The organism is Vibrio sp. 1288 (assembly GCF_033344475.1).
Window position 1 is genome coordinate 115,343 of sequence record NZ_JAWPOX010000002.1, and the last position, 57,671, is coordinate 173,013.

A 57,671-nucleotide genomic window follows, 5' to 3' on the forward strand; every position below is an offset into this window, starting at 1 on the left:
TGGCCGCAGGCTAATAAGTTAGTGGTAGAGATCGTCATTCCAAGAGATAGTTACGGCTCGGCTAGTCTCTGTCCATTGACTGCTATCACGATTTTTCTTCCAGGTATTTTCTGGTGTGGTATACCAGCTACACCAGTCGCGACCAAAGTAGTAATTGGTTTTTCGCCAACCAGCAACCAGCTTGACCTCTGATGTATCTAGGCCATCTTGAATGTCATTTTTTCTATATACGACGCCGACTTGTGGTTTAAAATCTGAACGCATAACGACAGGTAACTCATTGTAATCTATCAAATTACCCATGTCACAACTGGTCCAACGATACAATAACCAGTCTTTAGCTGGCGTATTATGGCGGATAGTCTTGTTTTCAATTAACCAATTAATGCTTTCGTTAGCTTGGTTAAAATCGGCGACCGTTTGAAACTCGGGCTGGTCGTACGTTACACGGTTGCTCCAGGAGATTCCCCCACTAATATTTGGAGAAGTAGAAGCACTGAATCCAAGGTTAAAATCTAGAGACTCACTGACAGATGCCGTTGCAATGGTGTTTTCTGGAGCATGGCTCATGTGGCGTAAAGGGGCGCCATTTAAATAGCTCAGTGCCAGCTTAAAAGCCGTTGGAACGGTGTAACGGTAATCTCCCCCAGTAGCAAAACCATAGATTTGTTCTTTGTTTGGAACATTAGTCATGTCGAAGCCAGAACCGCCATTTAGGATCAACTTGGCTTCTTTAGCGCCATTTGGTAGCAAAGATTGGTTCCAGACATTTTCTAAAGAATAAATTAAGCGGATTTTTTTCGAGCGTGCATCACCATCATCAAGCTGAAGCAATGTCGAAGTGTAAGATTTCAATGTATCTTCAGCATGTGCTGGTGCTAAAGAACCAAGTAAAGCGAGTTCGATAATACTCGCGGAAAGATGCTGTTTTTCCATTATTTTTTCCTATTAGTCAGCCCATAAAGACTTTTGTTTTAAACCATCTTGATGGGCACTTTATAATTATGGACAGGTTATAAATTCAAGCTCAATAAATGAGCGGTGAAATAGTGCATCTTGTTTTTTATTAAAAAAAGAAAAAGGATAGATTCGTGGGATTAATGTCTCATAGTTTTTAAATTCACCACTCAACTATAATAAATAAGAATTTGGTTATTAAGTCTTGTCTTTTTAAGTTATTGCTTAATTTTAATTTTCTAATGTTGTGTTGAGATTTTCTATTGATAAAAGTGAATTTTATAAATGTTAGCCATGTTATTTTTAGGGTTTTTGTTATACCAAATTAAGTAAAGTATCGTTATGTGGTTATCTCGGGTTTATGGGCTTAATTCAAATTAAAACAGTGGTTTATGTTTTTTTGTTATTATTTTTTTAGAGCTTAATGTAATAGTTTAGTGATAAAGTCCGTCAATGAAGTTGCCATGTTCGTGTATGAAGTTATATGTGCTTTTACAGCAGGAAATTAAACTTTACGTTTAAGATGGTAAAGATAGAAAAAGAAATAAATAAGATTATTAAATAATCATGTTTCGAGAATATAAAATGTAACGTACTTCTAATTAAACGAATGCTTGAATAAACGATGGAGTGTGAAAAGTGCTATTTAAGTTACGCTGCCCTATATTCCAGTAGGTGCCTTGTTCATACAATGCGTTTTCTCGGCTTAAACTGGTTTACGTACTGCTAATCTCTTAACCGTTTCTTAATTACACATATTGGCAATATGCTCGCCAAGTTACGTGTATTGGTGTCAATGAAAAACAGTATCTACGATAGCTCTCTCAGGGTTGGAACTGCCACTATGAATTTCCTTCATGTTCAATGTGAAACAATACCAATATTACTCAACTCGTGAAGCAAGTATAAAAAAAGGACTGCTCTGGTGTTAGGCACTGCGACGGTCGTTTTTTGTACGAACCGTTCGTCGTAAGTGCTGTGCAACCTAACGATTGGGAAAACCAAAAAACAAAAAATGTCCCCATGCACAGAGTTAGGAAAAGTCTGCTTTATCTAAGGAAATAGGATACCAACTCACGATGAATAACGATTTCACATTTGCTATCAAAAGCATTCGCTTTGATGAGAATTACCAACCATCAGACAACACGCGAATCACTACCAACTTTGCTAATCTGGCTCGCGGAAACTACCGCCGAGAGAATCTGCGCAATGCGCTCCGAATGATCGATAATCGTTTTAATGCGTTGGCATATTGGGATAACGCGCAAGGTGACCGCTACTCAGTTGAACTTGAAATCATCTCTGTTGATATGGATATCCAAGGTAGTGGAGAAGCATTCCCATCGATTGAAGTGCTCAAAACTAACATTGTTGACCACAACACTAACGAGCGTATCGAAGGCATTGTGGGCAACAACTTCTCTTCATACGTGCGTGATTACGACTTTAGCGTTTTGCTGTTGGACCACAACAAAAACCAGCCACAGTTCAGTATCCCAGCGAACTTCGGTGATTTGCATGGCAAACTGTTCAAAGCTTTCGTTAATTCTGAGTCTTACAAACAGCATTTCAAAAAGCTGCCAGTGATTTGTCTGAGCGTATCGGACAACAAAGTATACCGACGCACCGAAAATCAACATCCTGTTTTGGGCTTTGAATATCAGCCGAACGAATCTTCGTTGACGGAGCAGTACTTCAAAAAGATGGGCTTACAGGTGCGCTACTTTATGCCACCAAACAGTGTCGCACCATTGGCATTCTATTTCTTCGGTGACTTGCTGAACGACTACTCAAACCTAGAGCTTATCAGCACGATAAGCACGATGGAGACATTCCAGAAGATTTACCGACCTGAGATTTACAATGCCAACGCGGTTGCCGGTAATTGCTACCAGCCAAACCTAAAAAACCTAGACCACTCGCTAACTCAAATCGTTTACGACCGAGAAGAGCGCAGCCAACTGGCGATTGAACAAGGGAAATTTGCCGAGGAGCATTTCATCAAACCTTATCAATCTGTGCTTGAACAATGGTCTGCAAACTACGCGTAATCGACAACGAGAATCTAGAAAGGAATGACGATGAAAACACTATTACCGACTTCAACGGCTGGCAGCTTACCGAAACCTTCTTGGCTGGCCGAACCAGAAAAACTTTGGTCACCGTGGAAACTGCAAGGTGAAGAACTGATTGATGGCAAACGCGATGCGCTACGTGTCGCTTTGCAAGAACAAGAACTGGCAGGCGTTGATATCGTCAGTGATGGCGAGCAAACTCGCCAACATTTTGTGACGACCTTTATTGAGCATTTAAGCGGCGTAGATTTTGAAAACCGCAAAACGGTGACCATTCGCAACCGTTATGAAGCAAATGTTCCGACTGTGGTTGGCCCAGTAAGCCGCACAAAGCCCGTGTTTGTTGAAGATGCCAAGTTCTTGCGTCAGCAAACTAAGCAACCTATCAAGTGGGCGCTGCCAGGCCCTATGACGATGATCGACACACTTTATGATGATCATTACGGTAGCCGTGAAAAGCTGGCTTGGGAATTTGCGAAGATCCTCAACCAAGAAGCGAAAGAGCTTGAAGCGGAGGGTGTCGACATTATTCAATTCGATGAACCTGCGTTCAATGTGTTCTTCGATGATGTGAACGAATGGGGCATTGCGTGTTTAGAGCGTGCGATTGAAGGGCTGAAATGTGAAACTGCAGTGCACATCTGCTATGGCTACGGCATCAAAGCGAACACGGATTGGAAGCAAACGCTAGGCACTGAATGGCGACAATATGAAGAAGTATTCCCTAAATTGCAGCAGTCAAATATCGATATTATCTCGCTTGAGTGTCATAACTCACGAGTGCCTATTGAGTTACTTGAGTTGATTCGCGGTAAGAAGGTGATGGTTGGTGCGATTGACGTCGCTACCAACGAAATTGAAACGCCAGAAGAAGTGGCGAACACACTGCGAGAGGCGTTGAAGTACGTTGATGCCGACAAGCTTTACCCATGTACCAACTGCGGTATGGCGCCTTTGTCTCGTGAAGTATCGACCGCTAAGCTCAATGCGTTAAGTGCGGGTGCGGAGATCATTCGTAAAGAGTTGGTGGGTTGATATTAATACTTAGGCTCCGCACCATGAACTAAAATTAGGGTCATTCTAGCGAGTTTAGATGAGACTAGGAATCGGTTTACTGCTCGCTAGGAAATGACGATAACTTTCGCACTTCAAAGCAGTCGGTGAGTAGATCCTGAATCACGCTCGTCCCTCACTGTTCAGGATGATGGATGTTGGAAGATACATTGCTCGCCATCCCTCAGGTATTAGAGCAGCTCTAAGGTAGGGTCATTCCAGCGAGTCTAGACGAGACTAGGAATCTGATTACAGCACGCTAGGAAATAGCGATAACTTTCGCACTTCAAAGCACTCGGTGGGTAGATCCTGAACCACGCTCGTTCCTCGATGTTCAGGGTGACCGTTTTAAATAAAAATGCCGCTCACAGTAAAGTGAGCGGCATACATTTCCCGTTTCCAGCCTCGGCCAGATTTAATTCAACTCTACGTTCTTAATCTCAGGATGCTTTAGCAACATCACACGAATCCAGTGATGCACCACCCACATCACCATCGCGGTGAGCAGAACCGCAACGAAAATCGAGCTGAAACGGTACAAGATCGAAAAGAACGCGTCTTTTTGTTCTGGCACCAACGAGGTCGTCAGCGGAACCGATAGGGCAGACATGGCAGAAAACGCGATAGCCGCTTTAATTTGCCCCTTGGTGAGCCACAAGCAGAATGGCCCCATTGCAATGGTAAAGGCGAGCCAAAAGAGTAGCCCATGCCCATACCAACTGCCCAATATCAGCTGAACAGCCATCCCTGCGATGCAGCCTAGTGCGGTGCCGATGATGCGAATTTTTGCCATGGCGAGCGAGCCCGCTAAAGTCATTGGGGTTAGGATGATCAAAATGGAAGCTTGTGCGGATAGCGAGTCATATAAGTCCGCTACTTGGAATACGATAAACGCAGCCATCGCCACTACCCAACCCATAGCAACTTGGCTGATGTAGTCAATATCGCTTTTTACTGGGGTCGACATCTCAAGGTGCTCGGCGGGGGATTTTGGCTCCGGGAACAACCAATACGCGAATGCGCAAACAAAAATATTGCTGAACGCCATCACCCACATGTTGACGTTGAACTCTTCAATATCCATGAAGTTATAGCTGGCAAAATTCAACACAATTGAACCCACCAACAGCCCCATGTAACCAAACAAATAGGTTTTCTGGTTCATCATTGCAATGCACTTGAACAGCATCATAATTCCGACGGCAACGGTCATTAATGTTGGATGAAACTGCAAGTATTCCAGCAAAAATGTGGCTTGTATGGTTGTCCACACCGCAGAGAAAAACACGATCAATAAAGCCGAAATATTAAAGTTGTCCATTTTGCCCAATATAAACAGCGGCATCATGATGGCAAAAAATCCGTAAGACCAACCGAAGATCATGCTTAGCGCGAGCCCTAAAGAGCAGCCGAACCAAATTCGTAAGGTTTTCATTGTCGCCGCCTAGTAAATGAAGTGGAACCAGCTTGCGAGGTGAATCTGTGCTTGCGCCATCAACTGCCAGAAAATGCTGTTGTCTGGGTACAAAACAATGGTAGCGCGAGAGCCGACAAACAGTGCTGGTGGTAACTCTTCGCTGCTGGTTAGGTTCACTCGTGTACGCTGCGCATCACGTACCCAGCGGTTGTTCACTTCCACTTTGGTCAGTGCGCCATTAGGCGTTTGTTGTGCGGCTGCTACACCGTAATCGCGGCTAGCTAAATCAAAGTCGTACACCGAACCTGGGTTGGAATCAAATGTGACCAAGGCGTGGAAAGTCTTGTCTACGTTCGCGACGGACTTTTCACGAAAATCAGCGGCTACCCAGAGTGATCCTGTTGGTACAAACGTCAGCAATGGCATGTTGGTGTTTGCCATCGTGCCAACTTCTAGTTGCAGGTTGGTCACGACACCATCACTGGGAGCGAGTACCGCGGTATTTGCCAAATCAAGTTGCGCCTTTTCGATGCCGTTTTTGGCAATTCGAACGGCGGTGCTTTGACCTTTTTGATCGCCTAATTGCGCCTCAATGACTTTTAAGTTTTGTCGTTCCGCTTTAAGCGCTGCACGTGATACCTGATTTTGGGCAAAGGCATTATCGAGTGTCGATTGAGAGATGACTTTCTGCTTCGATAGTGTCAGTAAGCGGTTGTACTCGCGGTGTGCATTATCAAATGTCGCTCGTGCGCGGGCAATATTGGCAAGAGCGGCTTCGCGTTGAGAATACAGTGTTGCTTCTTTTTCATAGGCGGATTGCAGAGACAGCTCCGCCTGTTCAAGCGCTATCTTGTATTTACGATCATCAATCGTAAACAACACATCGCCTTTTTGAACGGACTGGTTATTCTCGATGAGAACGTCGGTCACTTTACCAGATACCTCGGGTGCGACTTGGACAACGTATCCTTGCACTCGTCCTTCGGTCGTTAAGGGGGCGTGGCGGTCAGCAATGATAATGTACAAAAATAGTACGATGAACAGGACAATCAAAGTTCGCATCCAGTGTTTGAATTTTTGGTCAGCCGTCATTACAAGTTCCGTTAAACATATTGGATAGCGGATTATAGAGAAGTCACTCACAATTCAGTAGAATGATAATACGAACATAAATGACCTAAAAATAGGACAATGAACGTTAATTTTGATGATATTTACCTATTCACTCAGACGGTGGTTCACGGCGGTATAAGTGCAGCGGCAGAGGCGAATCAACTACAACGCTCAAAAGTGAGTCGTCGTCTGCAAGAATTAGAGAAATCGCTCGGGGTACAGCTTTTGATTCGCACAACACGCAGCATTGAGTTGACGGAGCACGGGAAACGCTTGTTTGAGTTGGTGGGGCAGCCTATTGACCATATTCAGCAAGGTTTAAATGCCATGCACGAATATCAACAAGAGCTGACGGGCAAGGTGCGTTTAGCCATTCCTTCCGCATTGATGAGCTCTGCTGCGTTTAACGCGATCATCACTGAGTACACAACGCGGTATCCGGAGATTTCGGTCGAGATCGAAAACCATCAAGAGAGTGTCGATCTCAAGCGTCAATCGTTTGATTTACAGCTTCTTCCGAGCGTGGTCAAAGTCACCGATGACAGCTATGTGCAGTTCAGTCTTTTGCCTTATCGTAGTCACTTTGTTGCGTCAAAAGCCTATCTAGAATCGCATCCGCCAGTAAAAACGGTGGAAGATCTTAAGCAGCATCGCCTTTTAACTAATCGTTACAATGCCGATTTGCTCGATTCAGATCTGCATGTGGCGTTGCGTTCGGATGACCTCAACTTGCTGCGCTCGATGGCGATAGCAGGAAACGGCATCGCGTTTATTCCTCAAATTCATTCCAAGCCTGCACTGAGAGACGGTTTGTTGGTCGAGGTGCTGCCTCAATTCGCGCATCCGAAGCAGCATCTTACTCTGATTTATCCCTCGGCCTTATTTCTGCCCAATAAAGTCAAAGCCTTGATTGAACTAATTCGAGAGAAATTTAAATAGCCAGTTCAAACCACTCTTACCTAAGGGCAAATGTGTGAGCGAAGGTGATCTTTCTAGGTTTTATTGCTCTAACATGAAAGGGTTCTGATACATTAACTTTTGCTCAACTTGTTGAGTATGGTTTGTGGTCGCACAAGATAGGAGATGGAAATGTTATCGAAAGGAAACACGGGCCTGATTGTGGTGGATGTTCAGGGCAAACTCGCTACATTAATGCATGAAAGCGACGCACTGATTGAAAATATCACGAAACTGGTAAAGGGCGCCAAAGCACTAGATTTGCCTATTCTGTGGCTAGAACAGAATCCAGAAAGGTTGGGCCCAACCGCGGAGCCGATTCGTGAAGTGCTTGAAAGCACGCATTTACCTATTACCAAGTACACGTTTGATGGTTGCAAAGAGGCGACGTTTAAGGTCGCGGTGGAGAACGCGAAAGTTGATACCTGGTTGGTTTGCGGTATTGAATCCCACATTTGCGTCTATCAAACCGCGGTTTCTCTGCGCCAGTCCGGTTATCGCGTTGAATTAGTCACGGATTGTGTCTCTTCCCGAACCGCTGCCAATAAAGCGCTCGCTCTTGCGAAGTTAACCGCTAACGGTGTGGTGCTCACTGGGTTAGAAATGTGTTTGTATGAAATGGTCGAAGATTGCCGAGCACCTGAATTCAAAGAAATTCTGGCGCTCATCAAATAGAGGAATCACTGTAATCAGCAACAACTTTATTTGAACACGCTATTCAAATTCTCGTTGATATCTTGGCAACATCGACTCGTTGCCAAGTAACCCGCCTTGGTGAATATAAATCACCGTTTTATCTGTGTTCTCTTCCAACCAAGGGGTGAGGCATTGCCACATATACGGGTCGTATAACAGGTCAAATTCGAGGTCGGTTTGCTCAAAGAGTGCTTTCCATGTGATGTAATCTTCTTCGTACAAGCGACCAAAATGGTGTTTGTTGCGCACGGTTAAAATGGTTGGGTGGCTGTTTTCACCGAGCTGGTTGAACTGCTCAGTTAAGTAATCTGCATCGCCTACGCAAGGGCAAGTTAGCACTTCTATGCCGTGTGGGCTTAAATGTTTATGAAGATATAAAGCCGTCGTGCCAGTACCTGATGGCAGGGCGACCGTAAACTGCTCTTTACCTCTCAATCGCGTCCAATCAAGAATTTCTCGTGCTAACTGTTTGATGCCAGCTTCAGCGAGGTGGGAACGTCCACCCTCTGGAATCAGCAATGTCGACTCATCTACTCTTCGTACCTGGTGGATGTATTCACTAGGGTGAAGTTCGCTACCGATGTCTTGCATGGCGGTGATTTTCATACCCAAATCAAGCGCACCACGATAGTTGCCGATAGGGGAGTCTTTAAGCCAAGAAGGAATGTGTTGAACGTAGAATTCGAAGTTCCAGCCTTTGATTTGCGCCAGAGCGGCAAGCGAATACATCGCGTTGGATTGAGCAGAGCCATAACTGATGAGGGTTTTGATGTCGCTGTTCTGCGTTTTCATCAACGCCATAAACTTACGTGCTTTGTTCCCAGAAAAGTGAGAATGCAGCATGTCATCACGCTTAAGAAAAAACGTATGACCGTTGAAGTTGTGTTGAGTTATCGGGCTTTCAGAGAGTTTCATGCTGCTGACGTGTCCAACCACGCGACCTTGCCGTTAAAAAGGGCGCGTAGTGTAACGCCATTAAACCCAGATAAAAAGTCTGGGTTTCAGTACATCCATTTCGTTATTCCTGATGTTTTGCCGCTTTGTTTTCAGGGGATTCAATTCCACGGCTCGCCTTTCTGCTTTAAGCCACGTACACTACGCCGCTTATTTCAACTCAATCAGAAGGCTTGGTTTTGCAAACTCTAGAACAATTAAAAACAGGACAATTAGTAGGAACGAAACAACTGAAGTTGGCGGAAGGGCTAACTGAGTTTCCTATGGAAATATTAGAGCTTGCAGAAACGCTTGAAGTGTTAGATTTATCTGGCAACGCACTGTCAGATTTACCACCAGAACTGGAACAGCTGACCAAGCTAAAAATCATCTTTGCTTCCAACAACCTGTTCACCCATCTGCCAGAGGTGTTGGGCAAGCTGCCAAACCTTGAGATGGTTGGGTTTAAAACCAACAAGATCAAAGTAGTCAGTGAAGCCTCACTACCAACTCAGTTACGTTGGTTGATTCTGACCGACAACGAGATTGAAGTTCTGCCAAACAGCCTGGGTGAAAGACCGCGCCTAAGAAAGCTTGCTTTGGCGGGCAATCGCATCAAACAACTGCCAAACAGCATGGAAAACTTGGTCAATTTAGAATTGATTCGTTTATCTGCAAACCAGTTAGAGCATTTCCCGGATGTGTTGATGAAGCTGCCTAAATTGGCATGGTTTGCATTCGCAGGTAACCCATTCTGCAAACATCCATCTTCGCTAGACAGCGTGCCTAAAGTGACCACAAACAGTTACTCACTTAACCATGTTCTTGGCCAAGGTGCGAGTGGCGTGATTTCTCATGCTAACTGGACTGACGCTCAATACGACTTCCCGAACGAAGTTGCGGTGAAAGTGTTCAAGGGTGAAGTGACCAGTGACGGCTACCCACATGATGAACTTGAAGCATGTTTGCAAGCCGGGCATCACAACAACTTGGTGAAATCCATCGCGCAAGTGGATGACGGTAATGAGCTTGCTTTGGTTATGGAGCTGATCCCAAACTGTTACTACAACTTGGGTTTGCCACCAACGTTGGAAACTTGCACCCGAGATACATTCCCACAAGGTTTTACGTTGACGGTCGAGCAAGTCAATTCCATTGTTGAGCAGATGGTGGACGTGTTTAATCACCTGCACGACAACAAGGTGTGCCATGGCGATTTGTATGCGCACAATACTTTGGTGAATGAGCAAGGTGAGATGATCTTCGGCGATTTTGGTGCGGCGAGCATTTACGGTTACTTATCGGACGAACAGCAAGCGGCAATCCGAACCATTGAATCTAGAGCGTTGAAGTACTTTATCGAAGATATGTTTTCTGTGTGTGACGCGTCGGAATCGGCATCGCAAGCATTCAATCGACTAGCAGCACTTGCAGCATAAGATTTCATTCAATCGAAATTAGAAAGAGGTATCGAATTGCTCGTTTGATACTGAGCAAAGTAGATACCTCTCAATTGAATTAGGCGCTGGGGAAGTTACTCTGAGCAAGCCTCTTGATGCTCTGACGTAAGGTCAATTACTGCTTCACAACCACCCTCTGGATGTGTACCAATCTTAAATTGCCAGCCATAGCGTTGGCACAAATCATCCACAATCATCAAACCTAATCCGTGCCCATCAGAGTGCGGAATGGTCGAAAAGCCTTCACCTTCATCACGCACCGAGATGGTGTTCTCATCCATGTTGATATGAATTGATCCCGATGGTGTCGCGGCGATGCCGTTGCGAATCAGGTTGCCAAGAATAATGGTTAGCACGGCATTGGTCGCGCGCGTTCTTGGGTTACCGTCTATCTGTACATCAAAGTTGAGTGCTTTCTCATCCGCCTGAGCTTGGCTTTGGAAGATGATTTGGTTGAGTTCTTCTTCGGTGATGCTTCGTACTGGTGAATCATCTGCATTACGCTCGTAACGCACTAAGCCGAGTAGGGCATCTACCATGGTCGACATCTGCTGCGTTGCATCCTGGATTCGGTTCACTTGTCGGGTCTGGAAATCCGTGTTCGCACTTCTCGCCAGTAAGCTGCTTGAGCCTTTCATTACGGTTAACGGTGTACGCAGTTCATGGCTTGCGTATCGTGCAAAGGCTTGCTCACGCTTGATGACTTGGTTGATTTTGTGGCGATACTCATTCAACTCATCCGCGAGGGTTTGGAACTCTTTGGCCGAGCCCTCAGGCACACTAAAAGTTTGCGTGGCATCTCCTTGGTGATGGTCGAGTTGAGTTTTGAGCGCATTGACGGGTTCAATCAAGCGTTGTGATAAGCGCAGTAGCAGGCTACCAAACAGGAACACCAGCACGGCGACAATGGACAGCACCATAGCGACGACGAGAATGAATTCCTCTGAGGTGATCTCGATTTCATCAATCAAGGAAACCAGGATCACAGGATGTTCAACGCCTTTGTAGGTGTAAGTACTCATGTAAACCATGCGCGAGTATTCACCGTCTTCTACTTCATCAAGAAAGTGCTTTTGACCAATCAGGTATTTTTGGTAGCGCTCGGCAACCAATGAGATGTCGTTGTATGCAGTGGTGAGCAGGTCAAGCTGAATACTGCCTTGCTCTGGGTGGGACTGGAAATGTTCAATCGCTTCTTTTTTGTCGACCATAATACGACGCTCGCCCACGCGGTCTTCAGACCAAAGCAGGGAGCCGGTAATCAACAAAAAGCAGAAGATGCCAATCACGACCGACACAAAAGAGAAAAACAGAGCGAGTCGCCCTGTCATACTTTGTGTGCTTTGCGTGCTAGCAAGTAAGCGATTGATCATGCACCTGTCTCCAAGCGGAAGCCAACTTTCGGCACGGTGATAAGCACATGTTGTTCAAATGGCTTATCAAGTTGGTTGCGAAGTTGGTAAATGTGGCTGCGCAGAACGTCGTTGTTTGGCTCGTTCTCTTGCCAAAGTTGGAAGGCGATTTCTTCACGTGTCACTACATCTGGCGCGCTTTTTACAAGCATTTCCAGAATGGTGTAAGTGGTGGGGTTTAGCGCCAGCAGTTTATCTTGGCGGTAAGCTTTACGCGTTTTTTGGTCGATAGACACTTCACCGTATTCCAACTTGCTCGATGCGACAGTGCCACGGTAACGGCGGATCAGTGCCATCATGCGCGCTTCAAGAATATCCAGATCGAAAGGTTTGGTCAGATAGTCATCCGCACCGTGTTGGAAGCCTTTGAGCATATCGTCACGGCTATCGAGCGCCGTCAGCATAAGTACCGGTGTGTTGTTGCCCGCGTCGCGAAGTTTATTACACATGGTCAGGCCATCCATGCGTGGCAGCATGAGATCGAGCAAGATGATGTCGAAGGTGTTTTCCATCGCTAGTTTCAGGCCGAGTTCGCCGTTGTCTGCATAATCGAGTTCCATACCTGCACACTCAAAATAATCGAACAGCATGCCTGCAATTTCTCGATTATCTTCGACTAAAAGTACGCGTTTCATGTATTTCTCTCCAAGTGGGCAGGTGTTCGAAAATAAGACTTCGTCTTAACCGAACATTATTCACTAAGGACGTGAAAAAGATGTCAATAACATCTCTTTCACGTTGATGTTTGTAGACTGGATTCATTCATCGGATTTAGTGGAAGAGTAGCATGTCAACCTTCAACATTCACGCTGCAACCTTTTCAAAGGTGAGCCAACACACTGAGCCTAAAACAGTTTTGTCTGTTGTGGTGCCATTCTTTAACGAGCAAGAAGTCTTACCTGAATTTCATCGTCGTTTAGCCGCCGTTTTGGATGAAATGCCAGAACGCTGTGAAATCGTTTATGTGGACGACGGCAGCAAAGACGAGAGCCTAATGATCGCGCAAAACTTTTCTCAATCTTCTAGCGACGTTCGTTGTATTGCACTAAGCCGTAACTTCGGCAAAGAGTCCGCCATGAGTGCGGGTCTGGAACACTGTCAAGGTGAAGCGGTGATCGTGATTGATGCCGACTTGCAAGACCCGCCTGAGTTGATCCCGCAAATGGTATCAAAATGGCGTGAAGGGTATGACGTGGTGAACATGCAGCGCAGCGAGCGCCACGGTGAAACTTGGTTCAAACGCTTCTCGGCCGCTTGCTTTTACAAAGTGCTTAACAGCATGGCGAAATTGGATGTGCCTGAGAACGTGGGCGATTTCCGTCTACTGAGCGCAAAAGTGGTTAAACACATCAATGCGTTGCCAGAGCGTAACCGATACATGAAAGGCATCTTTTCTTGGCCGGGTTTCAAGCAAGTGACGGTTCAGTTTGAGCGTGACGCTCGTTTCTGTGGTGAAACCAAATGGAACTACCTCAAGCTGATTGGCCTTGCAATGGACGGCATCACCTCGTTTTCCATTCGTCCTTTGCGTTTAGCGACACTTGCCGGTGCATTGGTGGCGTTCAGTGCCTTTATCTATGGCGCATTCATAGTGATGAAAACTGTTGTGTTTGGTGAGCCTGTCACTGGCTACCCATCCATGATGGTCGTCCAACTTGCCTTGGGCGGTGTGCAACTGCTGTCGATTGGCCTTTTGGGCGAATACATTGGCCGCATTTTTGTCGAGACCAAGCAACGCCCTCTTTATCTTGTTCAGTCTGTTTACGAGCAGCCTGCAAAACATCAATCCATCCAAACCATGAAGTTTAAACTGGGAGAAACCGCGTAATCATGAGTATTAATAAAACCCATCTGTGGTTGTTGTTGGCGTTTGCTCTTTTACTCCGTCTTATTTCACTTGCCGCTTACCCTTTGATGGACACCACGGAAGCCCGCTACGGCGAAATGGCGCGCTTAATGGTGGAAACCGGCAATTGGCTTACCCCACAGTTTGATTACGGCGTGCCTTTCTGGGGGAAGCCACCCCTGTTCACTTGGATGAGTGCTTACGGCATTGAGCTGTTTGGATTGAATGAATTTGCAGTGCGCGCGCCTCATTGGTTGGCGGGTGTTGCGACGATTGTTTTTGTTGCTTTCATGGCGTATCGCGCTGGCTTTAATGCTGGCATCGCAGCGTTGGTACTGGCGACGTGTGGCATCTTTTCAATTGCGGCGGGTGCGGTGATGACCGACATGGCACTGACGTTGGCCATGACGATGGCGATGGTTGGTTTTTACTATTGCTGGCTTGGCAAAGACAAACACAGCCGATTATGGTGTTACCTCGGTTTCTTTGGCTTGGCTTGCGGGCTGTTAGCAAAAGGTCCAGTGGCGATCGTGATTATGGGTATCGCAGTGTTTCCTTGGCTCGTGATTCAGCATGGTTTCTTCGGTGCCTTCAAAGCCTTGTGGCAGCGTTTTCCAATTGTGTCGGGGTTGGCGCTCATGCTGGCGATTGCTCTACCGTGGTACATCATGGCTGAAATGGCGACGCCTGGATTTATTGATTACTTCATTGTTGGCGAGCACTTTAAGCGTTTTGTTGTCAGCGGTTGGGAAGGGGACCTGTATGGCTCTGCTCATGATCAACCACGTGGGATGATCTGGGTATTCTGGCTACAATCGGCTGCGCCTTGGTCAATCGTATTGCCTATCTTGGCGTGGAAACGTCGTACGGTGCTCAAAGCCATTGAAACCGATCATCAAGGTTTGTTTAGCTTCCTGATGTGTTGGCTGATTTCACCAATGATCTTGTTCACCATGGCTGGGAATATTTTGCCTGCTTACGTACTACCGGGTGTGCCTGCATTGGGGATCTTGATTGCAATGCTGGTGGATAAACACGATTTCAAATGGCTGACCGGAACGGCAGCGGTGTTGCCAGCCCTGCTTATGATTGCGATGTTGGTTTTGAATATGGGCAAAGCAGACAGTCGCAGCGACCGCATCATCTTCGCGCAAATTAATGACAACGCTCCGGTCTTTTATATTGGTAAGCGCCCGTTCTCAGGCCAGTTCTATAGTCATGGTCATGCGAAAAAGCTTGAAGATAAGAATGACTTAAACAATCTGAAGAAATTCCACCTGATTGGTAAATCGCAGCAAGTGGATAGCATGATTCATGAAAATGCGTTGAGTTGTACCAACGAGTTCACAGCAAAATCGAAACGCTCACTCTACACCTGTGTGGTTGGATAACGGAATGCGCAAATTACCAAAATTTACTTCGCTGGAAAGGTTTGCTTCGTTAACAAGGTTTGCTCTAGTAGGTGGTGTCGGCTTTATGGTCGACACCCTTATCTTTTCTGTGTTGTTCCATTGGTTTGGTCTCGAGCTGATGCTGGCTCGTGGGATTGCATTTTTGTTTGCGGCAACCACGACTTGGCTTGGCAATCGCTGTCTGACTTTCTCTCAAGCAGAAAAAACCAACCCTTTCGCTCAATGGCAAAAATTTATGGCGAGTGCCTTTATCAGTGCTTTGCCTAACTTTATTGTGTTCAAAGGCGTAACGCTCGCGCTAGGAACGCAAGGGGTGATGGTCTATTTGGCTTTGATCTTAGGCATATTGGCAGGCATGGTGAGTAACTATTTACTCAGTGCAAAATGGGTGTTTAGTTGAGGATAGAAAGGTTCGGGCTTACTATCCTATCCTCGAGTTAAAAATTCGTTATCTGAACCAATTTTTCTTTTTGTACATCAGAGTAAACCTAAAGCTTTTCATGGGGGGATGTAAAAAGGTAAACAAGCCAAGGTTTATACCTTGGCTGCCGTTAGTTCAGATTTTGATTGTTCGATTTCAGACTCGGTTTGCCACTTGCCGTTATATAGGTACTCTCGCTCTGGGAGCGGGGCATTTGAAGCCCTTAAATCAAATACCTCATCGGTTTGATATTCTTTATAACAAACTGGCGTACCAAACAGTCTAGCCTCTGGCTTAGCTTCAAATAGCTTTTTGTGGTCGGCGACTTCTGTACAGTCAAGCTTATATTCCGTGGCTAGCTGATTGACCATCGATTCTAAGTCCGTTTCAGTTTTGAAAAATACGTAGCAATCAGATCTACTATGTGAACGGACAATAGTGTTGTGTTCCATATCGATATATTCACACTTATCGTGCTTAAAGTAGAACTGGATCACTTTGCGCTTTTTGTTGTAGTCGGCAAACAACCAATCTTCACGCTCTCCAATTCTCACTTCTGTTGGTTCATCGGGCTTGCGTTTTAACATACCAAATGAGAATAAAATAAGAGCGCCCGCTCCAGCTAACGCCATCGGGCCAACTACCGCTACCATCAAAACGCAAACTACCGCACCGATCCAGCCAACGGCTTGTGTGGCGGTATTCGCCCACTTAGGCATGTTGCGACGCTTCTTCATCACAAAGCCTTTGTCAGAAAAGATATAGTCATAGCGATAGTCGAGGCCAATCGTAAGATAAAAGATCCCGGCCATCATTACTGACAAGATAAGGCCAAAAAAGGTCACGACAAGCGTATCACTTGAGTGTGTCAAAAATACAATTACAAATAAGAAGCTCATAAATGGCAAAGCCGTTAACTTGTAATGGTAGCGAAATGGCTCTTCTACATCATACTTATGCCATGTTGTTAAATTGTCCCCTTTGAGAATCTCTTGCTCTTGTGCTTCTTGATAAACCGCCAATTCTTCTGGGGTGATATAAAACGGTGAATATGCCAAGGGTTACTCCTGAAAACCTAGTGTGCCAACAGCGGGGGTGAGTGTTTTTTTAATTATGTCTTGTTTGATATTGTCTGAAATAATGCCATAAGTTGCACTCTGTTTTATGCCGTTTTGGAACCAATACTCACGCTTAGCAGGGGCATCATCTTCCACATCGTAAGCTACTTGCATTGCAAGGTAATGATCTGCTTCTTCAATTGGCAAGGTTACTTTGTACACCAGTGATTCTTTGCTCGCTTGATCTTGAGTTTGTAGCGTGACTAAATCTGCGTTTTGATGCCACGAGCCTGACATCAAATCATCTTCTGTTGCCTTGCTGTTAGTTCTCAACGTAATACCATTCGTTGCAGCACGCCTTGGCAGTTGAATATGCACTTCCAAACCGATTAACTCACGATGTGTGTAACCTGGGTAAGCTTGTACTTTTTCAATAGGTTGATGGTATACCGTAGGCTGTTGAATAATAGATTGTAAGTCAAACAGCGCTTGCTGAACCAATGCTGAATTATGCTTCTCTCTTTCGGGTAAGCTCGAAGATTGGCTCCACTGAGTGCGAGTCGGGTGATAACCCCAAGGCAGTTTATCTAACCATTTTTGGAAATCATCTTGTTTCAGTTTATTCAACTTATAATTGATGGCCAGGTATGCAATCGTGAGAATAACCAGGCCGGCCGTTATAGGCCCGCCAAAGGATAAGTTTAATGCAAATTGTCCAGTTAACCCTCCGTATACTTGGAATATACCGACAGCTGACATTGCTGTTAATACTAGGGTATTTGCTACATGCAGATATTTTTCTTGACCATAAACTTTGTCAGCACTCTGCCAAGAACGGTAAGCCTCAATACCCGAAGCTAACGCACCTAAAGCCCCTGTGATTGCTAGCCATTTATTGAATACCTTTAGGTCATCAAGGTTTAAGTTTTTAAAGGTATCTTCGTTTCTATTCACTAACTTTTTTAAGACATTATATGAATGTGACCTTAACCTAGGTTCACCCTTCACTTTCTCCCATAACTTACCTGTACGAACACCTGTCCAAGCGTTGACTGTGTAAAATAACTTTTGCTGGATATCCAAAAATTCATCTGAGGACATTAACCCCGTGTCTTGAATACTGCTCATGGCATCACCAAGCGCGATGCAGTTAAATATTAATGCCAGAAAGCCTAGACCACCGGCATTCTCGAACAGTTTATTCAAATCATTGAGCTTATTCATCACGATCCGCGTTCTAAGCTCGATGGTTCTTTGAGGTAGATCATCAGGTAACTCAATGTACTGCGGGTACTCCAATGTAGCTACAGCGAGAGCCTTCTTAATAGTCTTTTTATTTTTTAAAGCTGTTGTGTATTTAGAGTCAGCTTTGCGGTTATTTTTCTGGAAGTCAGCAATGATTGCATCGTTTTTTTCGAGCTTAATCAGATAATCATTTACGCGTGTTTTCCATTTTTTAAAATCGCGAGCGTAACCTTCTTTTATTGTTACGGGCATGTTGTGTGCCATATGTTCTGCAATAACGGCAAATAAATAATAGCTATGACGGTTCAGAGGTTTAGCGAAAACAGGCATCAGCGAAATTGATACTTGTGAGGTCATGCTAACGCCAAACTCTACAACGCCTTTTGCAAGCGCACCTATTGCAGATTTAAAAATAATATCCAGCTCTTGGAAACCTTTGGCGATATCTTTGAGAAAGGCTGTTTCCGCAGTGTTTGGGTTGGAAACAAAGTCCATGATCTTAGAGTACATATTCACGCGGTTGCTGGTATCAGATATCTGGTCCATCAACTGATTATCAGGATCAGGATTTTCTGAGACGATCGACTGTTCATCAAGCGCCTCTGTAATATTCTTCTCCATCACTTTAAATAAACTACGACTAAACCCAGAGGCATAGAGAGCAAGTAAACTGGTTGGTTTCTCCCATTGGCTTTCAGCCCATTGGCGGTCTTCTTCTTGTATCACCAAAGTAAATGACTCAACCGCTTGCTTGTGTAGTTGATACAAGCTGTACTGCGTGTCTTCGCTGTATAGGTCGAAGGTTCTTTCGAGATGATGCGGCGTTAAGGACTCCATTACTGCGATAAAGTCGCGTTTGACCGAAACCACTTGGGCTAGCATGGTTTCTTTTTGTTCTGACAGCTCTTGCATCTCGCTCAGCATTTGCTTCCAGTTGAGCTGCTGACGCCAGCGTTCAGTCGCTATCCATTGTTCGTATTTACCAAATCGGCTTGCAGAAATTCGATATTTGTCCTGTATTGCTTTGGCAATGTCGCTTTGGGTATGTTGGTGTGATTCAATCGCTCCGGCGGAAAATTTAGCAGGATAGCCTGATTGAACTGAGCTTTTGTTTTGTTCTGCCAAGTCGAGTTGACTAGAGGAGTCATAATATTCTGCCATGTCGGTATAAAACGACAGCTCTTCGCCGTTACGCTTAACGCTAGCTGGCATGTCTATCTCGTCACTTGCCCCGAACATGCACAGTTGCATAGCGGTCTGCATCAAGTTCCACTGGTTTGAAAACTGGTCAGTGAAAAGACGGTAGGGGCTTGCAGCGCCAACAAAATGCAGCGACATATCTTGAATGTCTGCGGCGTAATCTTTTATCGCGACTAAGTAGCCTGATTCTTCTTCTGGAATCGCAGAGGTTAAATCGCTTTCGACTGCGACAGGTTTAAAGACAGAACCATCTTCATCTGCTTTGGTGGCGACGCCAGAATCCGCAAAGCGACCATCATCGACGGCAGAAGATTCAATATCAGCGACTTGGGTTAACTTATCGATTGGTGCAATGTTGTGCTGATTCTCGTTTGAGGACAGAACAATGGTTTGCATGCGATCGATATGATTACTCGGATTGTTAAGTACGCGCATGAACGTGTGCCATGTCCACCGGTGCTCAGAGAAGCAAATCGATAGTACGCTTCCGTTGACGTAAGTAAGGAAGGGCTTTGCATCTTGTGGTGTCCCACGCTGCTCTGATTTTGGGCTTTCTGATTCTCCCAACTTATAGAGCGTGAATTGCGTTCCTTTGATTTCGTATTCGTCTAAGCTTTTGTTGATTGCATCATAGACATACAGCCAACCGTCGCGCAGTTGACGCAGGGTGTAACCAACGGTATTGAGTTTGGCTGGGCCTTGCCCTTTCCATTCTTCAGGCAAACCAAAAGGTTGTGTCTCTTCTGTTTCTAGCTGATCGATGGCATAGCGGACTGGGATAAAGTGCGCAGGTGATGCTTCCGTTGCTTCTTTCTCAGTTTTTAAATTGAGAGGCTCTGGTTCAGACGGCGGTGGCGGATCGATTTTTTTTGTTTCTCCCTCCCAAAACATACTGCGCTCTGGGGGTGAGCCAGCAAGATCATCGGATTCCGTGGTTGGAACGATATTCAGCGATTTCAGTGTACCATCGCTTTCAAATGCCTGAACGGCCTCCTCATAGGTATAGCTGTTGTCATACCAGAACATAGAAGTTTTTGGGGGAAGTGGATTATTCATCGTTAGCCCATGTTTAAGAGTTTTATTCTATTACGCAAATATCGCACCAAAATAAAGCAGTTAAAAATCAATAAGTTAGATTTTTATGGTTTTGCGTCAATCAAATAATTGTTTGTTTTTCCAATAAGTTGGTTGGTGTTTACCATTTTTTGTATTGATTGAATCAAAGTTTTAGTTGTGAGTGATGCCTCAATGAGCCGACAAAACAAAAGGGCTCCAGAGTTACCTCTGGAGCCCTTTCTAGTATTTAAGTGCTAAAGAGTTAGCGACGCTTTGGTTTACGTTGACCAGCTGGTTTGCTTTGTCCTTGTGGGCGACCTTGGCCTTGCGGCTTGCTACCTGCCGGGCGGTTTGCACCGTTGCCGCTAGGACGTTGGCCGTTGCTTGCAGGGCGTTGACCACCTGTAGCTTTACCCGAACCGTTACGGTTGCCAGATGGTTTACCATCTTTTGAACCGCCTTCAGAACGTTTGTTCAAATGACCACCGAAGCCTGGTTGGTTTTTGGTATGTTTGGTTGCAAAGCGGTTTGCCCCGTGACGACCAGATTTACGACGTTGCGCAGGTGTTTGTGCTTCAATGTCTTCCGCAGGAACGAGACAGCCTTGTTTGTCACCGATCAAATGTTTTTTACCCATACTGACTAGGGCTTCACGGATCATTGGCCAGTTTGCTGGATCGTGATACCGCAACAGCGCTTTATGCAGGCGACGTTGACGTTCACCTTTTGCTACAGGTACATCTTCACGTTTTTTGTACTTCACGCGTTTCAGAGGGTTTGTCTCTGAGTAGTACATCGACGTTGCGTTACACATTGGCGAAGGGTAGAAGTTTTGTACTTGGTCACATTCGAAGTTGTTCTTTTTCAGCCACAGAGCAAGGTTCAGCATGTCTTCGTCTTCTGTGCCTGGGTGCGCAGAGATAAAATAAGGGATTAAGTACTGCTTCTTGCCTGCTTCTGCACTGTATTTCTCGAACATCTCTTTAAAGCGATCGTACGTACCCATACCTGGCTTCATCATTAGATCAAGAGGACCTTTCTCTGTATGTTCCGGTGCAATCTTCAAGTAACCGCCCACGTGGTGAGTCACGAGCTCTTTCACGTATTCTGGTGATTCAATCGCAAGGTCGTAACGTACGCCAGATGCAACCATCACTTTCTTCACGCCTTCAACTTTACGCGCTTCGCGGTATAAATCGATCGTGTGTTTGTGGTCTGTGTTTAGCTTGTTACAGATGCCCGGGAATACACAAGAAGGACGACGACAGTTCGCTTCCGCTTTTGGATCTTTACAGCCCAGGCGGTACATGTTTGCAGTCGGGCCACCAAGATCGGAAATTGTGCCGGTAAAGCCTGGAACTTTGTCGCGAATTTCTTCAATCTCGTTGATGATAGACTCTTTCGAACGGTTTTGAATGATTCGACCTTCATGCTCGGTAATCGAACAGAAAGAACAGCCACCAAAGCAACCACGCATGATGTTTACAGACGTCTTGATCATGTCGTACGCAGGAATTTTTGCTTTCCCGTACATAGGGTGAGGGACACGCGCGTAAGGCAGGCCAAACACAAAGTCCATCTCTTCGGTCGTCAATGGAATTGGAGCTTGGTTTACCCAAAGTTCACGATCACCATGGCTTTGAAGTAACGCTCGACCAGAGTACGGGTTCGTTTCTAAATGCAGTACACGGCTTGCATGCGCATAAAGAATGCGATCGTTTCTTAGCTTTTCAAACGAAGGTAAACGGACCGCAGTCGTCGCAGCATCGTGGCGTGATGGGCGAATTGTGATTGGTTGTGCAACTGGCTCGTCTTTTTTAGTTTCACACTGAGTTTCTACTTCGTATGGGTTCTTTGGTACGAACGCTTCTTTACGAGGTTTTTCAATGCGAGAAGAGTCAATAACCGTGTAGCCTTCTGGCGCCGCTGGCAAGTTCACGGCAGTACCACGAATATTGGTCATGGTGCTGATGTCTTCGCCGTTTGCGATGCGATGTGCTACTTCGACAAGTGCGCGTTCTGCGTTACCAAAAAGTAGGATGTCTGCTTTTGCATCAAACAGTACTGAACGACGAACTTTATCTGACCAGTAATCGTAGTGTGCCACACGGCGTAGGCTGGCTTCGATACCACCTAAAACAATAGGTACTTCTTTGTAAGCCTCACGACAACGTTGAGAGTATACCAACGTTGCGCGGTCTGGGCGTTTACCACCTTCGTTATTTGGTGTGTACGCGTCATCGTGACGAAGCTTTTTATCCGCGGTGTAACGGTTGATCATGGAGTCCATGTTACCCGCAGTGATCCCGAAGAACAGATTTGGCTTACCAAGTTGCATGAACGCATCTTTATTTTGCCATTCTGGTTGAGCAATGATACCGACACGGAAACCTTGTGCTTCTAGCAGGCGGCCAATGATAGCCATACCAAAGCTTGGGTGATCCACATAAGCGTCACCGGTTACAATGATAATGTCACAGCTATCCCATCCTAGGGCATCCATTTCTTTGCGACTGGTCGGCAAGAAAGGTGCCGTACCAAAACACTCTGCCCAGTATTTTTTGTACTCATGAATAGGAGTGATGTTATTGGTCATATTTTGCTCTCTGTTCCAGGGAGCGCGAATTATAGCGATTTGATTATCAGGTATCTATAACAAACTCATCTATTCCAGCTTAGTTCATCGAGTTTTATTTGGTTTGTAAAAATATCAATGCTCTATCGGCGATTTTCTGTCTAATTTCACCTTGAAAGCCTCATGGTTATAGATCGGTTCATGAAAAATGTCGCAATCTTAATACAAAGTATAAGCAATGGTGTGCTTATATGGGGTAAAGCCTGTAATCAAATTGGTGCATATTAAATACAAAAGGCTGAGCTGCTCTGGAAATAGTTCTAAGTCGATAGGCTTATCGTTGACACAATCCATCTATAAAGAGGATCGGCAGGTCCCAACTGGAATGTCGCGAATTGACTGTGAATTTTGAGCCTTGGGCTAATTACAAAAAAAGGGGCTAGGGTATGAGTGAATCTACGACAACAGTGCATCCAAAAATGCAAACGACTTCCAGTCTAACTCCTGTTATAGAGTGGTCTTACGATATTGATACTCGCGAGTTCGAATGTGATCAGCAAGGAATGGCAAAGGCATTTGGGATAAGTACGCCAGTAACCAGCCTAAATAACTTGTTTGATCATATGCTGATGGGGCAACAAGAAACGCTAAAACAACGAATTCTAGAAGTGGAACTCTTTGGCGGACGGGGGCGGTTTTCTTGTTGCATGATGCTAAAAAACGTTAACTTAGTGCACGTTACTATTAGTTTTGAAAGGCTCAATAAGCGCATTATCCAAGGCACTATCATTCCACAATTAACAATCACTGGTTGCGAGGAGTTAGCGAAAATTCTCGAAACGATTTTTGATTTGCCAAATGTAGGCGTTTTAGTTGCCGATGAAGATACGCGCATCTTAGGTTGTAACCGTGCCTTTGAGTTACAAATGGGCTATCAAAACCGAGATCTGGTTGGGCTTAAAACTCATATTTTCAGTACCTCTCACCATAGCCAAGCGTTTTATGATCAGCTGTGGCAGCAAATTAATGATGAAGGATGTTGGTGTGGTAACTTGCTGAGCAAAACAGCAAACGGTAGCAACCAAGCTCATCATCTTTGTATTTACCGACTTACGTTTCATTCTGGACGAATTCTTTATCTCGGATTTTCTACGGATATTTCTGCTTCGTTGTTGTGGATGAAAAATCGTTGTGAACAACAGCATGATTGGGCTGCCTTTTTACCAACGAGGAAAGAATTTGAACTCCAATTAGCTACCTTAGCGAATGAAAGCAGAAATAAAGAACTCAACATTGTTATGACACTAAGACCCAAGTTTTCGGAGAGATACTTGCTTGAACAGCAATTAGGTTTTGCAGATTTTATTATGCGAAGTCGCTACACCAGTATTGCGGGGCAGTTATCTCGGGATGTGTTTGTCGTATGCTTGCAGACCCCTCATTGTCAATGGTTGAGCCCGGTTCGTTTGATCCAAATTGCCATGAAAGGGTTCTTTAATGAGCTTAGAAATGAAATGGGCACAAAAATGCATGCCACTATCGTTAAAGGCCAAACTGGTGTGTCAATCCTTGGCTATGATACGAACCGACCAAGACAAGCGCTAGCACATGCAGCGCAAGCGATGTTGTCCTCTATTTCCGGTGAAGGCAGCTATTTCAACTTTTACGATAGTGAACTTCACTCTGAATTAGTGAAGCGCCAACATCTCGAGGCGTTTTTGGAGGCGCAAATAGAGAGTGGGCTAGTGGACGTTTACTTTCAACCGATTATCGACGTTCAAACCGGAAGAGTGGTTAAGTTCGAGGCTCTCGCACGCTTCTATGATGAAAATGATGCGTATTGTACGCAAAAGATGATCGCTATTATTGAAGATCTAGAACTCATAGCGGCACTTGATGATGTGGTCTGCCAAGCTGCGTTGAAGCATTTTCCGCGCTTACAAGAAATTTATGGCGAGGAAGTGGGCGTGACCATCAATCGCTCCCTCAATACGAAATTGGATTCTCTTCAGATCCTTCAGCGGTCGCATGATTTGATTAAAGCCAGTGGTGTAGACCCTAAGCGAGTAACTATCGAGCTAACAGAAACCGCGTATTTTGAACAAGATGAGGAGCATACTCGAGCTCTAGAGGAAGTGCGGAAAGAGGGCATTGAGATCGCGATTGATGACTTCGGTACTGGGTATTCTTCTTTTTCTTATCTAGAAAAAGGGCAGTTTGATTTACTGAAAATAGACCGAAAATTCGTCAAGAACATTCATAAAGGGAGCACTAGCTATAACATTGTGAAAATGGTCACCGAGCTTGCACAGCAAATGAATGTAAAAGTGGTTGCTGAAGGCGTGGAATCTAAGCAAGAACTTCAAGTATTGGCAGAAATCGGTGTCGATTACATGCAGGGCTTTCTATTTTCTGCTGCCGTGCCTGTCGATTTGATGGATAAAGCGGACAGTTATGAGCATCTGTTCTCTGACATCGCGATTGAGTCTAAGCAAAGTGATGTGTTGCAATCTTTGAGCCATGAACAAGTCAGGTCTATGGACCCTGGAGAACCGCTCTCCTTGGCAGTGGAGTACATGAATTTGAATCCAAGCTCGCCTTTAGTTGTTCTCAATGAAAATCGTTGTGTTGGGTTAATTACGAAAGAGACGGTGAATTTACACCTAACGCCTTCGATGGGAACAGAGCGAGAAACTGAACGAGAAAGCCGAATTTGGAAACGTCCTGTTAATCAGATAATGAGCACCGAATTTGTGTTGGTTGATGAGGATTTACCTGTCTCTGTTATTCGAGAGTTGGTTAAAACCGGCATCCGTTTCCCTTGGGTACTGTGTAATACCAAAGAAGAGTACCGTGGAGTTTTAACGCAGGAAGACGCGTTGAAGTATCTTGCTTCTCTGTGAATAAAATTGTCTTACCGTTTTAGCTCATTTGGGGGCCGACTTTCGGTGGTTTGGCGATAGTTGATTTGATATTATCGCCCCCCAAATGACTTTTGAGCGTGCATTCAACATGATTCAACAATTGCTGGTTACTTTCCCTCCGATGCTATTTGGCGCACAAGCGCTACTGACTTTGCTTCTAATCAAGGGCGATATTTGTCCTGGTCAGCGAGGACGTCTTCATAAAATGTTGCCTGCAGTAGCTGTATTGTGGCTCGCTGTTGCGTCACTTCGCATTGAAGCATTTATGATCGTGTTTGCTATTTTCTACTTCTATTCTCAGGTTCAAACCAAGAAAACGCGTGAAAAAGGGCCACTATGGGCGATGCATTTAGCGAATGGTTTGGCCTTTGCGTATGTAAGTATTCAGGTATTTGAGCAATCAAGCTGGCCAGCATCGATAGCGATGGCGCTAATGATATTTTTCCTTGGGGCGTCATTTTCTCAATTGCTACTTACGATAGCTCGCAGCAGATTACAGGCATTTCACCGCATTTTACCAGTTACTGGCATTGTGTCTGGAATGCTATTAGTCATCGCAACGTTGTTTGCTTCTTACCAGTTAGATGAAGCCACACTAAACGCTGCAACACAGCCGATCTTGCTGTCTTTAGCTATGCTAATTTCTTCAATTATCGTGTGGTGTTGGCATATTTTTACGCATAAGAAACCAGAAAAGGTGCAACTGAGCGTAGCTTTGTTGCTAGCACTCGCGTCGATGACGAGCCTGCAAGGTTTATTCTCTCTCGCGGCTTGACCTCTACTCTAAAGACAAAGTTAGACGGCTTATATCCAAGTGCTTTCTTGATGCTTGGGTATAAGGTGATCACGTTTTAGATCTCACTCACTTTAAATTCGCGTGATTACTACTACGCTTGTTTATATACCTTGTCGAAGAGGAGAGTCGCGATGGATTTAAGCAATGTAGGTAATCTGGACAGCACTATTTTGCTAGGTATCGTCAACGAAAAGCTACGTTTAGAGTGCGACAGTTTTGACGAGTTAGTATCAGTGTATGAGATGGATGTAGAGTCTGTAGTCGGCAAGCTTGATATGCTCGGTTATCAGTACGATCCATTGACTAACCAATTTAAAGCATATCAACGCTAAGCCTTTCATAACCCAAATCTTTTAAGCCACCTTGATTCCGTCAAGGTGGCTTTTACATTGTAGCCTCGCGGTTGCGAAAAAAGCTTGTAAGTAACGCTTTTCTTTCTCTGAGTGACGCGTTGCAGCAAACAAGCGACGCCATAAGCCTTGGCCAAAAGGTTTACTGGTAATAAGACCTTGGCGAGAAAATTCAGAAATCGCCCAATTGGGTAGTGCCGCCACCCCTAATCCAGCAGAGACCATCTGAACTAACATGAGAGTGTTGTCGGCTTGCTTCCATTTCGCAGGTTCTATTCCTGCTGGCTGAAGAAAGTGTTTTACGACGTCTAGCCTTTGTTTTTGAACCGGATAAGAGAGCATGGTTTGATCTGCGAGATCTTGCGGATCAATAATTTCTTTTTCCGCCAATGGGTGGTTGGTTGCGGTAATTAAACGCATTTCAAAGTCGAATAGAGGCTCGTAGTGGACTTCAGATCGAGGTTGGATATCGGAAGTAATAACAAGATCGAGTTCGCCTGCCAATAAAGCTGGGAGTGGTTCAAAGCCAAAACCAGAGGAAAAGTCCAATGTTACGCTAGGCCAAGCAAGTTGGTACTCCCTAAGTGCAGGCATTAGCCATTGGAAGCAAGAGTGACATTCAATGGCCATATGTAATCGGCCATTGACGTCTTCTTTCAAGCTCGCTAAATCATTTTCTGCTCTTGCGAGTTTCGGAAGGATATCTTCTGCAAGACGCAATAGGATTTCTCCCTCTGAAGTGAACTTCACCGGACGAGTCTTTCTCAGGAACAGTTGCCCTCCAATTCGCGCCTCCAAATCTTTGATCTGATGAGACAGTGCCGACTGAGTGAGATGCAAAGCGGTCGCTGTCGCCGTTAGAGAGCCAGTGTCTCGAAGCGAAGTGAGTGTCCGCAAATGTTTTAGCTCTATCATGAATTCCTTTCATCCTTTGTTGCTCGCTATGAACAGAATAGCAATCGTGTAAATAACTTAACGACAAAAAATGGATATGTAAACGTCTAGACGTCTGTTTGTTGTTTTTATTTGCGAATCATGTCGCTTCATGATGAATTTTTTTAATAAACAAGTTGAATAAATGGACGTTGTTCTAATATCAGATGAGAGCGATAGTTTAGCCATCCAGACATCTTACTCTTTACCGAAAGATGCTCTGATCCAAACAAATTGAACAAAATTGAGAAAGGAATAGGGACATGGCGACAACGACTCACATATTAGGTTATCCACGTATCGGTGAAAAAAGAGAATTAAAATTCGCTCAGGAGAAATACTGGCGAGGGGAAATTGATCAAGCTGAGCTTAAAAAGGTTGGGGCAGATCTACGCGCCAAAAACTGGCAAACACAAACGGATGCTGGTCTGAGTTTTGCCACCGCTGGCGACTTCGCTTGGTATGATCATGTACTGACGACCACGTTGCTATTGGGTCATGTGCCAAAGCGTCACGCTGATGGTTTCCCTAACCTGGATACGTTGTTTAAAGTGGGTCGCGGTCAATCTCAGGCGGGTTGCAGCTGTGCGGGCGCTGCGGCATCGGATATGACCAAATGGTTCAACACAAACTACCATTACATTGTCCCTGAGTTCAGCAAGGACGATACGTTTGAAGTGAGCTGGCCGCAACTGTTTGAAGAAGTCAACGAAGCGCTTCAAGCTGGCCACCAAGTGAAGCCTGTTTTGCTTGGCCCAGTCAGTTACCTTTACTTGGGCAAAGAGGTCGAAGAAGGGTTTGACCGCTTAACCCTGCTACCACGCTTACTTACTGCTTACCAAGCTATTTTGGCAAAGCTAGCAAGTCAAGGTGTTGAGTGGGTTCAGATTGATGAGCCAATTTTGTCACTGGAGCTAGAAAGCAAATGGGCTGATTCGTTTAAGCTAGCCTACCAAGTGATTCGAAGCGATGTAAAAGTGCTGCTAACGACGTACTTTGACTCCGTAAGCGATACGCTAGACAAAATTGTAGAGCTACCGGTGGATGGTTTGCATATCGATTTATCTGCCGTCCCTAAGCAGCTTGACGATGTAGTTACCAAGTTACCGGAGGATTGGGTGCTTTCTGCTGGTGTTGTGAATGGTCGTAATGTGTGGCGTTCAGATTTAAGTACCCAACTCGAGCGTCTACAGCCAGTCAAAGAGAAACTGGGCGACAAACTTTGGGTTGCCAGTTCATGTTCTCTGCTACATAGCCCTGTTGATTTAGCACTGGAAACAGAACTGAGCGAAGAAGTAAAAAGTTGGTTTGCCTTTGCAAAACAAAAAGTGGCAGAAGTCGCCTTGCTTGGCCGAGCGCTCGATGGTGATCAAAATGCGATTCGCGCTTGTGATACCTATAGCCAGCCAATCAAAGCGCGCAAGAGAGCAACACATGTGAATAAACCTCAAGTACAAGCGCGTTTAAACAACATTACCGCGTCACTTGCCGAGCGCAGCGCACCTTATGCAGAGCGTGCTGCGCATCAAGCTGAAGTATTGGGCTTGCCTTTGTTGCCAACAACGACAATCGGCTCTTTTCCTCAAACGGGTGAAATCCGGGTGCAGCGCAGCGCTTATCGTACAGGTCAATTATCTGAGTCTGAATATATCCAAGCACTTAAAGGACATATTGCTGACGCAGTGAAACGTCAAGAGGCGCTCGACCTAGATGTGCTTGTTCACGGTGAAGCAGAGCGTAACGACATGGTGGAATACTTCGCTGAGAACTTGGCGGGTTTTCAAACGACCAAATTTGGTTGGGTACAGAGTTATGGCTCTCGCTGTGTGAAACCTGCCATTGTAGTTGCTGACATTGAACGTGAAAAACCGATCACAGTTGAATGGTCGACGTACGCACAATCGCTAACCAGCAAACAGATGAAAGGCATGTTGACTGGACCAGTAACGATTTTATGTTGGACGTTCCCACGTGAAGACATCACACGTCAAGAAATTGCGCAGCAACTTGCTTTGGCACTGCGTGATGAGGTGTCTGACCTGCAAGATGCAGGCATCAATATCATTCAAATTGATGAGCCAGCCATTCGAGAAGGTTTACCACTCAAAAAACGCGATCACAAAGCGTACTTAGAATGGGCCGTAAATGCGTTTAAGGTCTCTGCGGCAAGTGCAAAACCAGAAACTCAGATTCACACTCATATGTGTTACAGCGAGTTCAATGAAATCATTGATTCGGTTGCGGCACTCGATGCGGACGTCATTACCATTGAAACATCTCGCTCGAATATGGAGTTGCTGAAAGCATTTGAAGAGTTCAATTACCCGAACGAAATTGGCCCTGGTGTTTATGACATTCACTCACCAAACATTCCTACGGAAGAATGGATTGAAGGTTTAATCAAGAAAGCGGCAGAAAAAATTCCGGCTCAACGTTTGTGGGTAAACCCAGATTGTGGTCTGAAAACACGAAACTGGAAGGAGACAGAAGCCGCATTGGCAAATCTGGTTTCAGCGGCGAAGAAGCTCCGTGCTGAGCTGGCGTAACACATCGTTACAGCAAATAAAAACGGAGACTGTGGTCTCCGTTTTTCTATTCTTAATTGTTAACTTTCGTTTTCAGATTATCCAATAATAGCGAATCATCGTCTCATGCCGAAAGCAACAAAAATTACTGTAGCTACTTCACCTGAGTACAAGTCTGTGCGGAAACCAACTCATCTGCCATCAACTGACCGCGAGAATTACGTACCTTAATACGATACATCAAGCCCATATCAATTTGCTTGCGAACTTCTGGGTTGCTGCAGTAGGTATAGATACTGGTATTCAGTACTTGATTTAACGGCTTTGCACCGAGTGCGCCATCGTTATAAATCATCATCATCTCTACAACATTTTTGTTGGATGAGACACGCATTATTTGCAGTGGACCGTACTCTAAAGGGAGGCCCGCTGACAAGACTCCTGCTCGGTTTGATGCCATAAGCTCAAGTTGGCGCTGATTATCATCGGTTGATGAACAGCCAGCCAGAGCACCAAATACCAAGAAAAGACACAGTAATTTTTTCATAAATTAAAACACTTTTTTGAACGGTTTCACGATTACATGATCGTAAACACCAGCCGCTACATAAGGATCGGCTTCTGCCCACGCTTTAGCATCCTCTAGAGAGGCGAATTCAGCGATGACAGTTGAGCCCGTAAATCCAGCTTCTCCAGGATTGTCAGAATCTATCGCAGGCATCGGACCAGCTGTAAGAAGGCGACCTTCGTCTTGTAGCTTTTGTAAGCGATCCAAGTGTTGTGGGCGAACGCTCATGCGTTTTTCCAACGAGTTCTCAACGTCCTGTGAAAAGATGACATACCACATAGCATAGTTCCTTAATTGGTAGGGTAAAGTGTTAATTTAACGCCTTTTTTGTGTCTCTCACAAGTGAACAACAGAAAATGTGAGATCCTTTCTAACTGTTAGCGTTGTAGGTTGACTAATTCTGAACCGGACGTGGTTTACCTTCACTGTCAATGGCTACGTAGTTGAAGGTCGCATCACAAACCATGAAGCGTTCGCCAACACCGTGAGCTTTGACGGGTTTGACCCATACTTCCAAATCGACACTCATGGATGTGCGGCCGATCTTAGTGCATTCGCCGTAGCAGCATACGACATCGCCCACACCAACAGGTTTTTTGAACGTAATGCTTGATACCGAAACGGTGACAACGCGACCACAAGAGATCTCTTTTGCCAGAATCGCGCCCGCTAAGTCGAGCTGAGACATTATCCAACCGCCAAAAATATCGCCATTGGCGTTTGTATCTGCAGGCATTGCAAGGGTACGAAGCAGCATTTGACCTTTCGGAGAGCTAATTTCTTGACTCATTGTGACATCCTAAATCTTAAAGGCGCTCAAACTAAGCGCCAACATAGTAAATACCTAGAACCAAAGGTCCTTAAAAAACCGCAGATACCGGACCAGAGAAAGTTGGTTTACAGCAGCAAGAATGGTCTGAAAACGGTACGTTGTTTGAGCGGTTTACTGATACATGGAGCAAAACAGCGACCTTAAGGTCGCTGTGAAGTCGCGGATTATAGCAAAACTGAGTTTTTAATCATCAGTGGACACATCGGATGAGTTATTTTTTTGTTCTTTTGGCATGTGTTTATAAATGTAAAAGCCAGTCGCAATCATGTAGGCAAATGTCGCGATCAACATTCCAAATACTTTGAAGTTAACCCAAACATCCAACGGCAATTCGTAAGCAATATAAATATTTAGGCCAGCGAAGAATGAGAAGAAGCCAACCCAAGCCCAGTTAATCTTTGCCCAAACAGCGTCAGGTAACGTAATTTCCTTGCCTAGCATACCTTTGATGGCTGATTTTCCCAATGCGTGGCTCACTGCTAAGCCAATCGCCAGAATCGCGTAAATGATGGTGACTTTCCACTTTATAAAATTGTCGTCGTGGAAGAAAAGGGTCATGCCGCCGAAGATAGTGACGATAACAAATGTTATTAGCTGCATCTTTTCGACTTTCTTATACAGCGCGTAGGTGACGACAAGTTGAATGGCTGTTGCTACGATCAGTGCACCTGTCGCTACGTAGATGTCGTACAGCTTGTATAAAGCGAAGAAAACGATGAGTGGTATAAAGTCTAGGATCTGCTTCATGATGGCAAAATCTACCTAATTATTGAATTGAAGACAGTCTAACGGAATCTGACAAGATGTGAATACTGAGGAAGTTAAGGTAAGAATAGTAACGCTTAGTATATCGTACAGCCCGCAAGCTTCTTCCACGTCGAAACAGCAAGTGGAAGGAATAAAAATTGCCGCGTGAAGCGGCAATAGAGTTGAGAGTTTTAAACCTTAAGCCACACGTTGATATTGGGAAATAAGCGTTTTTACATCTTCTAAATAGCCTTCCCGCAGTAAGTTATCGACCGTTGCTTCTAGCTCTTCGAGAGACATCGTGAAGCAAGTGGATTTACCAGTCATCAGGGTCAGATATTGATGATACTCTTCTTCTGTATAGTGGCCTAAGCGATCAAGTAACAGTGTTTTGATTCCATGATGAATCAAGCCGTAGTATGTATGTCGATGAAGTAACATGGCGATCTCCTTATCAAGCTCATACGCTACTCATTTGCAGCCTGCTTGACCTTCTGGATAATTCGATTTACTCCAATAATGCACATCTAGTGCCAATTCTATATTTGCAAATTAAAAAGTGCTGGAAGGTGCAAAATTCTCGTTCTGTAACCATCTTTGGATGACGACTTGAAGTGCATTTAACGTGGTGGGCTTTTCGAGCCTGTCATCCATGAGTTTCGAAATTAGCTCCAACTCTCTAGCTCCAGACTCACCAGATAAGGCAATGATTGGAACGGAGGATGTGATTTGCTTAATCCGCTGGCTGGCGTCAAATCCATTCATTACCGGCATTTGGACATCCATAAGAACGAGATCAATCTTGTGAGAGTGGAATAGTTCTACCGCAGAGGCTCCATTATTTGCTTGTAAGCTGTTGACTCCCAATCTTTTTAAATACATCTGTACCAAGGTGCGTTGCACCTCTTTGTCATCTACAATGAGCACTGTTGGTGCATCTTTACATACTTGTACGTGTTGAGCTGAATGATTTTCAGAATGTGATGCAGTTGCTTTCCAGCTATCAAAGTCCGGTGCTCTTAATGTCTCTGGTTTTGGTGCGTTTGGTACGACTGGGAAATACAAGTAGAATTCTGTGAACTCGTTCAATTCAGACTGGCACTCTATTCGTCCTCCGAAGGAGCGCATAACACGTTGGCAATAGCCCAAACCTAAGCCACTGCCTCCGCTTTTTTGATACGAGAAAAAGTCATCAAATATCTTGTATAAGATACTGCTATCTATACCTGGCCCACTATCTCGGAAGATCAGAATGTTTTCGTAAGCCCCCGTCTGGGTACGAATCTCAATTTGACTGTCGGGATAAGAATCAAAATAGTAGATAGCGTTACGAATCAAATTGAAAATGACAAAGTTAAACAGGGTCTCATTTAACTTCGCGACAAAATCGTGTGCCTGTGGCAGGTTAATTCTCTCTATTATTTGATCGTTTTCAAAACCATAACGGCTTACTGCTTGGTCGATGGCTTTATGTATGGAAGTGAGAGCTAAAGGCTCATGCTCTGGTGAACTGTCGCTAACTTCTCGTAAAATAATATCGATAAGTTGTCTACCGCGTTGTATAGCGGCTTCACCTTTATCAATTTCTCTTTTTAGCGTATCCAGTGAGGCGTTTGACTCTATATGCTGTTTTAAAGCTTCAAATTGTAATTGTACTTGAGCGAGAGGGTTACGCATTTCATGTGCAATGGAGTTAGCCAGCGCACGGCTTTGGCGTACCTTTCTATCGGCTTCAATGGTGCTCTGGATGCGAACTAATAACGTTTGCAGAGCTGAGATTTCTTCATTAGAAAACAGCTTATTATCTATTTTATGTGAAGAAATTAGTAAGTGAGTAACAGACTTTCCACGACCGAAGAGAGGCATAACGAGCGCAGTATTGCTTGAGCGCATGCGCTCGTAGAGCTTTCTCATCGACCCTTTAGAAGAGGAGGCATAATCAATTTCTTCAGACAACTCATCTAGCACGAGAACTGACTTGCTTGACGGCAGGTACTCTTCGTAAAACGTTTCTGTGTAATTGCTAGTGACTAGCTGTAGCTTGTTGTTTGGTATGTTAAGTAACGATGCCAACTGACGCATAGCATCATCTATTGAGCGTTTAAACTCTTCCTCTAACCCAAGGATTTGCTGAACGGGAGTGTGTCGTTTCCCATAAATAAAATACGAAGCGAAACGACTGACTCGCTTAAAAAGCAAGTGCCAAGTGATACCGATAAGCGCGCATAAAGGTACCGCAACAAGCCATTGGTTATCTTCAGAGATAGGAATAAATATCGCCCCTAGCGGCAGAACAAAAATGGCGCAGACTAAGAGCGCGCTTACCGTTAAGTACGTGAGATATTTAGCGCTGTAGAAGCGAGAGGTAAGTAGGGCATAGCCCACAAACAACATTTCGCTGATTGAAAGTGCTGGTGGTAACCAAGTTAGGGAGAAGTCGCCAAGGAAATACGTCATTCCAAGGTGTATCACTGCCGTAGATAACATGAATACCAAAATGCCAGCGATCATATAGTTGCTTTTTGCTAGCGTGAGCTTGCTGCTGTTAGCGCGCATGGCAATCAAGTTAAGCAGCGTTAGTACCACGAAAGCTAGCAAACTAATGAAAAAATATGAGGTATGTGGGCCAAATTCAATGACGAACTGGCTTGGACCACTAATGGTGACATTTTCGACAGTAAGATTCGGCACTAAGTTGATGTACAGTGAATACGTTGCTAGTGCGACAAAGACGACTTTTTGCCAGACTTTGACCGCTGTTTTTTTAACATCTGCGGTTAACTGGCAAGAAAAATAGAATGCAAACGCAAAGGCGAAAAAAGACGCTAAGTTCGCTAACTTAGCCATAAAAATGCCACCAACAGAGCCTAATTCTGGCAATAAATCGGTATGGAAATAGGCGTTGCTGCTTATCCAAACAATGATACAGCTGGAATAAGCGATGTAAGGCGCGTGATGCGAGCCTAAGATTGATTCACTCTTCTGTTTTAGGCGATAGCAGTAATACAGTAACCAAGCGAATACTATTAGTACAGTCGCGTACAATGCCATTGCTTTTGGGTAAAAGAGACCGTGCAAATGAACATCAAGCATGCTCATTCACCTTTTTATCCATTCTTTTTGTTCGTACGCAATGTTTGTAGTCGCGAAATTGTATGTCTTGAAATGCTTCAACCATCATACCTAAATTCCAGAAACCGCGGTATGTCTTGGTACCGTCACCGTTAATGTCGCGGTATCCTGAGTGAAAGTAGGCACTTAAATCAATAGATTGATAGAAATTTAACATAAATACTTGCTCAATAATGGTAAAGCCGAGCTTATAGCCTGCTTTATAGAGCTCGCTCATCATAGTTTTTTGCGCCAGATACAAAAAATACAGCTTTTGTTGAATGTTGCCTCCCACCGTAAGACGCAGTACTTCGCAAACCGCTTCAGTGTTCTTTACATGAGATTGAAACTGAGCATCAAACCCAATAAGAGTGTGCTCATGAGTTAGAGCAAGACACTCCAAAATACCCAGTTGATTGAGAACACTGTACCCATGATTAGGAAAGCAAAACTGCCATTGTTCGTTACTAAACTGTGGTGAGTAACTGAGCCAGTTATTTCGTTGATGCCAGCCTTGCACTAAAGCGGAGGAGACCATGATTGGTGAAGATGACGATTTGAGCAAGAGCGCAAAGTGCTGCCCTTTTTGCGAGAGTGATAAAAGAGGCAAGATTTCAAACCATTGTTCAGTTTGGACGAAAAGCTCAAGATTATTCAGTGTGATCGCTTCGGAAATCGGCATTAACGCTGCATGATTTGGCAGCATTACCTCAAGATCGCAATCTGCGATATCTTCAATTAACACGCTAGTATAGCTGTGGTCGTCAAACGGAAGCGGAGTAGGAATCGCAGCTTCGTTTGAAGGATATTTTTGCTTGATTGCTTCGATCTCGCATTGACACCAGAAAACCATCCAATGCGGGTAACAATCTGCGGCAAGTTGTTCAAGTAAACGAATCTCTTTGGAGAAACCTGTCGGATACTGTTGCACTAAATCTCGATAATCCATTAACTCAAATAGTGCAGAAAGACTTTTTGATGCGTGTTTAGGAAAGAGAGATTTAAGCAGTTTTATTCGATACAGAGCAACCTGTTGAAAAAGAGCATCTCGTTTTTGTTTCGTTAGGGTAAGAATAACTGAGTCAACCAGTGCCTGCTGCTTTGATTCGATCGGCAAATTTGTTTTGGTGAGATATTCCAAAGATTGCTCAAGACTCATGATATAACCTAGTTCTAACGTTTTGTTATATTTTGTAATGGTTTATATCATTTTGAAAAATTTATGCCATCGGTTTCTATTTGTATAGTTACGTAATGCAAGAAAAGACAAAAAAACCGCTCATAATGAGCGGTTTTTGGTCTATTCAAGAAAGGGTTAGGCTTCTTGCTTTTTAAGCTCAGCTTCTGCCGTTTCTTCTTCAATTAGCGCATCAACGATAACTGCACATGCAGCATCACCTGTGATGTTCAGTGCTGTACGAATCATATCGAAAATACGGTCAAGAGCGAATAGCAGCGGTAGACCTTCAATTGGAATACCAGCGGCAAGAAGCACGGCAACCACTAGGAAAGAAGGGCCAGGAACACCCGCTTGACCAACCGCACCCAATGTAGACGTTACGATAATTGCAATGTAAGCGCCCATGCCTAGATCGATATTGAACAGTTGAGCAAAGAAGATAGCAACCAAGCCATAGTAAATCGCATTACCTGACATGTTGATCGTTGCGCCTAGAGGCAGAACAAATGATGCAGTTGAATTTTTTACGCCCAGCTCTTTTTCACAGGTGTCCATTGTGACAGGCAGTGTTGCCATAGAAGACGCTGTTGAAAGCGCAACTGCTTGCGGTTTCTTCATTGAAGACAGGAATTTCTTCGCAGATGTCTTCGTGAAAACATGCACCATTGCTGGGTAAACAACGAAACCGAAGATTAGGATGGCGGCAACGTAAACAACGAACAGTTTAAACACCACCATTAGCGCACCAAAACCAAACGTACCGACGGCTTCTGCCATCAGACCAAATACACCGATAGGTGCAATGATCATTACTTTGTTGATCATCCAAACCATTGCGTCAACGATGCAGTTGACACCATTGATGATTGGTTCACGACGCTCTTTTGCTTGCTTAGAAATCGCAATACCAAAGAACATACAGAAAACGAGGATCTGTAGGATGTTTGCTTCATTTAGTGATTGGAAAACGTTGGTTGGGATCATACCAGTGATGGTTGCCCAGAAAGTCGGTAGTTCACCTTTTGAAGCGTATTCTGCTGAGAACATGCCTTCAACGCCAGAGACGTCGATACCCATGCCTGGTTGGAATACTTCACCCATAAATAGTGCAAGCGCAACGGCTAGGGCGGATGTTAAACCAAAATAACCTAGAGTGACGATACCAACTTTACCTGCTGACTGGCTGTTCCCAAGACCAGCGGCGCCAGAAATCAAGGCTACAGCAACCAAAGGAATAACCAACATTTTGATTAAGTTGATAAAGATAGCACCTAAAGGAGCGAACACTGTCGCATCATGACCCATCATGGCACCAACGGCTGTGCCCACGATCATGGCGATTACGACTTGTACGCCAATGTTGTTTAGCAAACTCTTTTCTTTTAACACTTCCATAACCTCTGTGCTAATAAAATGTAAAATCCTAAAATTACCCACTAACCATAAATGGATTTACGGATAATTATCTCGCCTTGCTTTTTACACTTATCGTTTACAATTGGCAATATGCAGCAAGGTATTATTGATGGATTAATCGATATTTTATTGACGAACGATAAAGTTTTGTTCAATGGCAAACGTTTGCTATTGATTTTTCTTATAAGGGTTACGCTTGGGATTGTTCAAGTTTATTTCTCTTTATTTGTTTTCTTTTTGTTAATTTTAACCGCTTTTGTATTTGCTATTGCAGTCAGAGTTTTTAGTGACTTGGGGTGATATTTATAACAATTCATCTCTTTCAAGCTCACACTTTTATTAATTTGCCTTCTGAAATGTTAATTGCTTTACATTCTTAGTCCTGATTGCGTTGTAAACATAATGTTAAATGGTAATGACTGGTGAGAATCAAATGCTGACGATCCAGTGTTAAGGATAACTTGCTTAGTTAATGCTCCTGAGCTGATTAGACGAGAAAGACAAGTAAGAGGTGAAGAGACTATGATGAATCTTGCTGCTGCGTTACAAAGAAATGCTGCGAGTAAACCAGATAAAACGGCGTTGATATGTGGCACTGAAAAGATAAATTATGCGCAGTTTGATGCGATCGCCGGCAAGATCGCAGCGTCTTTAATCAATAAAGGCGTAAAGCCAGGTGACCGCGTTGCGATTTCATGCCCAAACATTCCTTTTTTCGCGTTTGTTTATTATGCAATACAAAAAGCTGGCGCGGTTGCAGTCCCATTAAATGTGCTTTTGAAAGCGCGAGAAATTAAGTATCACTTAGAAGATTCAAAAGCGAAGTTTTATTTCTGCTTTGAAGGGACGAAAGAACTGCCAATGGCAAAAGAGGGTGTCAAAGCCTTTGAACAAGTCGATACATGCGAAGGCATAGTCGTATTGACTCAATCTCAAGATGAAAGCTATTGGAATGGTGTAATAACTCTCAATGCGTTTATAGCCGATGTCCAACCGTTGCCGGATTATATACCGCGTAATGCGGATGATACATGTGTGATTTTGTATACATCAGGGACGACAGGCTTACCAAAAGGCGCTGAACTGACTCAGCAGAACATCATAATGAACGCTCTGGTGGCACAAAACATTATGGGCAGCCAGGCCGATGATATTCACTTAGTAACTTTGCCTTTATTTCATACATTTGGTCAAACCGTCCACTTAAATGCTAGTGTTTTGGGCGGGGCAACATTGGTGTTAGTGCCTAGGTTTGAGCCTAAACATGTTCTTGAGCTGGTGGAAAAACATAGGGTGACGATATTTGCTGGTGTGCCAACGATGTACATCGGTCTGCTTCATGTGCAGCATCAATTTGATACCTCGTCATTGCGTGTTGCAGTAAGCGGTGGTGCGCCATTACCAACCGAAATCTTTCGAACCTTTGAAGAAACATTTAATGTGCCGATCTTAGAAGGATACGGGTTGTCGGAGACAAGTCCTATTGCATGTTTTAATCATTTAGATCAGGAGCGAATACCAGGCTCGGTAGGTCAACCGGTTCAAGGCGTCGAAGTAAGAGTTATCGACATTGAAGGCAATGCACTACCGATAGGCGAAGAAGGTGAGATTGTTGTGCGTGGTCATAATGTTATGAAGGGATATCTTGACCGCCCAGAAGTTACTGAATCTGCGCTACAAAATGGTTGGTTCCATACTGGTGATGTGGGCCGCTTTGACAGTTCAGGTAATTTATTTATTGTCGATAGAATGAAAGATCTGATCATTCGAGGTGGATTTAATGTTTATCCCAGAGAAATTGAAGAAGTTTTCATGACTCATCCTGCCGTTTCAATGGTCGCGGTGATAGGGATTCCAAATGAAGAGTATGGCGAAGAGATAAAAGCCTACGTTGTACTTAAACCAAAAGAATACATTGACGCCGATTCATTACAAAAGTGGGGTAAAGAGCAATTAGCCTCGTTTAAATATCCTCGTTATGTCGAAATTCGTGAACACCTCCCGATGAGTGCGACAGGAAAGATTTTGAAACGTGAGTTGAAATCTGAATTGAATATAGCTTAGTCAATTCAATGGTTTTTGTGTCACAGCGCCACTTGCCTAAGTGCAAATGGTGTTGTGCTCTTGACCAATTAGATGCATAAGGTTTTTAGCTATCGTTAGACAATACTTACCGTTTGTTGAATGGATCTATTGCTCGAGTTCTTTAAAGTATTCTTCTAAGCGTTTCGGATTGGTAATGGTTACTGAGCCATAGTTTAGCTCTAGCATCCCAATACTTTCTAATCGTTTTAGTATCTTGTGTACGCTCTGACGAGTTAGCCCCATCATGTTAGCGATATGTTCTCTTGTTACCCTGACAACGCATGGTCGAGTATCGATCGCTTGATTAAGTTGGTATTCAGCAAGTAGCAGCAACCTTTTGGCGACTCGTTCTTCAATTCCTCTAATCGCGTCATCTTCGATAACAGAAATAGCAGACCACAAGCGGCGGCTAAGTAAGTCGAGTATAGTGGGGTAACTTTGAGGGTATTTGGCGAGTAATTGGCGAAATTTATCTCCAGGAAGCTCCATTACAGTCACGTCCGAATGCGCGGTCGCACCAAAAATACGAGGCATGCCGGGAGAAAAAACATTGTCTCCAAACCAGCCACCAGCTTCGAAAATCATCAGTGTGACTTCTTTGCCTTTTGAACTAATTGAGTTCACTCTCACTGCACCTTGAGCTATGACCATAAGAGAAGATTGAAGCGCACCTTTATTGCAAATCAGTGCTTTTTCGTCGAAGCAGCGAACCTTAGTCATTTGCGCTGCTTCACTAAGCCCTTTATCTGGCAGCCCTGATAGTACAGGACATTTGGCTAGCAGTGTTTTGACTTCTTCCATGTAGCAACCTTACTGCACATTGCTTTATTGAGTTAGTTAAGTTACCCAAGCTTAACACTCTTTGAGTGCTCTGCTTGAGATAGATTTGGAAAGTGCGGGCGTTGAACAAAAAATGACGTGGTATAAACGCGATAGTAAGAAAACGCCCACTAAACATAATGTTAAGCGGGCGTTGTTGTGTCATATCAAACTGAAATTATTTTTGAGTGGCAGCTTTCATTGCAGAAACGAATTCACCTAGCTTGTCGAGCATAATTTGTGGCTGCTCAACGTTCGCTTCAATGATTTTTACCACGGCTGAACCAGAAATTGCACCAGCCGCACCAGATTCTAGTGCTTGTTTCACCTGTGCAGGCTCAGAGATGCCAAAACCAAGTAGCGCTGGTGGCGCATCAAATTTGTTCAGTCTATCCAGCATATGACCTACAGGCATGTTTGCTTTGGTTTCTGCGCCAGTAACACCTGCACGAGAGAGTAGGTAAGTGTAGCCGCCACCTAACTCAGATACTTGCTTCAGTGTTTCATCACTTGCCGTTGGTGGTGCGATGAAGATTGGGTGAATACCAAACTTCTCTGCAGCCGCAACGAACTCAGTACTTTCATTAGTTGGTACGTCTGCAATCAAAACAGAATCGATGCCTGCTTTTGCACAACGCTCATAGAAGCTCTCGATACCACGAGAGTAAACAAGGTTCGCGTACATCAGAAGGCCAATAGGTAGCTCTGGGTACTTAGCTCGGATCTTACCAATTTGTTCGAAGCAGATATCCGGTGTTGCGCCTGAATCTAGCGCACGAATGTTAGCGCCTTGGATGGTCGGGCCATCCGCAAGAGGATCTGAAAATGGAATACCGAGTTCAAGGGCATCTGCGCCAGACTCGACCAGTGTTTCCATGATTTTGTAAGACTGCTCGGCGTTTGGATCGCAAACCGTTACGAACGGTACAAATGCGCCTTGGTTCTTTTCGTTTAGGCGCTCAAACATCTTTTCATAACGGCTCATTAGATTGCTCCTTTTTCTTCTAAGATGGCGTGTACGGTGAAGATGTCTTTGTCACCACGACCTGATAGGTTAACGACCAATAATTGCTCTTTTTCTGGATTCTCACGAGCCATACGCAGTGCATGAGCCAGTGCGTGAGAAGATTCTAGAGCAGGGATGATACCTTCGTGACGCGCAATCTCTTGGAATGCTTCTAGCGCCTCATCATCTGTTACGTTGTCGTATTCAGCACGGCCGATTGCGTTTAGGTGGGCGTGTTGTGGACCAACTGAAGGGAAATCAAGGCCAGCAGATACTGAGTAAGACTCTTCAACTTGGCCGTTTGGATCTTGCATCAATGGCGCTTTCATACCGAAGAAGATGCCTGTTTTACCATGCTTAAGTGGTGCACCGTGCTGGTCAGTATCGATACCTTTACCTGCTGGCTCAACACCAATTAGGCGAACGCTTTCTTCTTCGATGAAGTCAGCAAACATGCCGATAGCGTTTGAACCACCGCCCACACATGCGATAACCGCATCAGGAAGACGGCCTTCACGTGCCAAAATCTGATTCTTCGTTTCTTCACCAATCATGCGTTGGAAGTCACGCACGATGGTTGGGAATGGGTGAGGACCTGCCGCTGTACCTAGTAGGTAGTGCGCGTCTTCATAAGTTGCAGACCAGTCGCGTAGCGCTTCGTTACATGCGTCTTTAAGCGTAGCTGAACCCGAGTGGACAGGAATAACTTCTGCGCCCATTAGCTTCATACGGAATACGTTCGGGCTTTGACGCTCAACGTCTTTTGCACCCATGTAAACGCGACACTTAAGGCCAAGCAGCGCACACGCTAGTGCAGTTGCTACACCGTGTTGGCCTGCGCCTGTTTCTGCGATGATTTCGTTTTTACCCATGCGTTTTGCAAGTAGCGCTTGACCTAACACTTGGTTGGTCTTGTGCGCGCCACCGTGAAGTAGGTCTTCACGTTTTAGGTACAGTTTGGTTTTCGTACCTTTGGTTAGGTTACGAGTTAGAGTCAAAGCCGTTGGACGGCCCGCATACTCTTGGAGAAGCGTCATGAATTCGCTGCGGAATTCTGGATCTTCTTGCGCGTCGATAAACGCTTGCTCTAGTTGCTCCAGTGCTGGAACTAGAATTTGCGGAACGTACTGACCGCCGTATTCGCCAAAGTAGGCATTCAGTTTTGCCATCGTTATATTCCTTCTCGTATTTTTCGCTACGAATAGCTTTAAATTTTTTAGCTGATATCCAGCTTTAGTAGTTGCGAATGGCGCTGAATGCCGCAAGCAACTTCTGTGAATCTTTTTTGCCTGGTGCGCTTTCTACACCAGAGTTTAAATCTAATCCCAAGCAACCTAGTGTCGCTGCTTGTTGAGCATTTTCTGGCGACAGTCCGCCCGCTAGCATAATTTGACTTGGGTCGCCGATCAGTGACCAGTCGAACACTTGTCCGGTTCCACCTGTTTGAGTGCCAACTTGCGCATCTAATAGGTGACGGTCAATGTTGTCCGAAAGCAGTTCTGGCTTCGCATCTGTCACACCGTAAGCTTTCCAGATTTCAACACATGCTGGTAGCTCTGCTTTTAGCTGATTAACGTAAGCTTGGTCTTCTTGACCGTGCAGTTGCACCGCTTTTAAACCCAAAGAGGTCACGACAGAAGCAACAAAATCGATATCGTGATTTTGGAACACGCCTACGTAGTTAAGTGGAGCACCGCTCATGGTTAAGCGCGCACCTTCAAGGTCGACCGCACGCTTCGAATTCTCGACAAAAATCAGACCACCAAATACCGCACCAGCTTGGTACGCTTTCGCTGCGTCATCTGGGTGCGTTAAGCCACAGACTTTATTTTCGCCCAGCGTCACTTTGCGTACTGCAAGCTCTAGGTTGTCTTCCGCCATCAGTGAACTACCAATCAAGAAGCCGTCTGCGTATTCCGCTAAATCACGAACTTGTTGATGTGTATAAATGCCAGATTCTGAGATTACTGTTGCGTTAGGAGCCAGTTCGCGAATTGTCGGTGCCAGTTCTTTAGTACGATTCAAATCAGTACTTAGGTCGCGAAGGTTACGGTTATTAATGCCGATAACGCGTGCGCCTAGCTTAACTGCACGATGAAGCTCTTCTTCGTTGCTGACTTCGGTCAAGATACCCATGTTCAGGCTGTGCGCTACTTCTTCTAGCGCTTTGTACTCTTCGTCATTCAAGACAGAAAGCATCAATAGCACGGCATCAGCACTGTAATGACGCGCTAGGTAAACTTGGTAGGTATCTACCATGAAGTCTTTGCACAGAACCGGTTGTTTGACTTGACCACGCACTTGAGGAAGAAAGTCAAAGTTACCTTGGAAGTACTTCTCGTCTGTTAGGACTGAAATCGCATCAGCATGGTTGTTGTAAACCGATGCAATGTAATCCAAGTCGAAGTGATCACGAATCAAACCTTTAGAAGGAGATGCCTTCTTACATTCGGTGATGAAGGCCGTCTTTTCGCCACTCAGAGCATCGTAGAAGCTGCGGTCCGATGGCAGTAAATCAGACTGAAATGTGCTTAGCGGCTGAGACACCTTACGGTCTGCTACCCACTGATATTTGTCGCGGACAATTTTCGCCAGTACTTCTGCCATTTCTGCTTCTTTCTTAGAAACGTGTTCAGACAGGTTGTCAGCTTGCTGAGTGTTGAAGTCAGTCATCTTCTTCAATTCCTTAAGCGTGTGCGGCAAGTTGTTGTACCAAATGGTACGCCTTGCCTGAATTCATTGCCTCAATCGCTTGTTGCGTGTTGGCTTTTAAATCTTCGTGGCCGAATAGACGCATTAGCAGAGCAACGTTCACTGCCACTGCGCCCAATTGTGCGTCTGTACCTTTACCCGTCAGAATGTTGGTAATGATCGCTTTGTTTTCTTCAGGATCGCCACCTTTGATTGCTTCTAGTGGGTGCGCGTCTAGACCGAAGTCTGCAGGCGTTAATTTGTATTCTGTGATCTCACCGTCTTTGATTTCGGCAACGGTTGTTTCACCGTGAATTGCTACTTCGTCCAAGCCACTGCCGTGTACTACAGCGGCGCGCTTCATACCCATTTGTAGCATGGTTTCTGCGATAGGACGAACCAGTTCTTTACTGTAAACGCCCATCAATTCGATGTTAGGACGAGCAGGGTTAATCAGTGGGCCAAGAATGTTAAAGATGGTGCGTGTTTTCATGGTTTGACGCACTGGCATCGCATGGCGTACACCACCGTGGTACTGAGGTGCAAATAGGAAAGCAACACCAATATCGTCTACCGCTTTGCGCGTATCTTCTGCGCTCATAGCTAGGTTGATACCAAATGAATCAAGAAGGTCAGAAGAACCAGATTTGCTTGAAACGCTGCGGTTACCGTGTTTCGCTACTTTTAGACCACATGCTGCAGCAACAAACGCCGCAGTGGTTGAAATGTTGATGGTGTTGTGACCGTCGCCGCCAGTACCTACGATATCTGCGAAATCGTAATCTGGGCGAGGGAATGGGTTTGCATTTGCCAGCAGCGCTTTTGCCGCACCTGCTATTTCATCCGGCGTTTCGCCTTTGATTTTTAGTGCAGTTAGTGCTGACGCCATCAAAATTGGGTCTAGTTCCCCACGGATAATGATGTCGAATAGCTGTTGGCTCTCTTCCTGAGTAAGCGATTCTTGCTCGTACAGTTTGGTAATAATAGGGTTGATGATTGCTTCCATATTTCCTCTCCTAAATTTCTTATGTGCCAAGTGCTTTTTAAGCAGTGAGTGGGTTCGCTGAAGTTTGTTCTTCAAGTGCCCATTCGATGGCATTGGCCAACAGTGTTGCTCCGTAGGTCGTCATAATAGATTCCGGGTGGAACTGGAACCCGCAAACTTTATCTTCTTCATGTACAACAGACATTACCAAGTTATCCACTTCTGCTGTGATGGTTAGGCTCTCAGGAACCTTGGTCGCAACCAGCGAGTGGTAACGTGCAATTGCAAGTGGTGATGGTAGGTTTTGGTAAATCGCATGGTTTTGGTGCTCCATCATAGAGACCTTACCGTGAATGATTTCGCCCGCGCCAGCAACGGTGCCGCCGTATGCTTCAACAATCGCTTGGTGACCAAGACAAATACCAATCATTGGCACTTTGCCTTTCATACGTTGGATAAGCTCTGGCATTGAGCCTGCCTCTGACGGTGCGCCAGGACCTGGTGATAGCAGAACCACTGGGTTTTCAAGCTCGTTTACCGCTTGTTCGATGGTTTCTGCTGGGATGTTGTTTCGGTAAATCTTGACTGAGTAACCTAGCGAGCGGAACTGATCCACAAGGTTGTAGGTGAACGAGTCAAAGTTATCGATAAAAATGATATTAGCCATCTCTGAACCCTATTCCTTATTGTGACTTATGCGCTGCTTGGATAGCAGAGATTACCGCTTGTGCTTTGCCGCGCGTTTCGTCTGCTTCCGCTTGTGGATCAGAGTCGAACACCACGCCAGCACCAGCTTGAACTTGAGCAATGCCGTTCTCAACGTACGCTGAGCGGATCACGATACAGGTGTCGAGTGTGCCTTCACCAGTGAGGTAGCCAACAGCGCCGCCGTAGCTACCGCGTCGTGCGCCTTCTACATCGCGAATCAACTGCATGGCACGAATCTTAGGTGCGCCGGTGAGCGTACCCATGTTCATACATGCTTGGTATGCGTGCAGGGCGTCTAGGTCTTCACGCAGTTGACCAACCACACGAGACACCAAGTGCATTACGTGGCTGTAGCGGTCGACTTTTAGAAGGTCTGCTACGTGGCGAGTACCAGTTTGAGCAATACGAGCGACGTCGTTACGTGCCAAGTCAACCAACATCATGTGTTCTGCGTTTTCTTTCATGTCTGTGCGCAGTTCAAGTTCGATGCGGCTATCTAGGTCGAAATCAATCTCTCCATTCGGGCGTTTACCACGGCGACGTGTGCCTGCGATTGGGTAGATTTCAATTTGGTTGGTATCGGTTTCATACTTAAGCGCGCTTTCTGGTGATGCGCCAAACAGAGTGAACAGCTCATCTTGCATGTAGAACATGTAAGGGCTTGGGTTACTTTGTTTCAGTTCTTTATAAGCCGCCAGTGGAGAAGGACAAGGTAGAGTGAATCTACGAGACGGTACAACTTGGAATACATCGCCTTTCACTACGAACTCTTTTAAGTCGCGAACGGTTTGGCAGAAGTCTGCATCAGACACGCTAGGTTCTACCGTTACATCTGTTATTTGCTCTGCACTCGGCAACAGTTTTGGCGCTGCACACTGGGCGCTAATTTCTGCAATACGAGTCTCCAACGTTGTTTTCTCTGAACCATCAACAAACAACGTCGCTTGAAGCTGGCAAGATTCCGTTTGATGGTCGACAACAAGTAGTGTTTCCGCGACGTAGAAAACGTAATCTGGACACTGATTTGTTGCTTCGGCATTACCAAGCGGCTCAAAGTTTGCGACTAAGTCGTAGGCAAACAGACCACCAAGGAAAATTGCGTGTTTGTCTTGCTGTGAAATATCAAAACTATGCTGAACCAAACGCAGCGCATCGAAAGAAGAGGCTTCACGTAGGCGAGAGTCTTCATCTAACGTGTCGCATGGCTGGTGAAACTGCAAAGTTAGCGTTTCGCCATCGAACTTGCTCTCAACGTCACCACGGATGTTCTGGTTTAGGTGAGACAGTAGGTTTTTACCGTTATTGGTCAAGGCGTGCATGCTAACGGTATGGCCGAAGCAAACAATGCGAACCGCTGAATCTACGATCAGCAGGGATTTTAAATTTTGCTTTGAATCGATCTCAGCAGATTCCAGCAATAGGCTGTCAGTTTTGTTCTCACATAGTGTGTGGAACAAGCGAGTCGGGTCTTGAGTATAAGGGACGGAAGCCGTTAGCACTTCAAGCTGTCCAAGTTTCTTAATTTCAATGGCCTTGTTCACAAGACCTCCTTGTAGCTGTTTAAATCTTCCTGCCGTACATAGTCGCATAAAGCAAACGTTCTCCCAATCTAGAGTTGGCTATATTCGATTAATGTTTAGGCAGTTGAATGTGAAATGAGCAACAAAACAAAAAAGCCCGCTTAAGTAGCGGGCTTTACAACGTTTGGTTCTATAAACTAGAAGTATACGTTTGCCCACCAAGAACTAGTCCAAGTGCGCCACCAAGCAAGATCTGATGAGTTTGCCTTATTAAGACAAACCGCAACTTTCGCTTTTTGGTTTTGGTTAAATTCTTGTAACATGGTGAACCTTAAATTACGTACTTTGTATTTGTGTACTAGTTAACTAGTGCGAGAGTAAAAAGTCAACCCCAAAACGGCATTAAAACGATAAAAATATGAGAATTGATTTACATAGTCACACCACTGCATCGGACGGTCGGTTAGAGCCTAAAGATTTAGTGGAAAGGGCGCTGAGTTTTGATATCGAGGTTTTGGCGATCACTGATCACGATACGGTTGACGGTTTGGCGTTAGCTAAGCAATACGTTCAAGATAATAATTTGCCGATAAAAATCATCAATGGCATTGAGATATCGACCGTCTGGCAAAACAAAGACATTCATATTGTCGGCCTGAATATCGATCCGGAAAATGAACAATTATCTGCCCTCATAGAACAGCAGAAGCAGCATCGCATAACACGATCTGAGTTAATTGCAGAGCGACTACAAAAAGCAACTCGAGTAGGTGTGCTTGAAGAGGTAAGGCAAATCGCCGGTGATGCTCCAGTGACAAGAGCGCATTTCGCGAAATGGTTGGTAGATAATGGTTACGCAAAAACCATGCAAATGGTGTTTAAAAAATACCTAACGCGTAATAACCCAGGTTATGTACCACCGAATTGGTGTTCGATGAAGGATGCGGTTGATGCTATCCATGCGGCTGGTGGAATGGCGGTATTAGCGCATCCTGGTAGATATAAGTTGACAGCGAAGTGGATTAAGCGTCTTCTAGCAGCGTTTGTCGAAGCGGGTGGTGATGCGATGGAAGTTGCACAGCCACAGCAAGCGCAACAAGAAAGGCGCAACTTGGCTGATTATGCTATACAATACAAACTATTAGCCTCTCAAGGCAGTGATTTTCACTACCCATCACCGTGGATGGAGCTAGGAAGGAACCTATGGTTGCCTGCTGGCGTCGAACCAGTTTGGAAAGATTGGGGAATAGATCCTTCGTTGAATAATACTCAGTAATACGAAGTCGAGAACCCATAAAAATATAGAGCCGAGAGGCTCGATAATGAGGAATTACAATGAGCCAGTTTTTTTACGTTCACCCAGAAAACCCACAGGCTCGCTTGATTAATCAAGCAGTAGCAATCATTCGTAACGGCGGCGTTGTGGTTTACCCTACTGATTCAGGGTATGCACTTGGCTGTCAGTTGGAGAACAAACAGGCACTGGAACGAATCTGTCAGATTCGTCGTCTGGATGATAAGCATAACTTTACTTTGCTGTGTCGTGATTTGTCGGAGCTTTCTCTCTATGCGCGAGTGGATAACTCTGCATTCCGACTTCTGAAAAATAACACACCAGGTCCTTACACCTTCATCTTCAAAGGCACAAAAGAGGTGCCGCGTCGTTTGATGAATGCAAAACGTAAGACCATCGGTATCCGTGTCCCAGACAATCAAATTGCCTTGGACTTGTTGGAAGCATTAGGTGAACCGATGATGTCTACGTCGTTGATTCTACCTGGCAGTGACGTAACAGAATCTGATCCAGAGGATATTCGCGATAAACTAGAACATGCGGTTGATGTGATTCTTAATGGCGGTTACCTAGGTGAACAACCTACGACTGTAATTGACTTTAGCGAAGGTGAACCTGTTGTAGTTCGTTTGGGATCAGGTGACCCTGCACCATTCGAATAGTAGACGCACCACCGCCAAACAAAATAGGAGGCATCGCGCCTCCTATTTTAGTTGTCATATCGAATATCTCATTGAACTTAACTGATTGAGGTTAAGCAAAATCGAAAATGTCGATACCATTTTGTTCTGCATAGTTGATGTATGCAGAGCTCACACCGTTTAGTGTCACTTCAACATTGTATTCATCACTTGAGAATACTGCCCAGCCACATTCATTGTAAGATAAAGTCAGATCATCCGCTGAATCCAAGAACGTATCTCGAATGCCATCGTTATCAGTGTCTCGGCCCATATCAAAGACAAGTTTGTCATGGAAAATATTAAAATCGACAATGTCGGCTTTGACATCAATATCGTTGGAAGATACTGGCTGATCAGGTACACCAATAGCCAGGCGGTTTGTAAGCACGAAGGTGTCGTCTCCACAGCCACCGCTCAGTACTGATTCACCATCACCAACAACGAGTGTGTCGTTACCCCAGCCACCACTCAGGTAGTTGTTGCCTGAATAATCAAAAATTGTGTCGTCGCCACAGCCACCAAAGAGTTTGTCGTTTCCTAATCCTCCGGATAGGAAATCGTTTCCAAAGCCGCCAGAAACAAAGTCGTTACCTCGGCCACCAAGCAAGGTATCGTCTCCCCAGCCACCGAAGACAATATCATTACCTCCGTATCCTACAAACTTATCATCACCACAGAAGCCGAAGAAAATATCGGTTGTTTCAGAGCCTTTTGTGCCTGTCATATCGTCATCTTGAGATGTCCCAAAAATCCAATTTAGGTCGAGATTTAGCATAGACATTGTTCTATTCCTTTTTGTCTGATTTATGCCAATCGCCGAGAGTGCAGAGCGAACCTAGTGAGTCAGAGTACACGATAGCATTAGTGTTATTTTTGATGTGAACTAATGACTTAAAGACAATTTTTGTCTTGTTACCCACGACCTTGTTTTGCTATGAGTGCTCATTGTCTGCGGTGATTGGTATTACTTAGCAGCAAACAGGGACGGCTTATTCTTCGTTGCTTTCTAGCAATACGAACAGTAAACACACCCCAAGTGGTTATTGTTGTAACCCTGACAATTTTATCAGGTACCGCGTGGTTAAAGTGGTTCAGGAAGACCGATATTAGTGGGATTCTCGTTGAGCAATGCCTGCATTAAGTAGTAAAAAAGTTGCAGAATAGGACAAATATTTCAGTCATTTTTGAAGTGAATTTTGGTGTGGAGAATGGCGCCGATTTAGCTTACATTAACTAAGAAAGTTACGTATAATGTCCGACCGAAAAATCCCACTGAAATGGGTAAATAGCAAAATGCAGACCAATCCTGGTCTAGACGTCTGTGAAGACGACACATAGGTAGATAAATGAGCGAAAAGTTACAAAAAGTATTAGCACGTGCTGGTCACGGTTCTCGTCGTGAGATTGAATCGTTAATTAAATCTGGTCGCGTTAGCGTGAACGGTGTAGTCGCTAAGCTTGGTGAAAGACTTGAAGACGAGAGCAGCGTAGTTCGTATCGATGGTCACATTGTCTCTGCAAAGATTCAAGAAGAAGTGATTTGTCGTGTACTTGCGTACTACAAACCTGAGGGTGAACTGTGTACTCGTCACGACCCAGAAGGTCGTCGTACTGTTTTTGATCGTCTGCCAAAAATTCGTGGCTCTCGTTGGATTTCAGTTGGTCGTCTGGATGCGAACACTTCTGGTCTTCTACTTTTCACAACGGATGGTGAACTGGCGAACCGCTTAATGCACCCAAGCCGCCAAGTTGAACGTGAATACCTAGTACGTGTGTTCGGTGAAGTAACTGAACAGAAAGTTCGTAATCTAGTCAAAGGTGTTGAACTGGAAGACGGTTTAGCTCGCTTTGAAGATGTTGTTTACGCGGGTGGTGAAGGCATGAACCACACGTTTTACGTTGTTATCAACGAAGGTCGTAACCGCGAAGTTCGTCGACTATGGGAATCGCAAGAGTGTACCGTTAGCCGTCTGAAACGTGTTCGTTACGGCGACATCTTCTTAGATAAGAAACTGCCTCGTGGCGGTTGGATGGAGCTTGACCTGAAAGAAGTAAACTACTTGCGTGAGCTTGTAGAGCTTCGTCCAGAGAAAGAAACCATGCTTGATCTGAACAAAGACAACACGTCACGCAAACGTGAGCGTGCACGCAGCCAAAAAATTCGTCGCGCAGTTAAGCGCCATGAAGAGCGTGTTAACACGCCAAAAGGCCGCAGCAACAACCCTTCTCGTCGTAAGCCGAAGAAGACTGCTGGTGACCAAGGCGCACGCAACAAGCATCGTTAATCGATAGCAAAACATCAGAAAGGCTTGCCAATTCGGCAAGCCTTTTTCTTATCTGTTACATAACAAAAGGATCTAAAGCCGATATAGAGCAGGGTGCTTTGGATAAACAAATATCTCAGCTAAACAAAAACAACAGATAAAAAAATACCAGCACTAGGCTGGTATTTTTGTTCATGATGAAGAAACGTTAATCGCGTTTCCAAAGCATATGGCAGAACTTATGTTCAGGGTCTCGGCTGATTAGCATACGAGCAAATACGTCATCAAGAACGTCATTTTCCTCATTTACTAGGCCGATACGAACCTCTGCATATACTTCTTTGTCGATCTCGAAGCCAACATGTTCAACCCAGTCATCACCGGTTTCAACAAGTTCTGCGGCACCACGATCTTCAAATTGCGCAGTAAACAGAATCACGTCAGCAGGCTCTAGGTTATCTGGAGCCATCTCAAGGAAAATGTCGTACGCTGCGTCGATGACGTCGTCGTAAGAAATCAAATCAGACATGCTTATGCTCGGCTCATGTATTTACGTTCAGCTGTGTTAATGATAACTCGGTCACCAGTTGCAATGTACTCAGGAACCTGGATGACAAGACCTGAAGCGAAGCGTGCTGGTTTAGTACGAGCAGATGCAGAAGCACCTTTGATTGAAGGGTCAGTTTCTTCAATCACTAGCTCAACAGAAGATGGTAGTTCAATACCCACTGCAGCACCGTTAACAAGGATAATGTGGATACCTTGTGTATCTTCGTTGATGAACAGCATGTCGTCTTCAACTTCATTGTGCTTGAATGTGTATTGTGAGTAGTCTTCGTTATCCATGAAGATGTGCTCATCGCCGTCAGCGTATGAGTACACAACTGCACGTTTGTTCATTTCTACCGTTTCAACAACGTCATCAGACTTGTAACGCTCATCTACACGTGCGCCCGTGTTTAGATCTGTACAACGCATTTTGTAGATTTTAGCGCCGCCACGACCGCCAGGAGTCGTTACTTCGATGTCTTTAACTAGAAGAGTTTTACCATTAGACTCGATTGCGAAGCCTTTTTTGATTTCACTTGCCTTTGGCATTGTATATTCCTATTCATACTTATTAAGCAAAACTCGGTGATTATAGCGCTAAGTTAGCCGCCTAGCATTAAAATTCATTGCAGAAATTTGTTGTTACTCCCATGACTAAACACCTGAATGGACTTGATTCGGTGAGTCGGCTAAGAGAACATATAGCCCAACTTCTTGAACCATCTGAGAACACGTTTTAAGTCATGTCTCTGCCTGTTATCGATCCTAAACAACCATTTCAACCAGAGTTTGCGCCTTTAATTAGGGAAGTCACCGCTTGTCTCAAAGGTGGATTGGGGCAAAACTTACACAGCGTTTATGTATACGGTAGTGTTGCTCGTAAAACAGCGATCGTTGGGAAGTCGAACTTAGACCTGGTTGTCGTTACTCAATCATCCTTTGAGCACAATCGCGCGACTTTGCTCAACACAATTAAGTGGCGTGCGCAGCAGAGTTACTCTCACGTGAATGGTGTATCGGTCCGTACAGCCTTAGTGAGCGAAGTAGCTAATTTAGACAGTATTTTCACTTGGGGTTTTATGCTTAAGCATTGCTGTGTCTGTGTTTATGGTGATGATCTAGCAGACTGTTTTGGTGATTACGTCCCAAGTTGGGAAATTGCTAAGCACTGGAATATGGATGTGGAAGATTGGATTACGGCTTATCGCAAAAAAATCGTACAAGCGAAGACGATAGAAGAGCAGGTGGCCGCCCAGCGCGTGATTGCTAAAAAGTTACTAAGAGCGTCATACTCTTTGGTGATGTATCGAGATAAACGTTGGTTTGATGACCCCGTAGAGTGTGGCAAGGTATTCTTAACTTATCATCCTGAAAAGCAGCTTGAGATCGAGCGGCTAGAAATTTTACTTTCTGGCCGGGGGATTCCCAAGCGTTCTGTTATCGGGCTAATTGATGCGTTTGGTGATTGGTTAGTCAAACAGTACCAGAAAACAGAGTTTCGTATCGGCTAAAACAACCCCATTTGTGGCGCTGAAAGCCTGTCAAAGTCCGTCCCAATGAAAGGGAGAATCGCATCTGCAACGGGTTTGAGTTGTTTATCAATGTAATGTTGATAATCAATCGGGCTATTGAGGTACTCATAAGGTTCAGGGCCGTTCACGGTAATAATGTATTCAATTCGTCCTTTGTTTTGATACTGTAATGGGCGGCCAAGCTTGGCATTTATCTCATCCGCTAAACGAGCTGCGCGCACTTGTGGCGGGACGTTCTTCTGATACTCATGCAGTTTTCTGCGCAGTCGCTTTTGATACACCAACTGTTCATCAAATTCACCGTTGTTAGTTTTCTCAACCATCTCTCGGACATAGTCGCTTGGATCTTCACCATGGAAAATCATGCTATAGAGTGTATTTTGAAATTTCTGAGCTAACGAGGTCCAGTCAGTACGGGCACTTTCTAACCCTTTAAATACAATCCGTTCTTGCTCTCCTTCACCGATTAAACCCGCATAGCGCTTTTTCGAGCCAGTTTCTGCGCCACGAATCGTTGGCATAAGGAATCTGCGATAATGGGTTTCATACTCGATTTCCAACATAGATGTTAGGTTGTACTCAGAACGCAGGTGTTCTTGCCACCAAGAGTTGATGTAATCAACTAATTGATTTCCAACAGCGTCAGCTTCTACTTGACTGTATGGTCGATTCAACGACACGAATGTGGAATCCGTATCGCCGTAAATCACTTGATATCCTTGCTCCTCAATCAGCACCTTAGTTTGCTTCATGATTTCATGTCCGCGCATGGTAATACTAGAAGCTAACCGAGTATCAAAGAAACGACATCCCGATGAGCCCAGTACGCCATAAAAGGAGTTCATGATGATTTTGATTGCCTGAGAAAAAGCTTTTTCATTGTTCTTCTTTGCAACATCACGTGCTGCCCAAAGCTTTTCAATCATTTCTGGTAAAAAGTGTTTCGTACGATGGAACTGCCCACCGCGAAAGCCAGGTACAGCCTGATTTTCTTCTTTTCCAATATCGAGCAATAACCCTTCAACTAAACCCATAGGATCAATCAAGAAAGAGCGAATAATCGATGGATATAGACTCTTAAAATCCAATACTAAAACAGAATAATATAGGTTAGGGATGGAGTCCATCACGTAACCGCCTGGGCTAGCAATCCAATTTTCAGGGTGTAGGTTCGGAGCAACGTAGCCTGCTCGGTGTATCTGAGGCATGTATAGGTTTGTGAATGCTGCAACCGAACCGCCGACACGATCCAGTTCGACACCAGTGAGACGAGAGCGCTCTATTGCAAAGTCAAGCAGGTGAGTGTGATTGAAAATCTTATTCACTAACACGCAGTCTTGTAAATTATATTTAGCCAGCGATGGTTTGTCGGAGCGGTACATACGATTGATCTCATCCATGCGGTCATGCACGTTGTGGATTTCTTTACCTTCCCCCAAGAGTTCTTGAGATACAGACTCTAATGACCAAGATCGAAAGTGGTAAGTAGCCGTTTTTAGCGTATCGATACCGTCCATTACAACTCGCCCGGGAATGGAGATAAACCCTTGTTGGCTTTGAGATGAACTTCTAAAAAAGCTGGCTTGGTCTGCTCTGCCAAGCATTAGCTTCATGTTGTGCCATTCTGCTCGTTTGTGTAGCAGACGAAAGTCAAAATCAATGACATTCCAACCGACAATGACATCGGGGTCGAATTTTTTAAACCAATCGATGAGTGCTTCTAGAAGCGCTTTTTCATCCTTAGCCCATTGTATCGGTGTCTCCGAAGGTTCTGGTTCTCCGATCATGATAACGCGGGAATCCATGACGCTGTCTAATCCGATTGAGTAAAGAATGCCTTTCTCAGAGCATTCTAGATCTAACGAGACAACGTTTAACTTCGGCTCATATTGCCCCGCACGGCATTTTGCGCTCTGGACGCGTTGGTAGCCATTGGTGCGAGTCACATTGCCTGTAAACTCGATACTGCCTTTGATAAAACGCTCCATGAGGTAGCGATCGGCGAGGCGAATATCACTTTCGTACGTGGTGATATCTTTTTGAGCGAATGTGTCTTTGAGTGCGAGAGCGTCTCTGGTTACATTGGTATAGCAGGCAGAAAGAGGCGTATGTTCAAACGTTTTGAGATCCAAAAGGCGGATGTCGACGGGTATGTTTTTTTCTCGCGCGAGTGTTTTTGCTTGCTCTGAGTGTTTCTGAGCGATGAAAAATACTGGCTTCTCACCATTAATAATTAACTGAGTAGGACCTGCTTCTGTCGAAAGCCACAGCTCGATTTGAGTTTGACCTTTGATGTCTCGTGCCTGTCGAGTAAGCAGAAAGCCTTGTTGGATATTCAAATGTGAGAAACCTTAGAAAACTTGAAGAACGCTAGTTTAACATTAAGAACTGTAAAAATAACCAGTAAAGAAAACGGTTCAAATTTTTGCTGGAATTAGTGATTACAAGTTAGCCTCTAGTGCAAGAGGGATAGTGTCATTTTAAGTTATAGCGTGTTTCTCTGGGCAATATGAAACCTAGTTACTTGATTTATTGTACTTAATGTTGTTAATTGTCTTTTCTTAGATTTCGGTTCTGCTCATCACGCTCTAAAATAATAGAGTGGTTTATGAATAAGTTCTTGCTAAAGTTTGCGTTTCAGCACATATTCATAGAAAGCAATTTTTTGTCGATTACGTTAGTATATAGGCAGTCATACTGATATCCACATTTAACAAATAACGGTTATGTGGGTGCAGAACCAATACAAAGTGTGGAGATACAAGTTTGATAAATGTTTTCCTTGTAGATGATCACGAGCTGGTTCGCACAGGGATACGACGTATTATTGAAGACGTCCGTGGAATGAACGTAGCAGGAGAAGCTGACAGCGGTGAAGATGCAGTAAAATGGTGTCGCAGTAATCATGCTGACGTCGTTTTAATGGACATGAACATGCCAGGAATTGGCGGCTTGGAAGCCACTAAAAAAATTCTTCGCGTGAATCCTGATGTGAAAATCATCGTACTTACCGTTCATACAGAAAACCCGTTTCCAACCAAGGTGATGCAGGCAGGTGCGTCTGGTTATTTAACCAAAGGTGCTGGCCCTGACGAAATGGTGAATGCGATTCGTGTAGTTAATAGTGGGCAGCGTTACATCTCGCCAGAGATTGCGCAGCAGATGGCATTGAGTCAATTTTCTCCAGCCTCTGAGAACCCTTTTAAAGACTTATCCGAACGTGAATTGCAGATCATGCTTATGATCACCAAAGGCCAAAAGGTA

48 protein-coding genes and 1 other annotated feature (1 of these 49 cut by a window edge) are annotated in these 57,671 nt (G+C 44.7%); of the genes, 18 read left to right on the forward strand and 30 right to left on the reverse strand.

Going from position 1 to position 57,671, the window contains the following annotated elements; translation table 11 throughout:
* Positions 1–18: 18 nt before the first annotated feature.
* Positions 19–936 carry a leukocidin family pore-forming toxin gene (locus tag R8O11_RS02100; RefSeq protein WP_318193875.1) on the reverse strand — a complete coding sequence of 306 codons (918 nt, stop codon included), beginning with the start codon at positions 934–936 and terminating at the stop codon, positions 19–21.
* A gap of 1,100 nt (positions 937–2,036) precedes the next feature.
* On the opposite strand from R8O11_RS02100, the gene R8O11_RS02105 reads away from it, so the two are divergent.
* Positions 2,037–3,011, forward strand: a complete 975-nt coding sequence (locus R8O11_RS02105; RefSeq protein WP_017636059.1) for a DUF1852 domain-containing protein — start codon at positions 2,037–2,039, stop codon at positions 3,009–3,011.
* 30 nt (positions 3,012–3,041) lie between these two features.
* Positions 3,042–4,070 carry a methionine synthase gene (locus R8O11_RS02110; RefSeq protein WP_318193876.1) on the forward strand — a complete coding sequence of 343 codons (1,029 nt, stop codon included), beginning with the start codon at positions 3,042–3,044 and terminating at the stop codon, positions 4,068–4,070.
* 433 nt (positions 4,071–4,503) lie between these two features.
* On the opposite strand, the gene R8O11_RS02115 is transcribed toward R8O11_RS02110, so the two are convergent.
* Together R8O11_RS02115 and R8O11_RS02120 are read right to left on the reverse strand one after the other, a co-directional pair.
* Positions 4,504–5,523 (reverse strand): DUF2955 domain-containing protein, encoded by a 1,020-nt coding sequence (locus tag R8O11_RS02115; RefSeq protein ID WP_033905703.1) that lies wholly within the window; start codon positions 5,521–5,523, stop codon positions 4,504–4,506.
* A gap of 9 nt (positions 5,524–5,532) precedes the next feature.
* A complete protein-coding gene (locus R8O11_RS02120) occupies positions 5,533–6,597 on the reverse strand; it encodes an HlyD family secretion protein (RefSeq protein ID WP_017634711.1) in 1,065 nt (354 codons plus the stop codon).
* A gap of 99 nt (positions 6,598–6,696) precedes the next feature.
* Here R8O11_RS02120 and R8O11_RS02125 point away from each other — a divergent pair, with 99 nt between their 5' ends.
* Together R8O11_RS02125 and R8O11_RS02130 are read left to right on the forward strand one after the other, a co-directional pair.
* Positions 6,697–7,557: a LysR family transcriptional regulator gene (locus R8O11_RS02125; RefSeq protein WP_017634710.1), complete on the forward strand. Its 861-nt coding sequence runs from the start codon at positions 6,697–6,699 to the stop codon at positions 7,555–7,557.
* A 150-nt stretch (positions 7,558–7,707) separates the two neighbouring features.
* Entirely contained in the window at positions 7,708–8,250 is a 543-nt protein-coding gene (locus tag R8O11_RS02130; protein WP_005457944.1) for a hydrolase, read from the forward strand.
* 39 nt (positions 8,251–8,289) lie between these two features.
* Here the strand turns inward: R8O11_RS02130 and R8O11_RS02135 are convergent, their stop codons facing one another.
* A complete protein-coding gene (locus tag R8O11_RS02135; protein WP_064376498.1) occupies positions 8,290–9,186 on the reverse strand; it encodes a 1-aminocyclopropane-1-carboxylate deaminase/D-cysteine desulfhydrase in 897 nt (298 codons plus the stop codon).
* Positions 9,187–9,404: 218 nt separating this feature from the next.
* Here R8O11_RS02135 and R8O11_RS02140 point away from each other — a divergent pair, with 218 nt between their 5' ends.
* Positions 9,405–10,643 carry a leucine-rich repeat-containing protein kinase family protein gene (locus tag R8O11_RS02140; RefSeq protein ID WP_064376497.1) on the forward strand — a complete coding sequence of 413 codons (1,239 nt, stop codon included), beginning with the start codon at positions 9,405–9,407 and terminating at the stop codon, positions 10,641–10,643.
* 95 nt (positions 10,644–10,738) lie between these two features.
* On the opposite strand, the gene R8O11_RS02145 is transcribed toward R8O11_RS02140, so the two are convergent.
* Both R8O11_RS02145 and R8O11_RS02150 read right to left on the reverse strand, forming a co-directional pair.
* On the reverse strand, positions 10,739–12,037 hold the full coding sequence (locus R8O11_RS02145) for a sensor histidine kinase (RefSeq protein ID WP_064376496.1): 1,299 nt from the start codon (positions 12,035–12,037) through the stop codon (positions 10,739–10,741).
* On the reverse strand, positions 12,034–12,711 hold the full coding sequence (locus R8O11_RS02150; protein WP_005389368.1) for a response regulator transcription factor: 678 nt from the start codon (positions 12,709–12,711) through the stop codon (positions 12,034–12,036). The genes R8O11_RS02145 and R8O11_RS02150 overlap by 4 nt, the downstream gene beginning before the upstream one ends.
* A 152-nt stretch (positions 12,712–12,863) precedes the next feature.
* Between R8O11_RS02150 and R8O11_RS02155 the strand changes: the two genes are divergently transcribed.
* From R8O11_RS02155 to R8O11_RS02165, 3 genes are read left to right on the forward strand one after another with little or no spacing between them, the layout of a single operon-like run.
* The gene (locus R8O11_RS02155) at positions 12,864–13,904 is read left to right on the forward strand and encodes a glycosyltransferase family 2 protein (protein ID WP_017634706.1); all 1,041 of its coding nucleotides are present in this window, start codon (positions 12,864–12,866) and stop codon (positions 13,902–13,904) included.
* Between the two features lie 2 nt (positions 13,905–13,906).
* On the forward strand, positions 13,907–15,313 hold the full coding sequence (locus R8O11_RS02160; protein ID WP_064376495.1) for an ArnT family glycosyltransferase: 1,407 nt from the start codon (positions 13,907–13,909) through the stop codon (positions 15,311–15,313).
* A gap of 4 nt (positions 15,314–15,317) precedes the next feature.
* On the forward strand, positions 15,318–15,734 hold the full coding sequence (locus R8O11_RS02165) for a GtrA family protein (RefSeq protein WP_031781328.1): 417 nt from the start codon (positions 15,318–15,320) through the stop codon (positions 15,732–15,734).
* A 134-nt stretch (positions 15,735–15,868) separates the two neighbouring features.
* Here the strand turns inward: R8O11_RS02165 and R8O11_RS02170 are convergent, their stop codons facing one another.
* The 3 genes from R8O11_RS02170 to R8O11_RS02180 all read right to left on the reverse strand — a co-directional run bounded on the left by R8O11_RS02170 (position 15,869) and on the right by R8O11_RS02180 (position 22,910).
* On the reverse strand, positions 15,869–16,813 hold the full coding sequence (locus R8O11_RS02170) for a hypothetical protein (RefSeq protein WP_064376494.1): 945 nt from the start codon (positions 16,811–16,813) through the stop codon (positions 15,869–15,871).
* A 3-nt stretch (positions 16,814–16,816) separates the two neighbouring features.
* On the reverse strand, positions 16,817–20,314 hold the full coding sequence (locus tag R8O11_RS02175; protein WP_064376493.1) for a T6SS effector BTH_I2691 family protein: 3,498 nt from the start codon (positions 20,312–20,314) through the stop codon (positions 16,817–16,819).
* A 262-nt stretch (positions 20,315–20,576) separates the two neighbouring features.
* Entirely contained in the window at positions 20,577–22,910 is a 2,334-nt protein-coding gene (locus R8O11_RS02180; protein WP_064354146.1) for a YgiQ family radical SAM protein, read from the reverse strand.
* Between the two features lie 425 nt (positions 22,911–23,335).
* Between R8O11_RS02180 and R8O11_RS02185 the strand changes: the two genes are divergently transcribed.
* The 3 genes from R8O11_RS02185 to R8O11_RS02195 all read left to right on the forward strand — a co-directional run bounded on the left by R8O11_RS02185 (position 23,336) and on the right by R8O11_RS02195 (position 26,941).
* Positions 23,336–25,792 carry an EAL domain-containing protein gene (locus R8O11_RS02185; RefSeq protein WP_158159707.1) on the forward strand — a complete coding sequence of 819 codons (2,457 nt, stop codon included), beginning with the start codon at positions 23,336–23,338 and terminating at the stop codon, positions 25,790–25,792.
* Positions 25,793–25,877: 85 nt separating this feature from the next.
* Positions 25,878–26,588, forward strand: coding sequence for a hypothetical protein (locus R8O11_RS02190; protein ID WP_169628528.1), 711 nt, complete (start codon positions 25,878–25,880; stop codon positions 26,586–26,588).
* A gap of 152 nt (positions 26,589–26,740) precedes the next feature.
* Positions 26,741–26,941 (forward strand): DUF4250 domain-containing protein, encoded by a 201-nt coding sequence (locus tag R8O11_RS02195; RefSeq protein ID WP_005376762.1) that lies wholly within the window; start codon positions 26,741–26,743, stop codon positions 26,939–26,941.
* A 21-nt stretch (positions 26,942–26,962) separates the two neighbouring features.
* On the opposite strand, the gene metR is transcribed toward R8O11_RS02195, so the two are convergent.
* The gene (metR, locus tag R8O11_RS02200) at positions 26,963–27,874 is read right to left on the reverse strand and encodes an HTH-type transcriptional regulator MetR (RefSeq protein ID WP_005376763.1); all 912 of its coding nucleotides are present in this window, start codon (positions 27,872–27,874) and stop codon (positions 26,963–26,965) included.
* 281 nt (positions 27,875–28,155) lie between these two features.
* Here metR and metE point away from each other — a divergent pair, with 281 nt between their 5' ends.
* Positions 28,156–30,438 (forward strand): 5-methyltetrahydropteroyltriglutamate--homocysteine S-methyltransferase, encoded by a 2,283-nt coding sequence (gene metE / locus R8O11_RS02205; RefSeq protein WP_274648177.1) that lies wholly within the window; start codon positions 28,156–28,158, stop codon positions 30,436–30,438.
* Between the two features lie 133 nt (positions 30,439–30,571).
* Here metE and R8O11_RS02210 read toward each other — a convergent pair whose 3' ends face one another.
* The 8 genes from R8O11_RS02210 to R8O11_RS02245 all read right to left on the reverse strand — a co-directional run bounded on the left by R8O11_RS02210 (position 30,572) and on the right by R8O11_RS02245 (position 38,250).
* Positions 30,572–30,964, reverse strand: a complete 393-nt coding sequence (locus R8O11_RS02210; RefSeq protein ID WP_005386726.1) for a GspS/AspS pilotin family protein — start codon at positions 30,962–30,964, stop codon at positions 30,572–30,574.
* Positions 30,965–30,967: 3 nt separating this feature from the next.
* Positions 30,968–31,264, reverse strand: a complete 297-nt coding sequence (locus R8O11_RS02215) for a YciI family protein (RefSeq protein ID WP_005386727.1) — start codon at positions 31,262–31,264, stop codon at positions 30,968–30,970.
* 115 nt (positions 31,265–31,379) lie between these two features.
* On the reverse strand, positions 31,380–31,775 hold the full coding sequence (yciA, locus tag R8O11_RS02220) for an acyl-CoA thioester hydrolase YciA (RefSeq protein WP_005376768.1): 396 nt from the start codon (positions 31,773–31,775) through the stop codon (positions 31,380–31,382).
* A 225-nt stretch (positions 31,776–32,000) separates the two neighbouring features.
* Positions 32,001–32,564, reverse strand: a complete 564-nt coding sequence (locus R8O11_RS02225; protein WP_005376769.1) for a septation protein A — start codon at positions 32,562–32,564, stop codon at positions 32,001–32,003.
* Between the two features lie 198 nt (positions 32,565–32,762).
* A complete protein-coding gene (locus R8O11_RS02230; RefSeq protein WP_017634694.1) occupies positions 32,763–33,005 on the reverse strand; it encodes a hypothetical protein in 243 nt (80 codons plus the stop codon).
* A gap of 111 nt (positions 33,006–33,116) precedes the next feature.
* Positions 33,117–35,657, reverse strand: coding sequence for a hybrid sensor histidine kinase/response regulator (locus R8O11_RS02235; protein ID WP_318193877.1), 2,541 nt, complete (start codon positions 35,655–35,657; stop codon positions 33,117–33,119).
* Positions 35,650–36,834, reverse strand: coding sequence for an acyl-homoserine-lactone synthase (locus tag R8O11_RS02240; protein WP_318193878.1), 1,185 nt, complete (start codon positions 36,832–36,834; stop codon positions 35,650–35,652). Before R8O11_RS02240 ends, R8O11_RS02235 begins: the two co-directional genes overlap by 8 nt.
* A 156-nt stretch (positions 36,835–36,990) precedes the next feature.
* Complete coding sequence (locus R8O11_RS02245) at positions 36,991–38,250, reverse strand: dicarboxylate/amino acid:cation symporter (protein ID WP_005376774.1); 1,260 nt, start codon at positions 38,248–38,250, stop codon at positions 36,991–36,993.
* Positions 38,251–38,793: 543 nt separating this feature from the next.
* Between R8O11_RS02245 and R8O11_RS02250 the strand changes: the two genes are divergently transcribed.
* Positions 38,794–40,335, forward strand: a complete 1,542-nt coding sequence (locus tag R8O11_RS02250; RefSeq protein WP_054577046.1) for a long-chain-fatty-acid--CoA ligase — start codon at positions 38,794–38,796, stop codon at positions 40,333–40,335.
* Positions 40,336–40,461: 126 nt separating this feature from the next.
* Here R8O11_RS02250 and R8O11_RS02255 read toward each other — a convergent pair whose 3' ends face one another.
* From R8O11_RS02255 to R8O11_RS02290, 8 genes are all read right to left on the reverse strand, one after another.
* A complete protein-coding gene (locus R8O11_RS02255) occupies positions 40,462–41,157 on the reverse strand; it encodes a Crp/Fnr family transcriptional regulator (RefSeq protein WP_005376777.1) in 696 nt (231 codons plus the stop codon).
* A gap of 196 nt (positions 41,158–41,353) precedes the next feature.
* The gene (gene trpA / locus R8O11_RS02260) at positions 41,354–42,160 is read right to left on the reverse strand and encodes a tryptophan synthase subunit alpha (RefSeq protein ID WP_318193879.1); all 807 of its coding nucleotides are present in this window, start codon (positions 42,158–42,160) and stop codon (positions 41,354–41,356) included.
* Complete coding sequence (gene trpB / locus R8O11_RS02265) at positions 42,160–43,350, reverse strand: tryptophan synthase subunit beta (protein WP_005445041.1); 1,191 nt, start codon at positions 43,348–43,350, stop codon at positions 42,160–42,162. The genes trpA and trpB overlap by 1 nt, the downstream gene beginning before the upstream one ends.
* 64 nt (positions 43,351–43,414) lie before the next feature.
* A complete protein-coding gene (gene trpCF / locus R8O11_RS02270; RefSeq protein WP_206949236.1) occupies positions 43,415–44,854 on the reverse strand; it encodes a bifunctional indole-3-glycerol-phosphate synthase TrpC/phosphoribosylanthranilate isomerase TrpF in 1,440 nt (479 codons plus the stop codon).
* Between the two features lie 13 nt (positions 44,855–44,867).
* Positions 44,868–45,878, reverse strand: a complete 1,011-nt coding sequence (gene trpD, locus R8O11_RS02275) for an anthranilate phosphoribosyltransferase (RefSeq protein ID WP_206953364.1) — start codon at positions 45,876–45,878, stop codon at positions 44,868–44,870.
* A 37-nt stretch (positions 45,879–45,915) separates the two neighbouring features.
* Positions 45,916–46,524, reverse strand: a complete 609-nt coding sequence (locus R8O11_RS02280; RefSeq protein WP_005376785.1) for an aminodeoxychorismate/anthranilate synthase component II — start codon at positions 46,522–46,524, stop codon at positions 45,916–45,918.
* Positions 46,525–46,540: 16 nt separating this feature from the next.
* Entirely contained in the window at positions 46,541–48,106 is a 1,566-nt protein-coding gene (locus tag R8O11_RS02285) for an anthranilate synthase component 1 (protein WP_238762367.1), read from the reverse strand.
* A gap of 126 nt (positions 48,107–48,232) precedes the next feature.
* Positions 48,233–48,336 (reverse strand) — a sequence feature (Trp leader region).
* Complete coding sequence (locus tag R8O11_RS02290; protein WP_005376787.1) at positions 48,283–48,408, reverse strand: trp operon leader peptide; 126 nt, start codon at positions 48,406–48,408, stop codon at positions 48,283–48,285. It overlaps the preceding feature by 54 nt.
* Before the next feature lie 95 nt (positions 48,409–48,503).
* On the opposite strand from R8O11_RS02290, the gene rnm reads away from it, so the two are divergent.
* Together rnm and R8O11_RS02300 are read left to right on the forward strand one after the other, a co-directional pair.
* Entirely contained in the window at positions 48,504–49,361 is an 858-nt protein-coding gene (gene rnm, locus R8O11_RS02295; RefSeq protein WP_005386777.1) for an RNase RNM, read from the forward strand.
* A gap of 59 nt (positions 49,362–49,420) precedes the next feature.
* Positions 49,421–50,041: an L-threonylcarbamoyladenylate synthase gene (locus tag R8O11_RS02300; protein ID WP_005376791.1), complete on the forward strand. Its 621-nt coding sequence runs from the start codon at positions 49,421–49,423 to the stop codon at positions 50,039–50,041.
* A 91-nt stretch (positions 50,042–50,132) separates the two neighbouring features.
* Here the strand turns inward: R8O11_RS02300 and R8O11_RS02305 are convergent, their stop codons facing one another.
* Positions 50,133–50,843 carry a calcium-binding protein gene (locus R8O11_RS02305; RefSeq protein WP_005376796.1) on the reverse strand — a complete coding sequence of 237 codons (711 nt, stop codon included), beginning with the start codon at positions 50,841–50,843 and terminating at the stop codon, positions 50,133–50,135.
* A 565-nt stretch (positions 50,844–51,408) separates the two neighbouring features.
* Between R8O11_RS02305 and rluB the strand changes: the two genes are divergently transcribed.
* Entirely contained in the window at positions 51,409–52,347 is a 939-nt protein-coding gene (gene rluB / locus R8O11_RS02310; protein ID WP_005376798.1) for a 23S rRNA pseudouridine(2605) synthase RluB, read from the forward strand.
* A gap of 187 nt (positions 52,348–52,534) precedes the next feature.
* Here the strand turns inward: rluB and R8O11_RS02315 are convergent, their stop codons facing one another.
* A complete protein-coding gene (locus tag R8O11_RS02315; protein WP_005376800.1) occupies positions 52,535–52,855 on the reverse strand; it encodes an HI1450 family dsDNA-mimic protein in 321 nt (106 codons plus the stop codon).
* 2 nt (positions 52,856–52,857) lie between these two features.
* On the reverse strand, positions 52,858–53,424 hold the full coding sequence (yeiP, locus tag R8O11_RS02320) for an elongation factor P-like protein YeiP (RefSeq protein ID WP_005376801.1): 567 nt from the start codon (positions 53,422–53,424) through the stop codon (positions 52,858–52,860).
* 194 nt (positions 53,425–53,618) lie between these two features.
* On the opposite strand from yeiP, the gene R8O11_RS02325 reads away from it, so the two are divergent.
* Entirely contained in the window at positions 53,619–54,386 is a 768-nt protein-coding gene (locus R8O11_RS02325; protein ID WP_318193880.1) for a nucleotidyltransferase domain-containing protein, read from the forward strand.
* Here R8O11_RS02325 and R8O11_RS02330 read toward each other — a convergent pair.
* On the reverse strand, positions 54,383–56,746 hold the full coding sequence (locus R8O11_RS02330) for a DNA polymerase II (protein ID WP_318193881.1): 2,364 nt from the start codon (positions 56,744–56,746) through the stop codon (positions 54,383–54,385). The two genes, R8O11_RS02325 and R8O11_RS02330, sit on opposite strands and share 4 nt — an antisense overlap.
* A 427-nt stretch (positions 56,747–57,173) precedes the next feature.
* Between R8O11_RS02330 and uvrY the strand changes: the two genes are divergently transcribed.
* Positions 57,174–57,671, forward strand: the 5' portion of a protein-coding gene (gene uvrY, locus R8O11_RS02335; protein WP_005386783.1) for a UvrY/SirA/GacA family response regulator transcription factor. It continues 147 nt past the right edge of the window; 498 of the gene's 645 nt are visible here — the first part of the coding sequence; its start codon is at positions 57,174–57,176; its stop codon lies off the right edge, out of view.

What these genes read in the sequence shown, in the direction of transcription:
- R8O11_RS02325 (WP_318193880.1), top strand. Translation starts at nt 53,619, where the DNA reads ATGTCTCTGCCTGTTATCGATCCTAAACAACCATTTCAACCAGAGTTT.
- trpD (WP_206953364.1), bottom strand. Translation starts at nt 45,878, where the DNA reads ATGGAAGCAATCATCAACCCTATTATTACCAAACTGTACGAGCAAGAA.
- R8O11_RS02225 (WP_005376769.1), bottom strand. Translation starts at nt 32,564, where the DNA reads ATGAAGCAGATCCTAGACTTTATACCACTCATCGTTTTCTTCGCTTTA.
- R8O11_RS02125 (WP_017634710.1), top strand. Translation starts at nt 6,697, where the DNA reads ATGAACGTTAATTTTGATGATATTTACCTATTCACTCAGACGGTGGTT.
- R8O11_RS02235 (WP_318193877.1), bottom strand. Translation starts at nt 35,657, where the DNA reads ATGCTTGATGTTCATTTGCACGGTCTCTTTTACCCAAAAGCAATGGCA.
- R8O11_RS02185 (WP_158159707.1), top strand. Translation starts at nt 23,336, where the DNA reads ATGAGTGAATCTACGACAACAGTGCATCCAAAAATGCAAACGACTTCC.
- R8O11_RS02245 (WP_005376774.1), bottom strand. Translation starts at nt 38,250, where the DNA reads ATGGAAGTGTTAAAAGAAAAGAGTTTGCTAAACAACATTGGCGTACAA.
- R8O11_RS02150 (WP_005389368.1), bottom strand. Translation starts at nt 12,711, where the DNA reads ATGAAACGCGTACTTTTAGTCGAAGATAATCGAGAAATTGCAGGCATG.
- R8O11_RS02215 (WP_005386727.1), bottom strand. Translation starts at nt 31,264, where the DNA reads ATGTGGTATGTCATCTTTTCACAGGACGTTGAGAACTCGTTGGAAAAA.
- R8O11_RS02190 (WP_169628528.1), top strand. Translation starts at nt 25,878, where the DNA reads ATGACTTTTGAGCGTGCATTCAACATGATTCAACAATTGCTGGTTACT.
- trpA (WP_318193879.1), bottom strand. Translation starts at nt 42,160, where the DNA reads ATGAGCCGTTATGAAAAGATGTTTGAGCGCCTAAACGAAAAGAACCAA.
- R8O11_RS02130 (WP_005457944.1), top strand. Translation starts at nt 7,708, where the DNA reads ATGTTATCGAAAGGAAACACGGGCCTGATTGTGGTGGATGTTCAGGGC.
- R8O11_RS02135 (WP_064376498.1), bottom strand. Translation starts at nt 9,186, where the DNA reads ATGAAACTCTCTGAAAGCCCGATAACTCAACACAACTTCAACGGTCAT.
- R8O11_RS02180 (WP_064354146.1), bottom strand. Translation starts at nt 22,910, where the DNA reads ATGACCAATAACATCACTCCTATTCATGAGTACAAAAAATACTGGGCA.
- R8O11_RS02300 (WP_005376791.1), top strand. Translation starts at nt 49,421, where the DNA reads ATGAGCCAGTTTTTTTACGTTCACCCAGAAAACCCACAGGCTCGCTTG.
- R8O11_RS02175 (WP_064376493.1), bottom strand. Translation starts at nt 20,314, where the DNA reads ATGAATAATCCACTTCCCCCAAAAACTTCTATGTTCTGGTATGACAAC.
- yciA (WP_005376768.1), bottom strand. Translation starts at nt 31,775, where the DNA reads ATGAGTCAAGAAATTAGCTCTCCGAAAGGTCAAATGCTGCTTCGTACC.
- metE (WP_274648177.1), top strand. Translation starts at nt 28,156, where the DNA reads ATGGCGACAACGACTCACATATTAGGTTATCCACGTATCGGTGAAAAA.
- R8O11_RS02105 (WP_017636059.1), top strand. Translation starts at nt 2,037, where the DNA reads ATGAATAACGATTTCACATTTGCTATCAAAAGCATTCGCTTTGATGAG.
- R8O11_RS02110 (WP_318193876.1), top strand. Translation starts at nt 3,042, where the DNA reads ATGAAAACACTATTACCGACTTCAACGGCTGGCAGCTTACCGAAACCT.
- R8O11_RS02120 (WP_017634711.1), bottom strand. Translation starts at nt 6,597, where the DNA reads ATGACGGCTGACCAAAAATTCAAACACTGGATGCGAACTTTGATTGTC.
- R8O11_RS02155 (WP_017634706.1), top strand. Translation starts at nt 12,864, where the DNA reads ATGTCAACCTTCAACATTCACGCTGCAACCTTTTCAAAGGTGAGCCAA.
- R8O11_RS02210 (WP_005386726.1), bottom strand. Translation starts at nt 30,964, where the DNA reads ATGAAAAAATTACTGTGTCTTTTCTTGGTATTTGGTGCTCTGGCTGGC.
- R8O11_RS02160 (WP_064376495.1), top strand. Translation starts at nt 13,907, where the DNA reads ATGAGTATTAATAAAACCCATCTGTGGTTGTTGTTGGCGTTTGCTCTT.
- metR (WP_005376763.1), bottom strand. Translation starts at nt 27,874, where the DNA reads ATGATAGAGCTAAAACATTTGCGGACACTCACTTCGCTTCGAGACACT.
- R8O11_RS02290 (WP_005376787.1), bottom strand. Translation starts at nt 48,408, where the DNA reads ATGTTACAAGAATTTAACCAAAACCAAAAAGCGAAAGTTGCGGTTTGT.
- R8O11_RS02100 (WP_318193875.1), bottom strand. Translation starts at nt 936, where the DNA reads ATGGAAAAACAGCATCTTTCCGCGAGTATTATCGAACTCGCTTTACTT.
- R8O11_RS02255 (WP_005376777.1), bottom strand. Translation starts at nt 41,157, where the DNA reads ATGGAAGAAGTCAAAACACTGCTAGCCAAATGTCCTGTACTATCAGGG.
- yeiP (WP_005376801.1), bottom strand. Translation starts at nt 53,424, where the DNA reads ATGCCAAAGGCAAGTGAAATCAAAAAAGGCTTCGCAATCGAGTCTAAT.
- R8O11_RS02280 (WP_005376785.1), bottom strand. Translation starts at nt 46,524, where the DNA reads ATGGCTAATATCATTTTTATCGATAACTTTGACTCGTTCACCTACAAC.
- R8O11_RS02315 (WP_005376800.1), bottom strand. Translation starts at nt 52,855, where the DNA reads ATGTCTGATTTGATTTCTTACGACGACGTCATCGACGCAGCGTACGAC.
- R8O11_RS02115 (WP_033905703.1), bottom strand. Translation starts at nt 5,523, where the DNA reads ATGAAAACCTTACGAATTTGGTTCGGCTGCTCTTTAGGGCTCGCGCTA.
- R8O11_RS02145 (WP_064376496.1), bottom strand. Translation starts at nt 12,037, where the DNA reads ATGATCAATCGCTTACTTGCTAGCACGCAAAGCACACAAAGTATGACA.
- rluB (WP_005376798.1), top strand. Translation starts at nt 51,409, where the DNA reads ATGAGCGAAAAGTTACAAAAAGTATTAGCACGTGCTGGTCACGGTTCT.
- rnm (WP_005386777.1), top strand. Translation starts at nt 48,504, where the DNA reads ATGAGAATTGATTTACATAGTCACACCACTGCATCGGACGGTCGGTTA.
- R8O11_RS02230 (WP_017634694.1), bottom strand. Translation starts at nt 33,005, where the DNA reads ATGTTACTTCATCGACATACATACTACGGCTTGATTCATCATGGAATC.
- R8O11_RS02240 (WP_318193878.1), bottom strand. Translation starts at nt 36,834, where the DNA reads ATGAGTCTTGAGCAATCTTTGGAATATCTCACCAAAACAAATTTGCCG.
- R8O11_RS02250 (WP_054577046.1), top strand. Translation starts at nt 38,794, where the DNA reads ATGATGAATCTTGCTGCTGCGTTACAAAGAAATGCTGCGAGTAAACCA.
- trpB (WP_005445041.1), bottom strand. Translation starts at nt 43,350, where the DNA reads ATGGCAAAACTGAATGCCTACTTTGGCGAATACGGCGGTCAGTACGTT.
- R8O11_RS02195 (WP_005376762.1), top strand. Translation starts at nt 26,741, where the DNA reads ATGGATTTAAGCAATGTAGGTAATCTGGACAGCACTATTTTGCTAGGT.
- trpCF (WP_206949236.1), bottom strand. Translation starts at nt 44,854, where the DNA reads ATGACTGACTTCAACACTCAGCAAGCTGACAACCTGTCTGAACACGTT.
- R8O11_RS02305 (WP_005376796.1), bottom strand. Translation starts at nt 50,843, where the DNA reads ATGTCTATGCTAAATCTCGACCTAAATTGGATTTTTGGGACATCTCAA.
- R8O11_RS02165 (WP_031781328.1), top strand. Translation starts at nt 15,318, where the DNA reads ATGCGCAAATTACCAAAATTTACTTCGCTGGAAAGGTTTGCTTCGTTA.